The organism is Pseudomonas sp. GL-R-19 (assembly GCF_019956375.1).
In the GTDB taxonomy this organism is placed as follows: domain Bacteria; phylum Pseudomonadota; class Gammaproteobacteria; order Pseudomonadales; family Pseudomonadaceae; genus Aquipseudomonas.
In genome coordinates, this window is sequence record NZ_JAHBDJ010000010.1 from 57,538 (window position 1) to 115,208 (window position 57,671).

46 protein-coding genes and 1 pseudogene (2 of these 47 only partly in view) are annotated in these 57,671 nt (G+C 58.6%); 28 read left to right on the plus strand and 19 right to left on the minus strand.

Annotation, left to right across the window (positions count from 1 at the left end):
- Both KGA83_RS06050 and KGA83_RS06055 read right to left on the minus strand, forming a co-directional pair.
- A protein-coding gene (locus tag KGA83_RS06050) for a SpvB/TcaC N-terminal domain-containing protein (protein WP_223529082.1) crosses the window boundary here: on the minus strand, positions 1–1,739 show its 5' portion. Its footprint begins 2,896 nt before the window's first position; 1,739 of the gene's 4,635 nt are visible here — the first part of the coding sequence; its start codon is at positions 1,737–1,739; its stop codon lies beyond the left edge, outside the window.
- Between the two features lie 208 nt (positions 1,740–1,947).
- Positions 1,948–3,471 carry a fumarate hydratase gene (locus KGA83_RS06055; RefSeq protein ID WP_218427023.1) on the minus strand — a complete coding sequence of 508 codons (1,524 nt, stop codon included), beginning with the start codon at positions 3,469–3,471 and terminating at the stop codon, positions 1,948–1,950.
- 397 nt (positions 3,472–3,868) lie between these two features.
- Between KGA83_RS06055 and KGA83_RS06060 the strand changes: the two genes are divergently transcribed.
- Genes KGA83_RS06060 through KGA83_RS06070 form a run of 3 tightly spaced genes read left to right on the plus strand, consistent with a single transcriptional unit; the run spans position 3,869 to position 6,682 of the window.
- The gene (locus tag KGA83_RS06060; RefSeq protein WP_108215063.1) at positions 3,869–4,975 is read left to right on the plus strand and encodes a GGDEF domain-containing protein; all 1,107 of its coding nucleotides are present in this window, start codon (positions 3,869–3,871) and stop codon (positions 4,973–4,975) included.
- Positions 4,968–5,903, plus strand: coding sequence for an iron-sulfur-binding ferredoxin reductase (locus tag KGA83_RS06065; protein ID WP_108215064.1), 936 nt, complete (start codon positions 4,968–4,970; stop codon positions 5,901–5,903). The genes KGA83_RS06060 and KGA83_RS06065 overlap by 8 nt, the downstream gene beginning before the upstream one ends.
- Before the next feature lie 29 nt (positions 5,904–5,932).
- Positions 5,933–6,682: an enoyl-CoA hydratase-related protein gene (locus tag KGA83_RS06070; protein ID WP_223529084.1), complete on the plus strand. Its 750-nt coding sequence runs from the start codon at positions 5,933–5,935 to the stop codon at positions 6,680–6,682.
- Positions 6,683–6,802: 120 nt separating this feature from the next.
- On the opposite strand, the gene pyk is transcribed toward KGA83_RS06070, so the two are convergent.
- The gene (gene pyk / locus KGA83_RS06075; RefSeq protein ID WP_223529087.1) at positions 6,803–8,254 is read right to left on the minus strand and encodes a pyruvate kinase; all 1,452 of its coding nucleotides are present in this window, start codon (positions 8,252–8,254) and stop codon (positions 6,803–6,805) included.
- Between the two features lie 172 nt (positions 8,255–8,426).
- Here pyk and KGA83_RS06080 point away from each other — a divergent pair, with 172 nt between their 5' ends.
- From KGA83_RS06080 to KGA83_RS06100, 5 genes are all read left to right on the plus strand, one after another.
- Positions 8,427–8,801 (plus strand): tetratricopeptide repeat protein, encoded by a 375-nt coding sequence (locus KGA83_RS06080; RefSeq protein WP_108215067.1) that lies wholly within the window; start codon positions 8,427–8,429, stop codon positions 8,799–8,801.
- A 232-nt stretch (positions 8,802–9,033) separates the two neighbouring features.
- On the plus strand, positions 9,034–9,393 hold the full coding sequence (locus tag KGA83_RS06085; RefSeq protein WP_108215068.1) for a PilZ domain-containing protein: 360 nt from the start codon (positions 9,034–9,036) through the stop codon (positions 9,391–9,393).
- Between the two features lie 319 nt (positions 9,394–9,712).
- Entirely contained in the window at positions 9,713–14,551 is a 4,839-nt protein-coding gene (locus KGA83_RS06090) for a Tc toxin subunit A (protein ID WP_223529090.1), read from the plus strand.
- 76 nt (positions 14,552–14,627) lie between these two features.
- Positions 14,628–18,365, plus strand: coding sequence for a neuraminidase-like domain-containing protein (locus KGA83_RS06095; protein WP_223529093.1), 3,738 nt, complete (start codon positions 14,628–14,630; stop codon positions 18,363–18,365).
- 97 nt (positions 18,366–18,462) lie between these two features.
- The gene (locus tag KGA83_RS06100) at positions 18,463–19,020 is read left to right on the plus strand and encodes a hypothetical protein (RefSeq protein WP_223529095.1); all 558 of its coding nucleotides are present in this window, start codon (positions 18,463–18,465) and stop codon (positions 19,018–19,020) included.
- A 20-nt stretch (positions 19,021–19,040) separates the two neighbouring features.
- Here the strand turns inward: KGA83_RS06100 and KGA83_RS06105 are convergent.
- The 6 genes and pseudogenes from KGA83_RS06105 to KGA83_RS06130 form a co-directional block, all read right to left on the minus strand.
- Positions 19,041–20,372: pseudogene (locus KGA83_RS06105) on the minus strand (DUF58 domain-containing protein).
- Positions 20,373–20,448: 76 nt separating this feature from the next.
- Positions 20,449–21,450 carry an AAA family ATPase gene (locus tag KGA83_RS06110; protein ID WP_223529098.1) on the minus strand — a complete coding sequence of 334 codons (1,002 nt, stop codon included), beginning with the start codon at positions 21,448–21,450 and terminating at the stop codon, positions 20,449–20,451.
- A complete protein-coding gene (locus KGA83_RS06115; protein WP_108215074.1) occupies positions 21,447–22,610 on the minus strand; it encodes a DUF4350 domain-containing protein in 1,164 nt (387 codons plus the stop codon). Before KGA83_RS06115 ends, KGA83_RS06110 begins: the two co-directional genes overlap by 4 nt.
- A complete protein-coding gene (locus KGA83_RS06120) occupies positions 22,607–24,151 on the minus strand; it encodes a DUF4129 domain-containing protein (protein ID WP_108215075.1) in 1,545 nt (514 codons plus the stop codon). Before KGA83_RS06120 ends, KGA83_RS06115 begins: the two co-directional genes overlap by 4 nt.
- Positions 24,138–25,115: a stage II sporulation protein M gene (locus KGA83_RS06125; protein ID WP_223529101.1), complete on the minus strand. Its 978-nt coding sequence runs from the start codon at positions 25,113–25,115 to the stop codon at positions 24,138–24,140. The genes KGA83_RS06120 and KGA83_RS06125 overlap by 14 nt, the downstream gene beginning before the upstream one ends.
- A complete protein-coding gene (locus KGA83_RS06130; RefSeq protein ID WP_108215077.1) occupies positions 25,112–25,837 on the minus strand; it encodes an RDD family protein in 726 nt (241 codons plus the stop codon). The genes KGA83_RS06125 and KGA83_RS06130 overlap by 4 nt, the downstream gene beginning before the upstream one ends.
- 186 nt (positions 25,838–26,023) lie before the next feature.
- On the opposite strand from KGA83_RS06130, the gene sbcB reads away from it, so the two are divergent.
- Positions 26,024–27,454, plus strand: a complete 1,431-nt coding sequence (gene sbcB / locus KGA83_RS06135; RefSeq protein ID WP_115947367.1) for an exodeoxyribonuclease I — start codon at positions 26,024–26,026, stop codon at positions 27,452–27,454.
- A gap of 98 nt (positions 27,455–27,552) precedes the next feature.
- Here the strand turns inward: sbcB and mvaT are convergent, their stop codons facing one another.
- Positions 27,553–27,930 (minus strand): histone-like nucleoid-structuring protein MvaT, encoded by a 378-nt coding sequence (mvaT, locus tag KGA83_RS06140; RefSeq protein WP_007933316.1) that lies wholly within the window; start codon positions 27,928–27,930, stop codon positions 27,553–27,555.
- Between the two features lie 335 nt (positions 27,931–28,265).
- On the opposite strand from mvaT, the gene purU reads away from it, so the two are divergent.
- Both purU and KGA83_RS06150 read left to right on the plus strand, forming a co-directional pair.
- Positions 28,266–29,114: a formyltetrahydrofolate deformylase gene (gene purU, locus KGA83_RS06145; protein ID WP_223529104.1), complete on the plus strand. Its 849-nt coding sequence runs from the start codon at positions 28,266–28,268 to the stop codon at positions 29,112–29,114.
- Between the two features lie 86 nt (positions 29,115–29,200).
- Positions 29,201–29,377 (plus strand): hypothetical protein, encoded by a 177-nt coding sequence (locus KGA83_RS06150; protein WP_178086775.1) that lies wholly within the window; start codon positions 29,201–29,203, stop codon positions 29,375–29,377.
- A gap of 61 nt (positions 29,378–29,438) precedes the next feature.
- On the opposite strand, the gene KGA83_RS06155 is transcribed toward KGA83_RS06150, so the two are convergent.
- The 3 genes from KGA83_RS06155 to KGA83_RS06165 all read right to left on the minus strand — a co-directional run bounded on the left by KGA83_RS06155 (position 29,439) and on the right by KGA83_RS06165 (position 33,411).
- Positions 29,439–30,215 (minus strand): DUF2334 domain-containing protein, encoded by a 777-nt coding sequence (locus KGA83_RS06155; protein ID WP_108215080.1) that lies wholly within the window; start codon positions 30,213–30,215, stop codon positions 29,439–29,441.
- Positions 30,208–31,320, minus strand: coding sequence for a glycosyltransferase family 4 protein (locus KGA83_RS06160; RefSeq protein WP_108215081.1), 1,113 nt, complete (start codon positions 31,318–31,320; stop codon positions 30,208–30,210). The genes KGA83_RS06155 and KGA83_RS06160 overlap by 8 nt, the downstream gene beginning before the upstream one ends.
- Positions 31,321–31,521: 201 nt before the next feature.
- Positions 31,522–33,411 (minus strand): methyl-accepting chemotaxis protein, encoded by a 1,890-nt coding sequence (locus KGA83_RS06165; RefSeq protein ID WP_115947364.1) that lies wholly within the window; start codon positions 33,409–33,411, stop codon positions 31,522–31,524.
- A 188-nt stretch (positions 33,412–33,599) separates the two neighbouring features.
- Here KGA83_RS06165 and KGA83_RS06170 point away from each other — a divergent pair, with 188 nt between their 5' ends.
- On the plus strand, positions 33,600–35,078 hold the full coding sequence (locus KGA83_RS06170) for a helicase HerA-like domain-containing protein (RefSeq protein WP_223529113.1): 1,479 nt from the start codon (positions 33,600–33,602) through the stop codon (positions 35,076–35,078).
- Between the two features lie 118 nt (positions 35,079–35,196).
- Here KGA83_RS06170 and KGA83_RS06175 read toward each other — a convergent pair whose 3' ends face one another.
- On the minus strand, positions 35,197–35,655 hold the full coding sequence (locus tag KGA83_RS06175; RefSeq protein WP_223529116.1) for a DUF721 domain-containing protein: 459 nt from the start codon (positions 35,653–35,655) through the stop codon (positions 35,197–35,199).
- 307 nt (positions 35,656–35,962) lie between these two features.
- Here KGA83_RS06175 and secA point away from each other — a divergent pair, with 307 nt between their 5' ends.
- From secA to KGA83_RS06195, 4 genes are all read left to right on the plus strand, one after another.
- A complete protein-coding gene (gene secA, locus KGA83_RS06180) occupies positions 35,963–38,698 on the plus strand; it encodes a preprotein translocase subunit SecA (protein WP_223529120.1) in 2,736 nt (911 codons plus the stop codon).
- A 120-nt stretch (positions 38,699–38,818) separates the two neighbouring features.
- Positions 38,819–40,036, plus strand: coding sequence for a bifunctional glutamate N-acetyltransferase/amino-acid acetyltransferase ArgJ (gene argJ, locus KGA83_RS06185; protein WP_108215085.1), 1,218 nt, complete (start codon positions 38,819–38,821; stop codon positions 40,034–40,036).
- A 137-nt stretch (positions 40,037–40,173) separates the two neighbouring features.
- The gene (locus KGA83_RS06190; protein ID WP_223529123.1) at positions 40,174–40,806 is read left to right on the plus strand and encodes a glutathione S-transferase family protein; all 633 of its coding nucleotides are present in this window, start codon (positions 40,174–40,176) and stop codon (positions 40,804–40,806) included.
- Complete coding sequence (locus tag KGA83_RS06195; RefSeq protein WP_223529127.1) at positions 40,803–41,747, plus strand: Nudix family hydrolase; 945 nt, start codon at positions 40,803–40,805, stop codon at positions 41,745–41,747. Before KGA83_RS06190 ends, KGA83_RS06195 begins: the two co-directional genes overlap by 4 nt.
- 127 nt (positions 41,748–41,874) lie before the next feature.
- Here KGA83_RS06195 and KGA83_RS06200 read toward each other — a convergent pair whose 3' ends face one another.
- From KGA83_RS06200 to KGA83_RS06210, 3 genes are read right to left on the minus strand one after another with little or no spacing between them, the layout of a single operon-like run.
- Complete coding sequence (locus KGA83_RS06200) at positions 41,875–42,456, minus strand: cob(I)yrinic acid a,c-diamide adenosyltransferase (RefSeq protein WP_115947360.1); 582 nt, start codon at positions 42,454–42,456, stop codon at positions 41,875–41,877.
- Between the two features lie 2 nt (positions 42,457–42,458).
- Entirely contained in the window at positions 42,459–44,495 is a 2,037-nt protein-coding gene (locus tag KGA83_RS06205; RefSeq protein ID WP_115947359.1) for a sensor histidine kinase, read from the minus strand.
- Between the two features lie 44 nt (positions 44,496–44,539).
- Complete coding sequence (locus tag KGA83_RS06210; protein ID WP_108215090.1) at positions 44,540–45,457, minus strand: putative 2-dehydropantoate 2-reductase; 918 nt, start codon at positions 45,455–45,457, stop codon at positions 44,540–44,542.
- A 135-nt stretch (positions 45,458–45,592) separates the two neighbouring features.
- Here KGA83_RS06210 and KGA83_RS06215 point away from each other — a divergent pair, with 135 nt between their 5' ends.
- Together KGA83_RS06215 and KGA83_RS06220 are read left to right on the plus strand one after the other, a co-directional pair.
- Positions 45,593–46,078, plus strand: coding sequence for a YajQ family cyclic di-GMP-binding protein (locus KGA83_RS06215; RefSeq protein ID WP_007977344.1), 486 nt, complete (start codon positions 45,593–45,595; stop codon positions 46,076–46,078).
- Between the two features lie 136 nt (positions 46,079–46,214).
- On the plus strand, positions 46,215–47,057 hold the full coding sequence (locus KGA83_RS06220) for a mechanosensitive ion channel family protein (RefSeq protein ID WP_108215091.1): 843 nt from the start codon (positions 46,215–46,217) through the stop codon (positions 47,055–47,057).
- Positions 47,058–47,197: 140 nt separating this feature from the next.
- Here KGA83_RS06220 and KGA83_RS06225 read toward each other — a convergent pair whose 3' ends face one another.
- Positions 47,198–48,526 carry an OprD family porin gene (locus tag KGA83_RS06225; protein WP_108215092.1) on the minus strand — a complete coding sequence of 443 codons (1,329 nt, stop codon included), beginning with the start codon at positions 48,524–48,526 and terminating at the stop codon, positions 47,198–47,200.
- 912 nt (positions 48,527–49,438) lie between these two features.
- On the opposite strand from KGA83_RS06225, the gene KGA83_RS06230 reads away from it, so the two are divergent.
- On the plus strand, positions 49,439–49,864 hold the full coding sequence (locus KGA83_RS06230; RefSeq protein WP_108215093.1) for an HIT domain-containing protein: 426 nt from the start codon (positions 49,439–49,441) through the stop codon (positions 49,862–49,864).
- Between the two features lie 3 nt (positions 49,865–49,867).
- Positions 49,868–50,074 (plus strand): SlyX family protein, encoded by a 207-nt coding sequence (locus tag KGA83_RS06235; protein ID WP_108215094.1) that lies wholly within the window; start codon positions 49,868–49,870, stop codon positions 50,072–50,074.
- Positions 50,075–50,138: 64 nt separating this feature from the next.
- Here the strand turns inward: KGA83_RS06235 and KGA83_RS29900 are convergent, their stop codons facing one another.
- Positions 50,139–50,741, minus strand: a complete 603-nt coding sequence (locus KGA83_RS29900; protein ID WP_108215095.1) for a cold-shock protein — start codon at positions 50,739–50,741, stop codon at positions 50,139–50,141.
- 595 nt (positions 50,742–51,336) lie between these two features.
- On the opposite strand from KGA83_RS29900, the gene KGA83_RS06245 reads away from it, so the two are divergent.
- The 8 genes from KGA83_RS06245 to ybgC form a co-directional block, all read left to right on the plus strand.
- A complete protein-coding gene (locus KGA83_RS06245; protein WP_108215096.1) occupies positions 51,337–51,672 on the plus strand; it encodes a ribbon-helix-helix domain-containing protein in 336 nt (111 codons plus the stop codon).
- A 135-nt stretch (positions 51,673–51,807) separates the two neighbouring features.
- Complete coding sequence (locus KGA83_RS06250) at positions 51,808–52,029, plus strand: FmdB family zinc ribbon protein (RefSeq protein ID WP_032829812.1); 222 nt, start codon at positions 51,808–51,810, stop codon at positions 52,027–52,029.
- 119 nt (positions 52,030–52,148) lie between these two features.
- Positions 52,149–53,924 (plus strand): aspartate--tRNA ligase, encoded by a 1,776-nt coding sequence (gene aspS, locus KGA83_RS06255; protein WP_108215097.1) that lies wholly within the window; start codon positions 52,149–52,151, stop codon positions 53,922–53,924.
- 128 nt (positions 53,925–54,052) lie between these two features.
- Positions 54,053–54,799 carry a YebC/PmpR family DNA-binding transcriptional regulator gene (locus KGA83_RS06260; RefSeq protein ID WP_046042206.1) on the plus strand — a complete coding sequence of 249 codons (747 nt, stop codon included), beginning with the start codon at positions 54,053–54,055 and terminating at the stop codon, positions 54,797–54,799.
- A 126-nt stretch (positions 54,800–54,925) separates the two neighbouring features.
- On the plus strand, positions 54,926–55,450 hold the full coding sequence (ruvC, locus tag KGA83_RS06265) for a crossover junction endodeoxyribonuclease RuvC (RefSeq protein ID WP_008015799.1): 525 nt from the start codon (positions 54,926–54,928) through the stop codon (positions 55,448–55,450).
- Positions 55,451–55,565: 115 nt separating this feature from the next.
- The gene (gene ruvA, locus KGA83_RS06270; RefSeq protein ID WP_008052450.1) at positions 55,566–56,174 is read left to right on the plus strand and encodes a Holliday junction branch migration protein RuvA; all 609 of its coding nucleotides are present in this window, start codon (positions 55,566–55,568) and stop codon (positions 56,172–56,174) included.
- Positions 56,175–57,236: a Holliday junction branch migration DNA helicase RuvB gene (gene ruvB / locus KGA83_RS06275; protein ID WP_108215098.1), complete on the plus strand. Its 1,062-nt coding sequence runs from the start codon at positions 56,175–56,177 to the stop codon at positions 57,234–57,236.
- Positions 57,237–57,363: 127 nt separating this feature from the next.
- A protein-coding gene (gene ybgC, locus KGA83_RS06280) for a tol-pal system-associated acyl-CoA thioesterase (protein WP_007990726.1) crosses the window boundary here: on the plus strand, positions 57,364–57,671 show its 5' portion. Its footprint extends 160 nt past the window's final position; 308 of the gene's 468 nt are visible here — the first part of the coding sequence; its start codon is at positions 57,364–57,366; the stop codon falls past the right edge of the window.

The window sequence follows — 57,671 nt, forward strand, 5'->3', positions numbered from 1 at the left end:
TGTGTCGCGCTGCCCAGTGGATCGCTGAAAGCCACCAGTTCGGTCTGGGCACTGCTCAACAGGGGCAGCGAGTCGTCGTCATGAGGCACGTTGTCCCCATGGCTGAACCCGACTGCACGACGGCTTGAATACAGCCGCACGCTACGCGGGCCGATCAAGGCCAGATCAGTCAGACCGTCACCCACCAGGTCCGCCAACTGCGCCATGGGATGAAAAAACTCCGTGGGGAACGCTGCATAGGCCACGAAGTTCGACCAGGATCGGTCGGGATTGAGGGTGAAAAAGCCGGACAGGCCAGGCTGGGCGATCACCCAGTCGAGCTTGCCGTCGCCGGTCAGGTCGCTGAGGGACTGGCGAATCGGTTTGCTGCTGTCGGCCACGGGAATACCGGGCAATAGCGCCCAGTCGCCATAACTCACATCATTGCCGCCCGTGTCGGCGCGCAGCGGTTCGCGGTAGTACCAGGCCTTGTCACTGCTGAACAGCACCCCGGGCATGCCCTCGCCATACAAGTCCACCAGTTGATAACGCTGGCCGTCATTGAGACCGGGCATCTGCGGGAACTCGCGGTACCCTTCGCGCTGGGGGTCGAGTTCAAACGGGTTGTAGAAAAACTCCATGGGCGGGCGACTTTCCATCTGGCCCTGATTGTCATAGGCCTGGATGTGCGCCGCAATCAGATGGTTGTAACCCAACGGGCTCTGACGGTGTTCGAGCAGCAGGCGCTGGACCAGCACCGGGTCGCTGCCCAGTTCTTCGGTGAACTGATGGAACATCAGGACCTGACGGCACAGACGCCGGGAGCCCAATTCAAACCCGTAGGCGTAATTCCAGAAAGGATCCTTGCGCGGTGCCCCCCACTCGCCGCGTTCTATCCCGGGGAGGTCGTAAACCGGCACTTGTGTCAGGCCGGCACTGCGTTCGCCGTAGTCAAACAGCAAATGGAAATGCCAGATCGCGTCTTTCCAGCCATCGGCTTTCCATGCATAAAGATTGGCGTTGGCCTGGGCATTACCGTACAGAACCCGACGCAGGTAACGCTGGCTGCGGTAGTCGCGGAACTGCGGAGCGGCCGGCTCCTCGACTTCCGCCTGATACAGGTACACCACATGTTCACCGCGCAGGTTCAGGCTTTCATCGATCAGCCAGACACCAACATGGGTTTTGTCTTGTGGATCGGCCCGGCGTGATGCCTCGGTTTTTCCGTAGCAATGCAGGCTGCCATCGGCGCCGTGGATCAACCAGAAGCCCGCCGGATTGTCGGCATCGTCCTCTTTGGTCCAGTGTTCGATCAGATCGAAAGCGCCTTCGACCCGGGGCCAGTAGCGTACGACATGGTGCGTGCCGATCTGAACGCCGTTGTACTCGGATACCGCTTTGGAGATCAGTTTGCCGTCGTCACTCTTCTCGGGCATCCACACGTCACCGCCGGGGCCGACCACCTGATCATTGCCTTCGTATTTCGGCACACCTTTGGTGGTGCGCAGCGTGATCGCGTTGGTGGTCAGCCGCCAGCCGATGCCGAATGGACTGTTGCCGACATCGCTGCTGTAGCCCAGACCCAGGGCCGGGACCAGATCGCGGTTGGGCGCCTTGCTGATCGGCAGCGGCAACTCCAGCGACGCGGCACCGCTGGTGCCCACTGCGCCCCAGCCCTTGCCGATGCTCTGGATGGCGCCACCGCCTTTGGGGAGGGCGGGGGCGTTGATGTCGAGGGTGCCCTGCTGTTCAGTCGCCATGAAAATGTCCGCCGTGACAGAGAATGCATCGAGTGCCTTCAAGCTATCAGCGAGGCAGGCGGCTGTAACCTGTCAGATCTGACAGGTCATCCCGGTATTTTTAGAACAAACGGTTCGCTTTTTTCGGCCTTCGATTACTTTTTTTCATGCGTAAAAAAACCGGTCTGCCGTTGCCGACAGACCGGTTCTTATTGTGCGACGTCAGTGCTTACTGCACTTCCACCGCCAGGCTTTCACTGATCTTTTTCTGCCAGATGGCGGGACCTGTGATGTGCACCGACTCGCCCTTGCTGTCGACCGCAACGGTCACAGGCATGTCCTTGACGTCGAACTCGTAGATCGCTTCCATGCCCAGTTCGGCGAAAGCGACTACGCGGGACTTCTTGATCGCTTGCGCCACCAGGTAAGCCGCGCCGCCCACTGCCATCAGATAAACGGCCTTGTGGTCCTTGATCGCTTCGATCGCGGTAGGGCCGCGCTCGGATTTGCCGATCATGCCCAGCAAACCGGTCTGCTCGAGGATCTGACGGGTGAACTTGTCCATCCGCGTCGCGGTGGTAGGACCGGCCGGGCCTACCACTTCGTCACCGACCGGATCGACCGGGCCGACGTAGTAGATGAAGCGACCCTTGAGGTCCACCGGCAGGGTTTCACCCTTGTTCAGCATCTCGACCATGCGCTTGTGCGCAGCGTCGCGACCGGTGAGCATCTTGCCGTTGAGCAGGACGGTTTCGCCCGGTTTCCAGCTCTGCACTTCTTCCGGGGTCAGGGTGTCGAGGTTGACACGACGGGCCGACGGGCCGGCTTCCCAGACGATTTCCGGGTAGGCATCCAGCGGTGGCGCTTCCAGCGAGGCTGGACCTGTACCGTCGAGCACGAAGTGCGCGTGACGGGTGGCGGCGCAGTTCGGGATCATGCACACCGGCAGCGAGGCTGCGTGGGTCGGGTAGTCCATGATCTTCACGTCGAGCACGGTGGTCAGGCCACCGAGGCCCTGGGCACCGATGCCCAACTGGTTGACCTTCTCGAACAGCTCCAGGCGCATTTCTTCGATGCGGTTCTGTGGGCCACGTGCTTTCAGCTCGTGAATGTCGATGGATTCCATCAACACTTCCTTGGCCATGACCGCGGCTTTCTCGGCGGTACCGCCGATGCCGATGCCGAGCATGCCTGGTGGGCACCAGCCGGCGCCCATTTCCGGAACGGTTTTCAGTACCCAGTCGACGATCGAGTCGGACGGGTTGAGCATGGCCATCTTCGACTTGTTCTCGGAACCGCCGCCCTTGGCCGCCACGTCCACTTCCACGGTGTTACCCGGAACGATGGAGTAGTGGATCACGGCCGGGGTGTTGTCCTTGGTGTTCTTGCGAGCGCCCGCCGGGTCGGCGAGGATCGAGGCACGCAGGACGTTTTCCGGCAGGTTGTAGGCGCGACGTACGCCTTCGTTGATCATGTCGTCCAGGCCCATGGTGGCGCCATCCCAGCGCACGTCCATGCCGACACGGACAAACACGGTGACGATACCGGTGTCCTGGCAGATCGGGCGGTGGCCGGTGGCGCACATACGCGAGTTGATCAGGATCTGTGCCATCGAGTCGCGGGCCGCTGGCGATTCTTCGCGCAGGTAGGCCTCGTGCATCGCCTGGATGAAATCCACGGGGTGGTAGTAGGAAATGAACTGCAGGGCGTCGGCAACGCTCTGAATCAGGTCGTCTTGCTTGATCACGGTCATGGGTCGCGCTCCTCTAAAAGACGGGAACATTCAATAAGGTGCTTGCAGCTTGGGTGCATCGGTCGGTTGCAAGCACCTTTCAAGGCACGCCGGGCAATCTGGCGCGACGCTAAAAAGGCGCGGCAGTATACCGCGCCTCGGTTCGGTGCACACCCGCCGGTGGTCAAACCTTGGTCGCATTGTCGTGACCGATCCCAGTAGGAGCTGCCGCAGGCTGCGATCTTTTGATTTTGTTTTTAAGATCAAGATCAAAAGATCGCAGCCTGCGGCAGCTCCTACAGGGGAATCGGGTCAACCTGAAAATTGAATGGTCATTTATCGGCCACGCCACTAAAGTGACATGCGGTCTGTAGAGTAGGACGCTCTGTCAGTCTCCTTTCATTCGGTGAATCTACGATTGACCCATAACGCCATCCAGCGCCTGTTGCTCAAACGTTTCGCCCTCGCGGCCGGCACCTATGCCCTGGCATTGCTGTTGCTGTGGCTGGCGTTTTTTACCGGTCACTACGACGCGCCGCTTTCCAGTGTCTCCGTCGGCAGCGCACTGGTGGTGAGCAGCCAGGTCATCCTGTTCGCGGTGTTCTACAGCGGCTACAACCTGCGTTTCGCCGACCCCAGCCTGACCGAGGCGCAAGTGTTGCTGGGGCTGGGGTGGCAAACCTGGCTGATCGCCCATCTGGACGAAGCCCGGGGTGCGTTTCTGGTGTTTTACGTGCTGATCCTGTTGTTCGGCCTGTTCCATCTGTCACGCCGGTCCCTTGTACGGTGCGCGCTGCTGGTGTTCTTCAGTTTCAGTGCGATCACGCTGTGGGAGGGCTACCACTTCCAGCTGCCTGACCCGGCCATGGCGGTGCTCCAGGTCTGTGTACTGCTCATCGTACTGGTGTGGCTGGTGCTGTATGCCCGCTATGTGCAGGCTTCGCGACAACGCATGCGCCAGCGACGATTTGCGTTGCAGGCGCACCAGGACACCTTGCGCGGGATGATGCGCCAGCTCGAAGACCTGGTCGCCACCGACGAACTCACAGGCCTGTTCAATCGCCGGCATTTCCTGAGCCTGGCTTCCCGCGAGTTGAACGCTATGGACGCCGGTGTGGTGCACGGCCTGGCGCTGATCGACCTCGACCATTTCAAGCGCATCAACGACCTGCACGGCCATGCCGCCGGCGATCAGGTGTTGCAAGCCTTTGCCGGCGTTGCCACCGCTTGCCTGCGCGACGGTGACGTTCTGGCCCGTTACGGCGGTGAAGAGTTCGTGGTGCTGCTGCCCGATTGCGATGCCGACAGTTTGACTTCGTGCTGCGAGCGGCTGCGCATCGCGTTCACCGATGTCGAGTTGATCGGTCTGAATGTGCGCAACCTCAGCCTGTCCGCCGGCATGACCCTGCTGGAGTTGGGCGACGATCTCGATGACGCCTTGCAACAGGCCGATCAGGCGCTCTATCGCGCCAAGCGTGACGGCCGCAACCGATGTGCGGCGGCGTGGGAGAACGTCGATGCCTGAGTTGCGGGTCGGTGAACTTCGCTGGTCGGTAGCGACGGGCAGCAATCTGCTCGACGTGCTGAACCAGAACGGCGTGCCGGTGCCCTACAGTTGCCGCGCCGGCAGTTGTCATGCGTGCCTGGTGCAGTGTGTGCAGGGCTTGCCGAGCGACAGCCGTCCGGATGCCTTGAGTGCGCAGCAGCGTGAACAGGGCTGGCGCCTGGCGTGCCAGTGCCAGGTGATCGAGGACTTGCAGGTGCACGCCTTCGACCCGCAAACCGATGGCCGACCGGCCGAAGTGGCTGCCGTCGATTGGTTGAGCGCCACGGTCCTGCGTCTACGCGTAATCCCCCAGCGACCGTTGCGCTATGGCGCCGGCCAGCACCTGGTGTTGTGGGCGGGTAACGTGGCGCGGCCGTATTCCCTCGCCAGCCTGCCGCAAGAAGACCGTTTTCTGGAGTTTCATCTCGATTGCCGCAAGCCCGGGGAATTCAGCGATGCCGCCAGGCATTTGCGCATCGGCGATTCGATCCGTCTCGGTGAGCTGCGCGGCGGTGCCTTGCATTACGATCCGGACTGGCACGTCCGGCCATTGTGGTTGATGGCGGCCGGCACCGGGTTGGGACCATTGTTTGGCGTCTTGCGCGAAGCGCTGCGGCAAGATCACCAAGGCGCCATCCGCGTCATCCACCTGGCCCATGATGCCGATGAGCACTACCTGGCCAAACCCCTGCAAGCCATGGCCGCCAGTCGTCCGAACCTGAGTGTCGAACTGTGGACCCCGGCCGAGTTGCCGGCGGCTTTGGCGCAACTGCGGCTTGTTTCGCGGCAAACCCTGGCCTTACTCTGCGGAGCCCCCGACAGTGTCGACGCCTTTGCCCGGCGCCTGTATCTGGCGGGATTGCCGCGCAATCAACTGCTGGCCGATGTGTTCCTGCCCCGTGGTTGAGCGCTGACTTTTCAGACGCGAGACCTGCCATGACCGATGCCATCGAAGTTGAACGCGAACGCGGCCTGTTGACCCTGCGCCTGAATCGCCCGGACAAGAAAAACGCCCTGACCCGCGCCATGTACAGCCACTTGGCCGAGGCGTTGAAACTGGCTGACAGCGACCCCGGGATCAACGCCGTGCTGATCACTGGCTCTGCCGAATGTTTTACCGCCGGCAACGACATCGCCGATTTCATCCGGCAACCACCGAGTGGCCTCGACAGCCCGGTGTTTCACTTTATGCTCAATCTGCTCGAATGCCGCAAACCGGTGATTGCCGCCGTGGCCGGAGCGGCGGTGGGCATTGGCACGACGATGCTGCTGCACTGCGATCTGGTTTACGTCAGTCGCGATGCACGTTTGCGCATGCCGTTCGTCAACCTTGGCCTGTGCCCGGAGTTTGGTTCCAGCCTGATCCTGCCGCGTTTGCTCGGGCAGGCCAAGGCGGCGGAGTTGTTGTTGCTCGGTGATGGTTTCAATGGTGAACAGGCGGCCGCGTGGGGCATTGCGTCCGAGGCGCTGGGCAGTGGCGAGGAAGCCTTGGCCAAGGCGCGGGAGATGGCGTTGCGCTTTGAGTCGCTGCCACCGGAAGCGGTGCGGATCAGCAAGCAATTGATGAAAGCGCCGGATCGGGAGTTGATCCGCAAAGTGATAGAGGAAGAGGGTGCTTTGTTTACTCAGCGGCTGCGGTCGCCGGAGGCTTTGGCGGCGTTGACGGGGTTTATCAAGCGGCATTGATTTTTTGGGGGCAAGGCTGGCCTCTTCGCGGGCCGGATCAGGCAATACAAAAAAAGGGTCAGAAAACAAAAAGCCCCGCCATTCACATGGCGGGGCTTTTGTTTTTCAGCAACCGGTCACTCAGACCATCGGATCGCCAACGTGCAGGATCTTCATGCCGTTGGTGCCGCCGGTGGTGTGGTAGCTGTCGCCCTTGGTCAGGATGACCCAGTCGCCTTTCTGTACTACGCCGCGCTTGACCAGCTCGTCGATAGCCTTCTGGCTGACTTCGTTCGGCGCCAGCGAAGCCGGATCGAACGGGATGGTATACACGCCACGGAACATCGCCGCGCGAGCCTGGGCTTCGCGGTGTGGGGTGAACGCGTAGATCGGCACCGAGGAACGGATGCGCGACATGATCAACGGGGTGTAGCCACTTTCGGTCAGGGCGATGATCGCTTTCACGCCCGGGAAGTGGTTGGCGGTGTACATGCTCGCCAGCGCGATGCTTTCGTCGCAGCGCTCGAACTCTTTGCCGATGCGGTGGCTGGAGGTCTTGCTGGTCGGGTGCTTTTCGGCACCGACGCAGATACGCGCCATGGCCTGGACGGCTTCCAGCGGGTACAGGCCGGCGGCACTTTCGGCCGAGAGCATCACGGCGTCGGTGTAGTCGAGCACGGCGTTGGCTACGTCGGACACTTCAGCGCGGGTCGGCATCGGGTTCTGGATCATCGACTCCATCATCTGGGTCGCGACGATCACCGCCTTGTTGTGGCGGCGTGCGTGCAGAATGATCTTCTTCTGGATGCCCACCAGCTCGGCGTCACCGATTTCCACGCCCAGGTCACCACGGGCAACCATCACTGCGTCGGACGCCTTGATCAAGCCGTCGAGGGTTTCGTCGTCGGCCACGGCTTCGGCGCGTTCGATCTTCGCCACCAGCCAGGCGGTGCCGCCGGCTTCGTCGCGCAATTGACGGGCGTATTCCATGTCGGCGGCGTCACGCGGGAAGGACACCGCGAGGTAGTCGACTTCCATTTCCGCAGCGAGCTTGATGTCGGCCTTGTCTTTTTCAGTCAGGGCCGGAGCGGTCAGGCCGCCACCGCGACGGTTGATGCCTTTGTGGTCGGACAGCGGGCCGCCGATGGTCACGGTGCAGTGCAGTTCGGTGGCCGTGGCGGTATCGACGCGCATCACCACGCGACCGTCGTCGAGCAGCAGCTCGTCGCCCACGCCGCAGTCCTTGACCAGGTCCGGGTAGTCGATGCCGACCACTTGCTGGTTGCCTTCGGTCAGAGGATGGCTGGTGGAGAAGGTGAATTGATCACCGATCTTCAGCTCGATCTTCTTGTTGGCGAATTTGGCGATACGGATCTTCGGGCCTTGCAGGTCACCCAGCAGGGCGACGAAGCGGCCGTGCTTGGCGGCGAGGTCACGCACCAGCTTCGCGCGAGCCTTGTGCTCGTCGGGGGTGCCGTGGGAGAAGTTCAGGCGGGCGACGTCCAGGCCAGCCAGAATCAGCTGTTCGAGAACTTCCGGCGAGTTACTGGCCGGGCCAAGGGTAGCGACGATTTTGGTACGACGGACGGACATGCAATGACTCCTGAGTTCAAGCGCTGAGTGAGGCTACTACGCTCCGATGTTGTAGTCATTGTTCGTTTGCACTACTTATTCGCTTGTTTCTTTAACCGAATACTTTCGGTTGCAGGCAGCCTGAAGATTTTCGCTCACGGGTCGATACAGAGCTCAAGACAGGAGAACCCCCATGCGAATCGTGCTCATAGTCGTCCTTACCCTTAGTGTTGTGGGCTGCACCCGTTGGTCGATGAACCATCATTTGAATAACGCCTACAGCGCCTATGACCGGGGCAATTGCGAGCAGGTGATGCTCGAACTGTCCAAGGTCGAACGCGACAGCCGCGCGCGGCCTTACGTGTGGCCGGAAGTGTCGATGATGCGCGGGCTGTGCCTGGAGCGGCAGAAGATGTATATCGATGCGGTTCAGACCTATCAGTTCATCATCGCGTCGTACCCGCAAAGTGAATACGCCTTCCGCGCCCGTGCCCGCATTGAAACCCTGCAGAGCCTTAACCACTACCCGACGCACAGTGCAGCGGCTGTTAAACCGACGCAGTTCTGATGGCAGTAACCCTGTGAACGCTGGCTCACTGGCGGTGGTGAGCTATAGTCCAGGGAACCGGTTTTAGAGCTTTGCTTCTGAACCGGGGCAACACCTGTGACCGGCACAAGCAAGACTCTGCGCTGTCAGGACGGCGCACCGGGAGCGGGGAGAGCGGGCAAAGACTTGATGCACGCCCGTTCCGAAGCAGTAGTGCGGCTCTGCTTAAGAGCCTGGCATAGCGAAATTGCACATGTTCACCGACCGCCGAATCGAGCGGCATCAACTGCCGTACTTCTTGAAAGTGTTCAACGGCATCACCGGCAAACCCATCGGCAATCTGGGCAATGTTTCTGAAGACGGGCTGATGCTGATCAGCCAATTGCCGATGATGATCGGCGCCGACTTCAACCTGCGCCTGAAAATTCCCGCCAGCGAAGGTGGCCAGCAGATCATCGAATTGCAGGCCTGTTGCCTGTGGTGTCACGAAGACGTAGCCCCCCAACATTATGACGCCGGTTTCAGCCTGCAACGGGCACCGCCGGAGTATGGGCAATTGGTGGAGGCGTTGAAGCTGTATTTCAGTTTTCAGCCATTGCCTGCCTCTGCATGACACCGCAAAAGATCGCAGCCTGCGGCAGCTCCTACAGGACCGGTGTCCATACGCAAAATATGCGGCGACCACGGTCGGTGTAGGAGCTGCCGCAGGCTGCGATCTTTTGATCTTGCTGTTACATCGTCTTGATCGCTTGCTCGTTTTCCACCAACAACAACCCCAACTCACTCGACTGATAAATCGCGACCATTCGTCGGGACTGTCACAAATGACAGATGTAATACCCCCATGGTTCCGCGTAAAAAAACCGCAAGCAATCGCTCTTCCGCTTTCAGGTGTATTTAGAGCGCACACCTTGGCCTGCTGGAGATTCATGATGAGCAAGGACTACTTCAACTCACCCCTCAAACAACTTTTCGAGTTGGCGCCAGGCACCCTCGACCACTCTGTCCAGGTCAACTACGAGCGCTTTATCAACGAGGGCGGCTCGGTTTTCGAATTGTTGAAAATGGGGCGTGAGGGGGTGGTGCAGACGTTCACGTTGAGCAGTGATGAAGCGCAAGCGTTGCTGGACAAAGCCAAGAGCCTGGCGGTGCACAGTGCCCGTGAATATCGTGAACAACGACTGGTGAGGAAGGGGCCGCCTAATCCGCTGCATCGCACCGGGATCAGGGCATTGGTGGATACGCCCAGCTTCGACGATTTGTTCAACCCGGACTGGGAAGCTGCTGCCCCTGCACAAAGCCTGGATTCGAGCATTTCCCCAGCGGCCTATTTTCTGCGGCTGGTAGAACTCGCTCGAGCGCTGGAAGAACGAGCCGTAAAAAAGAAGTTCACCTTCGAAGCCCGGCGGCCCGATCTGACATCGCTCATCATCGATCCGACCAGCGCCTTTCAGATCAAACCAACCATCACTTTGGTCAATGAAGTGCTAGAAAGCATTATCAAGAATCACCTCGCTCCGCAATTGCTGGAAGGTCAGGTTGTCGATGACAAATTACTGGAAACACGGTTTCCGCATCGCTCCATGCCCTTCGAGTGGTACGCCGAGCAATACAAAGTGGTGCTGGCGAAGAACAAGCTCTCTCTGGGCGAGGTGGTGCGATCGATCGATCACACTGCTCCCTACTTCAGACGGCCTGGCGTGCGGGGTGATTTTTCGGATATTGCATTGCGTCAATCGTGCAATCTCGGACCGCAGCAGCAGCGTTTATTGATCGAGAATTTTGTTATTCCCGGCAACGCGGCGGTTTTTTACACAAAAAACTTTGGATCTACTGCTGACAAACTTAAGGACTCGGTACATTTCTGCGCGCAAACCTCGATTGATGCGAAAGCATTGACCTCGCTGTTGTCCATAGAAGAGTTTGTACCAAAACAATCCAGCAACGTCAGCCTGCCAACCACGACGGCGACGGTAACGCCCAAAGAGTTTGGTTCGCGCTACATTAATTATGGCTTGGCAGCGGCGATGGACCTGTCGGATCCGGCAGATGGCACACGCCAATTCGTCCGGCACGATCTCAATCGCTTTGACCGGATGAACCGCATGCTGCGTCTGAGCCGCTGGCTGGACCTGCCTCCAGACCAATGTGATCGACTGATCATGGCAGCGTTCAATGCCGAAGTACGGGGCGATTTCGTTGACCCTGCAACCCGATTGAAGGAGTTGGCAGACAGACCCTCCAGAATTACCAACAATACCCTTCGAGTCATCGGCTTGTTCCAGGAGTTCCGTCTGCAGTTCAAGTGCACTGCAGAGCAATTCGCTGCATTGATTGACGAGATTTCCCCTTGCGGTCGCGGAGAAGAATTGTCTCAGTTCGACCGCATTTTCAACGTCCAGGCCTTGTTCGACGCGCCGCTGAAACTGGATAACCGCTTTTTCGCGATCGAGCCTCAAACCCGCAACGACAAGCGCACCGTCGATCAGATTTGCAGCAGCCTGGGCCTCAACCAGGAAACCTGGCTATACCTCGCGCGCTTCGTCGCCAAGAGTTATAACCAGCGCGACGAACTGCAGTGCAGTCTGTCGGTCGTGTCTTCATTTTATCGCTTGGTACTGCTCGCTTCTTTTTTGCGCATCAACCCGATAGAACTGGCAGCCTTGCTGGAAACCTTGAGTGAGCGCGGTGCAAGCGAAGTGGTGCAACGACTGCTCGGCGAGCCTCGCCTATTGATCAGCGGCACCGGTGGCGTCGGTGATGTGCTGAGTGTTATCCATGCGGCACAAACCTGTGTCCAGTGGTTGCAGGAAAACGACCTGACTGTGACCTGGCTGGTACAGCATGTGGCTCAGGTGATTGCTCCCCCCATGGCCACTGAAGCAGACGTCATGTTGCTGCAAGAAATCCACGGGCGATTGCAGCCGGTGCGGCTCACTGAAGAAGTCTTCACGGCAGCGGGTGTTCCACAGAACAACGCCGTCCCTTCGCGAGGTTGGCTCTCTCTACTGGATCAACTGGTAGATGCCGATGGCCTGGTGTCGAACCTTCCCAGCGATGAGAACGATTACGAACGGGCCGTTGCCGAGATTCAAGCGGCAGTGGCGGACGCGAAATTACCCGAAGCCGATGTGGATAATGCCCGCGCGGTCATTTTGGCATTGGTGCTGCAGGCCCGGGATGCGCAATGCGCAGTGATTCAGGAAAGTCTGTCTGTGTATTTGAGTGTGTCACCAGATGTGGTGTTGCCGCTGCTCAAATGGGTCAACAAGGGTGGTGTTTACCTGTTGGTGATGGAAACCACACGGGCACTCGCAGCGGTTACTTCGGGGGCCGATAAAATCAATGTTGGTGATGATGTGCTTAACCTGCTGGAGCATCTGGTACAGCGGGCCGAGGTCGTTAATAAGTTGTCGTTGAGTTCCGCGATGCTCGTAGCCCTGACGACGCGACGGAACTGGCAATGGTTCGGCCTCAATGATGCGCAAGCACTTACCTTGAGTACGTTGTATCAACTGACACTGTTTCAGCGAGCTGTCATGCACACCGGGCAGCCCGCCCAAACGCTGTTGCAATACCTGGAACTGGTCAACGCTTTACCGGCCATGCTGACGCCGGAAGATCAGCGGCTGATCCGTGATTCCGCCGCGACTCGACTGGCGGTGGTGCTGAAGTGGGGCGTCAGGGAGGTGCTTGAATGCATCCTCTATTTGAGCCCTGCGATGCCGATCGTTCGTGACGTCACCACGCTGGATGCCCTGCTGCGCATTCGTGGGCTGGCGACCCGCAGTGGGCTGGATGCGAAAGCCATTATCCGATTGGGATCGCTCACTCCAGACAGCGACACCCCCGCCTATCGTGACGTGGCGGAACACGTCCTTGAGAGCCTGTCCGAGTCGACGGTAGAGGGGCAATCCAGGGAAATTGGCGAAATCGGCCAGAGCGTGACTCACGAAATCCGCTGCATCAATGACACCCTGATAGCCAATGCTGAGAATCAGGTTGCGCTGGTCGAGTTGTGCTTGCGTGATCTTGCCAACCGACCAATGCCGAATATCACGGTTCGGTGGACCTCCGACCGCCCCGGTTTGCTGGAGGATATTTCAATTACCGATCATGAGGGCCGTGCGGTCATTCGCTTCAGGCCAGAAAAAGGGACGTGGATGGGCGCGGTGCAGATCAAAGGCTCTTATGGTCTGGCTCAGGTGGTTTATGCACCGAAGATCATTGTCGACTGCGATGAGTTCTCGCTTGGCTTTGACCTTGGCGGCACAACTGATCCAGAACCAGACGAGACGTTTCTGGCGGGCGGCGAAGGGATCTTTCCGGTGTGGGTGCGTCTTGTCGACGAGCACTCCAACCCAGGGGTTGGTCGTACCGTGACGTTTTCAGGACAGGGCGTGGTGGCTGATCCTCTAGTGGCAATTACAGATGCGGAGGGCATCGCCCGCACCCGTGTCAGAAGTATTGAGCCTGTTGAAGAAGCGAGTCTGGTGGCCAGTTACAGCACCAAGGATTCGAAGGTCATCAACAACATCACCTTTGTCGACAAGCCGTCTATCACTCTCCTGGAAGTGGTGTCGATGGCCGTGGACGGGGAGCCACTGGTGCTTCGTTGCCATGTGTTCGGGTTGGGCAGGCTGCCGTCCCCTGGTGTGTCGGTTGGCTTGTACCTCGATGCTGCAGAGGAGCCGATTGAAACAAAACTCACCACTGAGGAGGGGATCGCGGAGTTCACCGTGCCTGACGTTAAAGCAGGGAAACAGACATTTACCGCCAAGGTCGAGATGGACGAGCAACAGCTTGAAATCGATGTGGCCAGATCGGCGGTTATTCACGGAGAGTCTGCGGACTATCGGTTCCCTGTGGCAGGTTCAGGTACGCCTACCTTACTGTGGGTCACGGTCAGAGAGGAGTCGCATAACCAGTCCCGGTTCATTGCCAACTGCCCGATTTTGTGGAGCGTTGCAGGTCCGGGTGGAGAACCGCTGGCATCTGTCAGCATCCCTACCGACGCAATTGGGCGCTCAACCTACCCCTTCGAGGTTGATGTGGCTGGAAAGTATGACGTGACCGCAGTTCGTGAGGCTGGCGCGGAGGACCAGCGCATATTCGATCTTCAAGTCGTTCCGGCCATTGACTGGACGTTCACGTTGACCGACACCACGACAAGTATTCCTGACAGCAGCGTGCCACTGGCCTTTATCAGAGGTCATCAATACAAGCTCGTAATCAACTTGCCTGATGGCGTCGACCTGGAAGGGGCTCGTGCGATGCTGGCGTGGGACAGTGATTTCTCGGCGAAGGGGATGGGAATGCTGTTTACCCCGGCAACCGGTGCCTATGTAGCGATCGGCGCCAATGGCACGTCCCTCAGTTGGGATATTAGTTGCCAGAATCTGCGCAACGGCGCCTTCGATTTGACCTTCTACTGCGATCGACTTGATCAGCGCCTGATATTGCCGGGTCGCCTGGATGCACCACCTCCGGTGGTGGCGATTCCTGCCCAAAACGCTGAAGTGGACGTTCAACCGGAGCTCAGCGGTACGGGTAGTTCCTCGGCGCAGATATATGTATTTGAAGGTAAGCAGGGCGCGCTGCTGGCAAGAACCAGCGTAGGCGCTGACGGCAACTGGAAAGTAACGATTGCCGAACCACTTTCAACAGGGCCGCATGTGTTCTCGGTCAAACAACGACACATCGACACAACCGAAGCATGGGCGCCGGATGTTCACGTGCACGTTGGAAAAAAGTCATTGATTAATCCCTGAACACTTATTGCTGAATATTGAACGGGTGTTTTTATTGAAACTGCCGGGTGCATGCTGCATTCAGGAGCATTAAAAAATGATTAACTCCATCATTGGTACATTGGAAGAAAGGCGCTGCTCGGCCTTGGCGGATTTTTATTTGGGGCAAGTGACGCCCAATGATCCTGATGCCAAGGAGCTTAACCTGACGTCGTTGGATGACTTATATCAATATTTTTTATTGGACAGTCAGGTTGGCCAGGAACCCGATACTTCGCGGCTGGCTGAAGCCATTGCTTGCCTTCAACAGTATATAGGTGCTGTCTACGGTGGTCTGGAGCCTGGTCATGCAACAGAGTTTACTCAAGAAGAGTTAATTGCCTGGCATCGGCGCTATTGCAATATCAGTGATTGGGCCGGTTATCAGATGTTGCTCGATTATCCGGAGAATTGGTTGAATCCGACGTTGCGTCTTGGAAAGTCCGATTCGTTCAAGGAGTTGGAGAATAACCTGAGTCAAAGTACGCTCAATGAAGCGGCTGTGCAAACGGCGCTGTTTGAGCATTTGAAGAACTTTGAAGAGGTGTGCAATCTCGATCTGGTTTCGGGCTATATCAATAGTATCGATGGTGTGGGAACTGGAAAGGGCCAGAGTTTCAAAAATGCCGATTATTATTTTATTGGTCGGCAAAGGGTACAGCCTTTTGGCTATTTCTGGCGCAAAGCCCATGTTGATTTAAACAGTAATAGCAAGTTTCTTGACCCTGCGGCTTGGACCGAGTGGGCCCCCATCACTTTGCCAACTGCGAAGGATACGGTGGAAATGCGCCCAGTATTTTTCGCCGGACGCTTGATGGTGGTTCAGGTTGAGCGTTTGGAAATGGTCGATTTTACGATCGAGTATGAAGGTGGTCATCTTAAATTAAATGGTTGGTGGGAGTTTGAGATAAAACTTTCCTATCTGGCTGCGAACGGAGTATGGTCGACCCCGACGAGTCTGGGGAAAAAGAAGCTGAAGCATTGGTTTGGTGACCCTTCAACGAAGTTGGCAGTTGTGAATTATGCTGGCGACAAAAGTAGCGATGACAGGTTGGTTATATGTTTTGCTGCTCAGGACCCTTATGAAAAATGGGATTATTTTTTCGCGGCGAGAAATTCGATATTCGATGACGTGCTGGGTTCCGGCGAAGACTTTAAGTCGCTGATTGCTGACCCATTCGCTGACACCCGTTTGCAACATAATTTGAAAAATGGTGCGGTCACCCTCGGTGATGCACCACAGATCAGCAAGCAGAAATCCGGGGCGCAGTTCCTGGATATTTCAAAGTTGAATATCACCGATCTCAAATGGATTCGCCTCAATTCTCTTTTTGCTCCGGAACTGGTAGCCAAAGCGGCTATCTCCATTGATGACATCTTGAGTCTGGTTACTCAGAACACAAAAGAACCATTGCCGGTTGAAGGCATAAATGACGAAATTAGATGGGCTCCCATCGATTTCAACAGTGCCCACGGCACTTTTTATTGGGAACTGTTCTTTCACCTGCCATTCCTGATTGCCCATCGGCTCTGCGAACAGCGCAACTACCATGAGTCGCAACGCTGGTATCAATACATATTCAACCCGCATATTCGCACCGAAAGCACCCGCGAAGCGGTTCCCGGTGAGCAGTTCTGGTTTTGTCGCCCATTGCTGGAAGAGGGCAGTATCAGCTTCGAGGCCAAAGGGTTGGTTGACCCTGATGCCATCGCCTTTTCCAATCGCATTCACTATCGCAAAGCTATTTTCATGGGCTACGTGCGTTGCATCATCGCGCATGCCGACTCGCTTTATCGTCGATTGACCCGCGACAGTCTGACGGCAGCAAAACTGCAATATGTGCGTGCGTTGTCACTGATGGGGGCGGCACCCACAGCAAAAGCCATGAGCCACTGGAAACCGCAGTCAGCCAAAGACATTCTTGACGACCTGGCAGAAACCGTTTCACCCCTGGAATCGTTCGCGGGAACACTTGATGTCGACGTCGCGAACCTGCCCGCCCGCGTCGAGGGCACACCCGATTTTGAAGTATTGAAGCTGGGTGTCTTTCGTCCATTCACCAACGAGCAGTTGCTGGACACCTGGAAGTACATTGACGAGTGCTTGTGGAACATGCGGCATAACCTGACCATCGATGGCAAACCGATGATGCTGGCGCTGTATGCTCCGCCGACGAATCCACTTGATTTGCTTCGCGCCCAGGCTGGCGGTTCATCGGGGGCAACGCGCAATGCGGGCGGGTGGAAGACGATTCCGCATTATCGGTTCCGTACCCTGCTGTCCACGGCACAAAACGCAGTGCAAACGCTGATCGGCTTTGGTCGGGAAGTGCGTCAGCTGATGGAGCAGAGTGACCGTGGGCAGTTGGAGGAGCTGCAGCAGAGTCATGTCATCGCACTGGGAGCACATGCCAGGACCATTCAGGAGGAAACGATCAAGCAGATGGAGGCATCGCTGCAGGGGCTTAAACAAAGTCAGAAAATGGTTGAAGAGCGGGCGCGGCACTATAGGGATATCAGTGCCAGCGCGCTTTTGGTGCCGGAAATAGCTGGGGACCTCGCTAACATTGGAGGCAGGCTAACGGCTGCCGTAGCCGCAGCGCCAAATACTGCTGCAGCTGCTGCGAGGGCCATACCAAATATTTTCGGTATGGCGGTCGGTGGCTCGGATTTTGGGGCACCGCTGGACGCCGTATCTCATAAATTGTACGCAGCTAGCAGTTTACAATTTGCAATCGGCGACATTCTACATCGATCAGCTTTTTATGCCCGTCGAGAACAAGAGTGGGACTTTGCAGAAAGACAGGCCAATAGCGAGCTGCTGGTCCTTCAGGAACAGCTGACGGCACAACAACACTCTCTCAACGCAGCGAGAAGCAGCCTGGCGCAAACACAAAAAGCCAATGACCAGGCCCAGGAAATTTTTTCCTTTTACAAAACCCGGTCCACCAATGTTGAACTCTATCGTTGGTTGCTGAGCCAGATGGCCACGTTGTACTTCCAGGCTTACGACGCCGTGGTGGGCATTTGCCTGAGTGCGCAAGCCAGCTTTCAATACGAGATGGGCGATTTCGACACGCAGGTCATTCGCCCTAATGTCTGGATGGACCATCACCATGGCCTGAGTGCGGGCGAATCCATGTTGCTTGACCTGTTGCGTCTGGAACGCATGTATCTTGAGCGAAACGAACGCCGGCTGGAGCTGACCAAAACCATCTCTTTGCGCGATCTGTTCGAGAAAGCAGAGTTCATCTCAGGGAAAGACTGGGCAGCGGTGATAGCCGAACTCAAGAATGGCAAACTTGAATTTAACTTTTCCCAAAGATTATTCGACAGTGATTATCCCGGCCATTACTGCCGGCAGATCACGAGTGTCTCGCTGTCTCTGCCCGCGGTGCTCGGTCCTTATCAGGATGTTCACGCCATTTTGACGCAAACCGGCAGTACCACAGTACACAAAGCCGATATCGACTCACTTGACTGGTTGTATGGCGACGGAGAGGAAATGCCACCGCCGGGGATTTTTCTGAATCCGCGCCCCAATCAACAACAGGGAATCAGCCACGGTCTGGATGACTACGGTTTGTTCCAGCTGAGTTTTGGTGATGAACGCTACCTGCCATTTGAGGGAACAGGAGCGGTATCGCATTGGCACTTCGAATTACCACGACCCAAATCGCCAGACCAGATCAAACTGATCGACAGCCTGACAGACATCATAGTGCACGTGCGATACCTGGCGAAGGTCGGAGGTTCAGCCTACACCAAAGCTGTTCTGGACAAACTGGGTGATTGAGGGTGGCGCTGCCCTGAGGGCTTTGGGGGGCGTTAGTTTGACAACCGGGTCGAATTCATCGACCTCGCAACTGTTGATTGATAGAGGTGAATGCAACATGAACGATGACGATATCAAAGGGCGCAATTTGATTTTACGCGGCAAATTTCCCTCAGACTGGAGGAGCTCCTGGACGCATGATAACGTGGGAAACGCAGTGATACAGAATGATGATATTGTAGGTAACTACTTGGCAATGAATAACCTTGCAAAGGTGGAACAGAAAATAGATACGGTCACTTTTTCTGAATCCCAGATGACGGGAGTGGCGTATCGGATTGCCTTTATGTATGAAAACTATCAAGACGGCGAGAATTCAAAAGTCGTAGTGATAACCAGCAAGGGAAAAGAATTCCCCATTGATTTGAGTGGCAAGACTGCTAGTCAGCCGCTTGCCGATTGGAACCGCTATGACCTGAATGAGCTGGATGTTTTTGAGGCGGAGGATACCGATTTTACTGTGCAGTTGCATGGTTCTAGCAAAACCGGTGGGGCCGCACTGCGTATGGTAAATGTTGAAGTGGATGTGAAACTAATCCCCCTTGCACTAAAAACTATCCAACTCGACGATAGGGTTTACGAACCGCAGAGCAGGCGTGTTTTATCGTCGAGTTGAATGACCGTCAACAACGCCCCCTAGATCGATCCTGCTTTTTTTCTACTCAGGTAGTGTGTGACCAGAGCAGGGCCCAACTGTTCAGGTCGGGCATCCACCACCTGCACTCCATGAGCACTCAACCGCTCATGGAGTTCTGCCCGTGCATTCAGGTAATCAACCGTGCCGCAATAGGCCAGTGCCTCCTGCAAGGTTTGCACCGGTGTATGGCGCAGACTGTCGAGCACGTCTTCCCTCAGGCTGGCGACTATCACCCGGTGCGCCTTGCCCATGCGATTGACGGCGGTCAGCAAATCTTCATCGTCCTCAACGCGCAAGTTGGTCACCAAGACCACCAGCGCCCGGCGCTGCTGCCGAGCCAGTAACAGGCTGGCAGCGGCCTGATAATCAACACTGTGGTGAGTGCTTTCCAGGTCATAGACCGTGTTGAGCAGTGTGTTGAGATGGCTGGTGCCTTTTACCGGTGCAAGGTAGCGCGGCTGTTCGCTGGCAATTGTACTCAGCCCCACCGCATCGCCCTGCCGTAACGCCACGTAGCTCAGCAACAGACAGGCATTGAGCGCGTGATCGAAGTGCGACAGCTCATCATCCTGGCTGCGCATATGCCGGCCGCAGTCGAGCATGAAGATAATCTGCTGGTCGCGCTCATCCTGATACTCCCGTGCGATCGGTGTACGTTGGCGGGCGGTGGCTTTCCAGTCGATCTGGCGCAGGCTGTCGCCTTCGCGAAACTCCCTGAGCTGGTGAAACTCCAAGCCCAGGCCGCGTCGTTGTCGCTGGCGCACGCCGAGCTGGCTGAGCCAGTTGTCCACCGCCAGCAGTTGGCCGCCGTAGAGGCGCGCGAAGTCGGGGTAGACGCGGGTGTGGTCGGTCACGCTGAGTAGACGTTTGCCGGACCAAAGGCCCAATGGACTCGGCAGGTTGACTTCGCAATGTTCGAAGGTGAAGTGGCCGCGCTTGAGTGGGCGCAGGCGATAGCCAGCCTCGCTGTGCTGGCCGGGCTGAAGTTCGACCGAAAGGGGAAGGTTTTCGAAGCTCAGGCCGTTGGGCACATGGTCGAAGATCTGTATGTTCAGTGGTTGGGGGAAGTCATGCACGACTTCCAGTCGCACTTCACTCTAGCGACCCAGCGCCAGGCTGCCACGCATTTGTCGTCGTATGCGGGGGGAGGGCAGGCGTTGGAGGCCGATGGCGTCGAGTATTGCCAGGGCCAGCAGCGCCAGCAGCAATCCCCAGTTGATCGACAACAGGCTCGAAGGAACGGTGACGTCCAGCGCCCGCAATGCACCGAGCACGATGCCGATAACCAGCAGCAGTGCCAGCCAGATCAACAGCAGGCGCGAGGGTTTCATGGGGTAACACCGTGCAGCCAGATCAAAAGATCGCAGCCTTCGGCAGCTCCTACAGGTGCACAGCGGGCCACGACGTTCAAACCCGTGGCGCCGGCACTTGGTCGAGCAGTTGCCGCAGCACCTGATCGACTTCCAGCCCTTCTATATCCAGCTCCGGCGCGATGCGTACGCGATGGCGCAGCACCGCCAGGGCGCAGCCCTTTATGTCATCCGGAATCACGAACTCGCCGCCGCGCAACAAGGCGCGTGCCCTGGCACATCGCACCAGGGCAATGGAGGCCCGAGGCCCGGCACCGAGGGTCAGGCCGGGCCAGTTGCGGGTGGAGCGTGCCAGGCGCACGGCGTAATCGAGCACCTGATCGTCCAGCGGCAGGTCGCTGGCGATGCGTTGCAGGGCCAGTACATCCTTGGCCTGCAACAACGTGCGGATCGGTTGGACATCGAGCATGTCGGCCCGGGTCGAGCGGCTGACCTGACGGACCATGTTCAACTCCTGGTCGGCGTCGGGGTAATCCATACGTACCTTGAGCATGAAGCGGTCGAGTTCGGCTTCCGGTAGCGGATAGGTACCTTCCTGTTCGATCGGGTTTTGCGTGGCGAGCACCATGAACGGCTGCGCAATCGGCAATGGCCGGCCTTCGAGGGTGACTTGCCGCTCCTGCATGGCTTCGAGCAGCGCCGCCTGGGTTTTCGCCGGGGCACGGTTGATCTCGTCGGCGAGCAACAGGTTGGTAAACAACGGCCCTTTGCGCAGCTTGAATTGCTCGGTCTGCAAGTCATACACCGCATGCCCGGTGACGTCGCTCGGCATCAGGTCCGGGGTGAACTGGATGCGCGCGAACTCACCGCCGAAGCAGCGGGCGAGGGCGCGCACCAACAGGGTCTTGCCCAAACCCGGTACGCCTTCGAGCAGCACATGGCCGCCGGCGATCAGCGCCGTCAGGACGTCGTCGATCACACTGTCCTGGCCGATCAAGGCTTTTTGCAATTCATGGCGTACGGCCTGGGCCAGGTGGCTGGCACGCTGACGTTGTTGAGTGGCATGACTCGCTGCGTCGGGCTCGATCGGATGACTCATAGGGCGTTCCTCAAGGTTTGCAGGTGGGCGACCTGACGGCTGAATTCAACGCTGGAAAGCCGTTGCTTCGGTCGCGGGCTCATGGCCTGGCTGATGGCGCGTGTGGGTTGGCCGGTCAGGCGCGCGAGCACCAGCCATTGTTCGGCGACGGCGAGCTGTTCAAAACCGGGATGGCGACGCCGCACGCGCCGCAGGATGTCTTGCTGCAAGGCTTGCAGCAGGCCGGCCTGACCGTTGCGGCGCAACAGGAAGTCGGCACTGGCGCGCAGGTGCTCCTGCAGCTGACGGCGCGCTTTCGGCGCCGGTTCCAGCAATGGCCCCTGACGCACACCGAAGTGCCAGAAACCCAGGCCGATCAAAGCGAACAACGCGACCAGCGCCTGGGGAAAGTAACGCAGCAGCAAGGTCGGCAGGCTGTCGTGATCGGTGTTGAAGATCAGCGTCACGCGGGTGTCGGCGGTCAGGTACCAAAGCAGCCAGGCGTTGTCGTACCGGTCGATGGCCGGGGTTTTCCACAAGTCGGCATCGGTGACCACGATGATCGAGCCGAGGCCGTATTTGAGTTGCATCATGTGCGTGGCCCTGGCGCTGTTGGCCCAGGCCTGGGCGAGGTTTTTCGGGTCTTCGAGATGGAACGCGGTATCGAAACCGGCATAGGCCGGGGCGTCTTCGTTTTCCAGATAGAGCTTGGTCAGTTGCGGGTACGGATCGTCACCGACATCCGGCGGCGGGTCCTTGAGGTCTTTGCTCAGAGATTGGTGCAGTTGCACCCGATCGAGCAGCAGGTCATTGCTATGGCCGATTTTTTCATCCCACAGCGATTCGGCGACGAACAGAAGCCGCCCGCCGGCCCGGGTCCAGTTCAGCACCTGGTCGATCTGCCGTGGGGTCATGTTGTAGCGATCCCCGAGCAACAGCAGGCTGTGTTGATGCGGGTCGAGGCTGGGCAGGATGTCGAGGCCGTTGGCGTGGTCGACGCTCAGGCCTTGCTTGCGCAGGAACAGCTCCGCCGCCAGATATGGGTTGGCCCTGGCTTCGGGGGAGGGACCGTGGTCGATGTCGGTCTGGTAGGGGGTTGCCTTGAGGTACAGATAAAAGCCCAGCGTCGCCAGCAACACGGCGACCAACGCAGCGGCTATCGACCCCCAGCGCCGATTCAACGGACAACCTGCGAGCCGAACAGAATGCGCCAGCCGTTACACAGTTCCTGCTGCACCTGAGCGGGCGGCAGGCGATGACCGTAGGCCATGTTTTGCCAGTGCCCGGTCAGGTTTTTGCTGTAGGCCAGCAAGGCCGGTTGCTGTAATAGCTCGATACGCTGGAGCACCTGGCCTTCAGTGTCGGCGGACTTGAGCGCGATGTTGAAGTCGTGCAACAGGTGGCTGAGCAGGGCGCGATAAAGCAGACCAAGCGCTTCGCGTGGATGAGTCTGCCAAAGACTTTCGGCGTGGGCGGCGATGTCGGCGGGCAGGGATTCGGGCTTGAGGTCCATGCCGAATGCCTGCTGCGGTAACGGTCCCGTGGCTCTGTTGACGGGGATTGGTCGAAGGCTGACGAACGCCTGCAACCCGTCGCGATAGCGCCAGATCAACAGGCCGACGGCACCTATGACGATGCCCCACAGCACGATTTCAATCAGGGTCGCCAATGCCCCGAAGCGTTGCCCCTCGAACAGCTTCAACAGGGCCTTCAACCATTGCGGTGTCTTGCCATTATCCGCGGCTTCAGCACTCGATTGCTCTTCGCCAAAGCGGTAGCGCGTCACCGTTTCCCGGTTCTTGAAGGGCGGCTGTTCGAGGATCGACTTGATGCTGTCCCTGGAGGCCTGGCTGGTCAGGGGCTGGTCCAGCAGGCGCGGGCTGTCGGGTGAGATGGCCGGTTCGGCGGCCCACAGGTTGTGGGTGGTCGGCACCTGCAAAATCACGGCCATCAACAGGACAGCGCCTGCACTGGTGAGGCGCTGGCGCATTCGGCGGAACACCAGTTCGATATCCCAGGCCTCCAGCACGGTGCGCCGGTTCAGGTAAAGGCTGAAGCCGCAGGCGACATAGATCGGCTCCCAGACCACCAGCACCAGTGCATAAAAGCCGTTGGTCAGGTGTTCCAGCCAACGCCAGTCCTGGTTGGCCGCCGAGATCAGCGACTGCCAGCTCCAGTCGAGCGCGACCTGCTGTGGCAGGAGTAGATAGAACAGCACCATCAAGCCGATCCACAACGCGCCCTCCAGGTGCGCACCGATGATCGTCAGCCAGCGTGCGGCGCCGGCGTCTCGCTGCAACAGCACCTGTAGGCGCTGTTGCCGTTGCTGCCCGTGGAGTCCTTCGAGCTGCACCACCGGCATGACGAAGCTGCGGTGCAAACTCAGGCGTCTCCAGGTCAGGCTGGCCAGCAATTGCGGTTTGAGCAGGCGCGGCCATTGGTGCAGGGCCTGCTTGAGCGTGGGCGTTTCACCGAACATGGCTTTGGACAGGATGTACAAGGGCAAGCGTTCGAACGCCGGCTTCAGCCACCAGAAAATGAACACGGCGAGCGAGGGCGAATCCCGGAATCCCCAACTGAGCAGCACGAAAATGGGCAAGGTGACCATGGCCCAACTGGTCATTAACAGGCGTCGGTGGCGCTGGCTCAGGAGCACCCCGAGGTCCATGGCTTCCCAGGTCGAGCGCGGGCGAATCACCACCGTGGCGTCACTCAGGCGCATGGCGGCGACGTCCGGCGAACACGAGATAAACCACCACCAGCAGCCAGAGCGCGGCGCCGACCAGGTACTTGGTCTGGTGCGAAGGGCCGGTCATTGACGACCAATAGGCTTCGATAAAGGCCGCGATCAACAGAAACAGCATGACCCCGCAGATCAGCAGCACGCTCTTGCGCGCCGCCAATCGCAAGGCCTCGCCCCGTGGCAGGCGCCCCGGGGCGATCAACGCCCAGCCCAGCTTCAGGCCAGCGGCACCGGCCAGGGCGATGGCGCTGAGTTCGAAAGCGCCATGGCCGATCACGAATGACCAAAAGGTTTGCCCGTAGCCGACGTAGGTCAGGTGCCCGGCCACCGCCCCGATCATCAGGCCGTTGAAAATCAGGAAAAACACGCTGCCCAGGCCGAACAGCAAACCACTGGCGAAGGTCTGAAAGGCGATGCCGATGTTGTGCATGATGTAGTAGCCGAACATCGCCCAGTCCTCACTGGCGGCCCGCTCCGCCGTGCGCCCGAGGTGACCGGCAACGGGGTCGTACATGCTTTGCATCTCACTGACCTGTTCGGCGGGGATCAGGTTGTAGACCAGATCCGGGTACAGGTACACCAGCAGCGCGAAGCCGGCCAGGCTGGCAAAGAACATCAGGCTGGCGGCGAGGACGAAACGCCACTGTTCGCGCACCAGTCGCGGAAAGTCGGCCAGGATGAATGCCAGCATGTTGGGCCCCAGACCGCTGCGGTGTCGGTAAAGCTGTTGATGCCCGCGCAGCACTTGTTGCTGTAAGACTTCGATCAGAAAACTGCTGTAGCCACGCTCCCGTGCGAGTGCCAAGTGTTGGCAGAGGCGTCGGTAATCCTTTGGGAAACCGCTGGTGTCGGTGACTTTGCCGTCGCGTTCCAACTGCTCGAGCAGGTGGGAGAAGCGGTCCCATTCGGCCTTGTGCCGGCTTTCAAACAGGCTTTGCTTCATGTCGGCCCCAGCAAGCCGCGGGCGATGCCATTGAGCTCGGTCACCGCCTGTGCAGGCTGGACTTTTAATGGTTGGGCGAGGATCGCGGCCAGTTCATTGACCCGCGCCTGGGAGAGTTCGCCCTGGCGCTCGGTAAACCCGAGAATCGCCTGTTGCTCGGTGAGTGTCAGGGCAAAGGCCGGGCGGCGGGGCTGGGCTTCAGGGGGTTCGGGCCGGGTGTGCGATTGTTCGCGGTAGATCACCAGGGTCCCGGCGGCGATATCGCCGAGGCGCTTGAAGTGGGGATGTTGCAGGCAACTGATGGCCCCGAGGAAGTAACCGAAGGGCAACAGGTCAACAACGCGCAGCAGGTTGCGCAGCAGCGAAGCGGACCAGCCAACCGGGGTGCCATCGTCGTGCACCACCTGCAGTCCCATCCATTGCTTGCCTGGCGAGCGGCCGTGGTTCAGTACCTCGAACAGCACCATGTACCACCAATTCACTACGAACAGCAGGATCGAACCGAGCCCGGCGCCCAGTTTGCCGAGCATCGCCAGTGCTATGAACAGCACGCCCAGGACCAGGCCGCGCAAACCAAGATCGATGGAGAATGCCAGCGCGCGGACCATCAGCCCGGCTGGCCGCAGTGGCAGGTCGACGCCCTCCGGTGTTTCGACCTGGTACCGCGTATCCAGTGGCGGTGACAGCGGCGCGTTCCCTGGCAGTGCTGTGGTCTCGAGCATGGGCAACCTGACGATGTGGCCTGGATCGGGATTCTTTGTCCATCCGATGCTAGCAGCCTATACGGGGGAGACGACATAACTATGTAGTGCATGGCGAGTCGCGCAAGGTGCTTGAATGACAAGACTACTGGCCGGGGCGGGAGGTGAACGCCTAGACTTTGCCGATCTTCAGTTCAGGAATCGCCCGTGACCTCCATCTTCTGGTACGACTACGAAACCACTGGCATCAATCCCCGTTGCGACCGTCCGTTGCAAATGGCCGGCCTGCGCACCGACTTCGATCTCAATGAAATCGACGCGCCGGTCAATCTTTACTGCCAGCCCAGTGACGACATCCTGCCGCATCCTGCCGCCTGCACCATCACCGGAATCACCCCCGGGCAACTGCAGGCGCAAGGCTTGAGCGAAGCCGACTTCATGACCCGGGTGCATGCGCAACTGGCCGCGCCCGGTACCTGTGGCGCGGGGTATAACACCTTGCGTTTCGACGACGAGATGACCCGCTACAGCCTGTACCGAAACTTTTTCGACCCTTATGCGCGGGAATGGCAGGGCGGCAACAGCCGCTGGGACCTGATCGATGTGGTGCGCGCCGCCTATGCCTTGCGCCCCGATGGCCTGGTCTGGCCGACCGATGACGAGGGACGGGTCACGCTCAAGCTCGAACGCCTGACCGCTGCCAACGGCATCGACCATGGCAATGCCCACGAAGCGCTGTCGGACGTTCGCGCGACGATCGCCCTGGCGCGCCTGATACGGGAAAAACAGCCAAAACTGTACGACTGGCTGTTTCAACTGCGCAGCAAGCAAAAAGTCATGGACCAGATACGCCTGCTGCAACCGCTGGTGCATGTTTCCGGGCGTTTTTCGGCCGCGCGCAGCTATGTGGGTGTGGTGTTGCCGCTGGCCTGGCACCCGCGCAACAAGAACGCCCTGATTGTCTGTGACCTGCACCTCGATCCCCAGGGCTTGCTCGATCTGGATGCCGAAAGCTTGCGTCAGCGCTTGTATACCCGCCGTGACGAGCTGGCCGAAGGCGAGTTGCCGGTGCCGTTGAAGCTGATTCACATCAACAAGTGCCCGGTGGTGGCACCGTTGTCGGTACTTCGCCAGGAAGATCAGCAGCGTCTGGGGCTGGATATGGCGCTGTATCAGCAGCGAGTGTTGCAGCTCAATGACGCCAGGAAAGTTTGGCTGGATAAAATCCTGGCGATCTATGCTCGCGAAGATTTTTCCCAGAGCCAGGATCCGGAGCAACAGTTATATGATGGATTTATCGGTGATCGGGATCGGCGATTGTGCGAGCAAGTCAGAACCGTTGACCCGGTACAATTGGCACAACAGCAGTGGCCTTTCGATGACGAACGTTTGCCTGAATTGCTGTTTCGATATCGCGCACGTAACTTTTCCGACACGTTGAATTCCGAGGAGCAAGAACGCTGGCGAATATTCTGTCAGAAACGTTTGTCAGAACCCGAGTGGGGGGCGCCAAATACCCTTGAAAGTTTTGTAGAGGCCGCGGCCCAATTGAGCGTTAGTGCTACTCCGTTTCAGCAGGGGGTGCTCAGCGAGTGGCAGGATTATGTCCAGGGATTGCGTCAGCGTTTGCGTCTTTGAAATCGAACATGCCAGGGCTTAAAACACCGGGCATAAAAAACGCCAGCATTTGCTGGCGTTTTTTTTGTCACGGATCCGTCTGCGACAAGCTCTGAAGCTTAGCCCAGCAGGGTAGCCCAGCCTTCCACCACGTCACCGCCCCACTTGGCTTTCCACTCTTTCAGAGTCTTGTGGTTGCCACCTTTGGTTTCGATGACTTCACCGTTGTGCGGGTTTTTGTATTGTTTAACTTTGCGAGCACGCTTGGTGCCGGTAGTTTTCACTGCGCCGCCGCGTGGTGCCTTGGTTTTGGATTCTGGATCCAACAGCGCGATGATGTCGCGCAGGGATTTCGAGTATTCACCCATCAGGGTGCGCAGTTTGCCTTCGAATTCCAGCTCGGTTTGCAGTTTGTCGTCTTGGGACAGGTTCTTCAAACGGGCTTGCAGCTCTTTGATAGCTTCTTCGGTGGCGCGATATTCGTTGATCAAGGACATGTGGACTACCTTATGTTGTGCGCTGGATGGCAGGTGACAGTGCGGCAATAATAGTCACGGTGTTTCATCAAGTAAACATTTAAGCCAACTTTATTTAATTTAATTGCTGTGTCTTTGGCGCACGTCGGTAATGCATGTATTAGTGTGGTCCAGGTCTGCCGGATATACATAAATTAACATTTGACCGGTACCGCTAGAGCATTCGGGCGAACCGCCACGGGCGCTGTCCGTCCTGCCGCTCTGACCTTCGGGGAGGGCAAACGTCAACAATACTGCAGTTTTGCTGCGCAATCGCTAGAATGGCGGCCTTTGCGAAGTTCTGGAGTTCCCCCCTCATGCGCACCTTTCGTCTGGTGATTTCTTGCCCGGACCGTGTTGGCATCGTTGCCAAAGTCAGTAACTTTCTGGCATCACACAACGGCTGGATCACTGAAGCGAGCCATCACTCGGACAACCTCAGTGGCTGGTTCTTCATGCGTCACGAGATCCGTGCCGACTCCCTGCCATTTGGTATCGAAGCGTTTCGCGAAGCCTTTGCCCCGATCGCCGAAGAGTTCTCGATGGACTGGCGCATCACCGATACCGAACAAAAGAAACGCGTGGTCCTGATGGCCAGCCGCGAGTCGCACTGCCTGGCCGACTTGCTGCACCGCTGGCACAGCGATGAACTGGACTGCGAAATTTCCTGTGTGATTTCCAACCATGATGACTTGCGCAGCATGGTGGAGTGGCACGGCATTCCGTACTACCACGTCCCGGTCAATCCGCAGGACAAGCAGCCGGCCTTCTCCGAGGTTTCGCGCCTGGTCAAACAGCATGACGCCGAAGTGGTGGTGCTTGCCCGTTACATGCAAATCCTGCCGCCGCAGTTGTGCCGTGAATACGCGCACAAGGTCATCAACATTCACCACAGCTTCCTGCCGTCGTTCGTCGGTGCCAAACCGTATCACCAGGCCTCCCTGCGTGGCGTGAAGCTGATCGGCGCGACCTGCCACTATGTGACCGAAGAGCTGGATGCCGGCCCGATCATCGAGCAGGACGTGGTGCGCGTCAGCCACAGTGACAGCATCGAAGACATGGTGCGTTTCGGCCGCGATGTCGAGAAGATGGTGCTGGCCCGTGGCCTGCGTTATCACCTGGAAGACCGGGTGCTGGTACACGGCAACAAAACCGTCGTCTTCTGACAGACCTGCGGCACAGTTGAAATTCGAAGGGCCTGGGCGTTCAATCGCTTCAGGCCCTTCGCCGTTTCTGCACCGAGGACATGACCATGACCGATCCACTGGACAAAGCCACCTCCAAGGCTCCCGCCACGCTGGGCGAGGGTTGCCTGAGCCGCTACGACCCGGATGACATGGGGCCTGAAACGGGTACGGAGTTTCCTGATGCCGCGCAGTTGTGGGAGCAGTTGCAGCAAGAGCCCGAGGACAAACCCAGGCCTGTCTGAGTTTCATCAACGTTATCAGCACCGCCCGCGAGCAGGTTAACGAGCAACTGCAGTCCGCGACTCATGCCGCACGACCCACACGGTCGTTTTGCAGCGCCAGCCACTGGGCCTTGGTCATCGGAACACGTCCGTTGTCGAGCAGGCGCTCGAGGGTTTGTAGCCAGTATCGGCGCGAAAACTCATGGCGCATGTCCACCGGGTGCAGGCCCAGGCGAATCACCGGCGCCTGCTGCCAGCGTTGTTCACGGCGGTCGCTGACGAGCTTCGATACGCCTCGGCGCCAGACACTGCGCGCACTCCACACCAGCCCCGGCGCCTCGAACGCGGTGAAATCCGGCAGCCGGTACAAGTGCTGCGAGTCGCTGGTGTAACTCAACGGCAATTGGCGCAATGCCTGGCGGGTGCCTTGGCTCATCAGCCAGGCAGGGGCGACGAACCCCTCCAGCGGCCAGTCATGGCGGTGGAACATCTCGATGCCCGAACGCAAGCGGGCAAGGGCGGCTTCCTGCGACAAAGGGTAAAACTCGCCTTCGTGGGTGTAGACCCGACGCATGAACCAGTCTCGGGGATTGCTGGCCATCGGCCCGTCGTCGCAGTGGAAGTAGCCATGCAGCGCCAGTTCGTCGCCCCGGGCGAGCCTGGTACTGAGCTGGTGGCGAAATTGCGGATGGGCGTCAAGGTTGTTGTGTTTGTGGAAGTCCGGCACCACCAGCCAGGTGATCGGCACGCCATCCAAAGCGTCGACGGCTTTGACGAACGGCTGGTAATCGGCCCAGGTTAGCGGTGCCACGTCGTGCAGTACCAGCAGTAAGGCGGGACTGTTCATGGACTCAACCATTGGCTGTCAGCGGCCATTGGCTGCCGAGCACGGCGTGGTAGTGGCGCAACAAGCTGCTGACCACGGTGTCCCAGGCGTAATGCCGTTCGACATGCAACCGCGCGTGTTTGCCCAGCGTTGTGTTGCCCGACCCGAACAATTCTCGAACGGCGGTGGCCATCGCGGCGGGATTGTTCGGCGCGCAGAGCCGGCCGCAGTCCTCGCTGACGATTTCCTCGAAGGCCCCGGCCGCCACGGCCACCACCGGAATACCGCTGGCCATGGCCTCCAGAATGACCAGGCCGAAGGTTTCCTGATCGCCGGCGTGCAACAGTGCATCGGCGCTGGCCATCAGGCGGGCCACCTGCGCCGCCGGGCAGAACTCGTCGATCACCGTCACGTTGGACGGCACGGCCGTGGGCATTGACGAACCAACCAGCAGCAGGTGATAGCGCCGGCCCAGGCGTTTCATGCAGTCGAGCAGCACCGGCAGGTTTTTTTCCTTGGATCCGCGCCCGGCGAAGATCAGCAGGCGGGTGTTTTCGTCCAGGCCCAACTCGGCTCGCAGCCCGGGGTCTCTGGCATCGGGATTGAAGGTCTGCAGGTCGACGCCGAGCGGTTGCACAAACACATTCTTGACTCCAAGCCCGGTGAGCTTGTCGGCCATGACCTGACTGGGCGCCAGTACGCGGTCAAAGTTGCCGTAGAGCTTGCTGACATAGGCCTCGACGTTGTTGGTCACCCAATGGCCCATGCGATTGCTGACCAGCAGGGGCAGGTCCGAGTGATAAAAGCCGATGACCGGCACATCGAGTTGGCGCCGCGCATCCAGCGCCGCCCAGGCCGTGAGATAAGGATCGCCGACTTCGATCAGGTCAGGCTGCAAATCCTGCAAGACATTGCGCCACGGCGCGAGGCGCAGAGGGAAGCGATAGCCCTTGCCGAAGGGCAGGGCAGGGGCCGGAACGGTGTAAATACCATCCTGTTCGCTAAAAGAAGATCCGGGAATCAGCAAACTGTGGCGAATGCCCGGTTTGATGCCCAAACGACGGTGCTTCGCATCCAGATAAGTGCGTACGCCACCGCTGGCAGGGGCGTAGAACATGGTGATGTCAGCGATATGCACGATGAACGGTCCTCCAGTCCCGGTACTCCCTTGGTTGACCTATATGAAGGATAGATGTTCGGTTGGGGTTGTGCGGGTGGAGGTAGAGAGGGTTGAGACGAGGCGTTCGCTGCGGTGCGGCGATCCGACAAGCCAGCTCCTACAGACTTCACGCTAAACCCTGTAGGAGCTGGTTTGCCAGCGAAGAGGCCGGTCCAGGCACTAGATACGGAAACTGCCTACCAGCTGCTTCAACCGCGCCGCCTGCTGCTCAAGGTCCGAGCACGCGCGCAATGTCGATTGCAGGTTTTCCACGCCTTCCTGATTCAGCGTGTTGATCTCGGTGATGTCGACGTTGATCGACTCCACCACGGCGGTCTGTTCTTCGGTTGCGGTGGCCACCGACTGGTTCATGCCGTCGATTTCACCGATACGCAGCGTCACGCTGTTCAGGCGTTCGCCCGCGAGGTTGGCGATCTCCACGCTGTCCTGGCTATGGCGTTGACTGTCGCTCATGGTGCTGACCGATTCCCGGGCGCCGACCTGCAGCTCCTCGATCATGGTTTGCACCTGTTGCGCCGATTCCTGGGTGCGATGTGCCAGGTTGCGCACCTCGTCCGCCACCACGGCAAAACCACGACCGGCTTCACCGGCACGGGCGGCTTCAATCGCGGCGTTGAGCGCCAGCAAGTTGGTCTGTTGGGAAATGCTGGTGATCACTTCGAGAATCTGCCCGATGTTCACCGTTTTGCTGTTCAGCGACTCGATGTTGGAACTCGATGCGCTGAGCATGCTCGACAGTTGATTCATCGCCACGATGCTGCGGTCCACCACGTGTTGACCATCCTCGGCCAGGCTGCGGGCATCGCTGGCCTGGCTCGACGCCTGGGCGGCGTTGCGGGCAATTTCCTGGGCGGCGGCGCCTAGCTGGTTGATGGCGGCTGCGACGCTGCTGGTGCGCGAGGCTTGCTGGTCGGAGTTGAACATCGACGAGTTGGAAGCCGCGACCACGCGCAACGCCACTTCGTTGACTTGCCCGGTGGCCGAGGACACTTCGCGGATCGAGCCGTGAATGCGCTCGACGAAGCGGTTGAACGCAGTGCCGAGGGTGCCGAATTCGTCATTGTTCTGGATGGTCAGGCGTTTGGTCAGGTCGCCTTCGCCGTCGGCGATATCAGCCATGGCACGGGTCATGACGTGCAATGGCTGGATCAGGATGCGAATCAGCATGCCGAGCAGGGCGATGATGATGGCCACGGCAATCACGGTCGCAACGACCGCCGAGGTGCGGAACTCGCTGAGCATCGAGAAGGCCTTTTCCTTGTCGACCGACAGACCGATGTACCAATTGACCGACGACAAGCCTTTGATCGGGGTGAAGGTCACGATGCGGGTTTTGCCGTCGACCTGGATCTCGCTCATTGCGCTGCTGATGGCCGGCGTGTCTTGCGGGTAGACATCCTTGAGCGTCTTCATCGCCAGCGCTTTGTCGGGATGTACCAGGATCTTGCCGTCGGAACTGACCAGGAAGGCATAACCCATGCCGTCGAAGTCCAGCGTGCCAAGGCTGTCGGCGATCACCTGCAAGCTCAGGTCGCCACCGACCACGCCGATGTTCTGGCCGTCCTTGATAACGCTGTCGACAATGGAAATCACCAGTTGTCCGGAGGCCAGATCAATATAAGGCTCGGTCAATGCCGAACCGCTGCTGGCTTGCGCGCTCTTGTACCAAGGGCGTGCACGCGGGTCATAGCCATCGGGCATCTTGCTGTCCGGGCGAATGATGAAAGAGCCATCCTTGTTGCCGAGGTAGGCGCCCATGAAGGTCGAGGTCACGGCTTTTTGTACAAGCAGCCTGGAAACGTTGTCGGCATCGGGATTGAGCGCGACAGTTTGTGACAGGTTTTCAATCAGCAGGCTGCGCCCGTTCAACCAGGTCTGGATATTGTTGGCGGTCACTGCGCCCATTTCCTGCAGATAGTTATCAAGGTCTTCGCGGATGGCGTTGCGCTGCAAATAGTCGTTGTACAGCGTGAATGAGGCGAAGGCGGCAATAACAATAAGGGCGGCGGCAAGCAGGATTTTATGGCTGAAACGCAGATTTTTGTTCATGGCTTGGGGTTCCGCTAAGGTCTTAATGCCCAGTGCGTGCTTTTATAAAGGGGCGCACGACGGGCAAGGTTGAAAGCAAGTGAATTTTCCGACTCTCCTTAGGGAAATTTCCGACCAGATCGTGTCTGACTGCTTTGTCGTTATCTCTATCGGCCGTGTAGGACCAAAGATTAATCATGGGTGACCAAATGCCTGACTCTCTGCAACTCGTTATCGGTGCCGATCTCAACGGGCAGCCGATTGCCCAGGCTATGCGTCTGGCGAACCGCCACGGTTTGATCGCAGGCGCGACCGGCACCGGCAAGACCGTCACTTTGCAACGATTGGCCGAAGCCTTCAGCGATGCTGGTGTGGCGGTGTTCGCCGCCGACATCAAGGGTGACCTGTGTGGCCTAGGTGCCGCTGGCAACCCCCAGGGCAAGATCGCCGAGCGGATTGCCGGGATGCCCTGGCTCACCTACAAGCCTCAGGCTTATCCGGTGACGTTGTGGGACGTACACGGTCAGTCCGGTCATCCTTTGCGCACAACCTTGAGTGAAATGGGGCCGCTGCTGCTGGGCAGCCTGCTGGAACTGACCGACAGTCAGCAGTCGGCGCTGTACGCCGCGTTCAAGGTGGCGGATCGCGAAGGCCTGTTGTTGCTCGATCTAAAGGACCTGAAAGCATTGCTCAATCACCTGCGGGACAACCCCCAGTTGCTGGGCGACGATGCGGCATTGATGACCACCGGTTCCAGCCAGGCATTGCTGCGGCGTCTGGCGACCCTGGAGCAACAGGGTGCCGAAGCCCTGTTCGGCGAGCCTGCGCTGCAACTCGAAGACATCCTCCAGCCCACTGCGGACGGTCGTGGGCGCATTCATTTGCTGGATGCCAGCCGTCTGGTGCATGAAGCACCGAAGGTCTACGCGACGTTCCTGCTGTGGCTGCTGGCCGAACTGTTCGAGCAGTTGCCGGAGCGTGGCGATGCCGACAAACCGTTGCTGGCGCTGTTCTTCGACGAGGCCCACTTGTTGTTCAACGGTACGCCCCAGGCGTTGCGCGATCGTCTGGAGCAGGTGGTGCGGCTGATTCGTTCGAAAGGCGTTGGCGTGTATTTCGTCACCCAGTCGCCGGGTGACCTGCCGGATGATGTGCTCGCGCAGTTGGGCTTGCGCATCCAGCATGGTCTGCGTGCGTTTACGGCCAAGGAGCAGAAGTCCCTGCGCGCGGTGGCCGAAGGTTTCCGGCCGAATCCGGTGTTCGATGCGTTGTCGGTGTTGACCGAGCTCGGGATCGGCGAGGCGCTGGTCGGCACCTTGCAGGAAAAAGGCACGCCGGAAGTGGTCCAGCGGGTGCTGGTGGCGCCGCCGCAATCGCGGATCGGGCCTTTGACCGACGCCGAGCGCACGATATTGATCGCAGGCTCACCGTTCAAAGGGCGTTATGACCAACCGATCGATCGCGAATCAGCCTATGAGGTGCTGATGGGGCGCAAAGGCCTGGCGCCCGAAGCCGAAGCGGAGCAGGGCAAACAGGAACCGAGTTTCACCGAACAGGCGGGAGAGTTCCTTGGTACAGCGGCAGGGAAGGCGCTGAAATCGGCGATGCAACAGGCGGCGAACCAGATTGGCCGACAGTTGGTGCGCGGCTTGATGGGGTCGTTGCTAGGTAGCAAAAAACGCCGGTAGCTTGAGTGAACACGATCTAACTGTGGGAGCGAGCCTGCTCGCGAATCGGTGTGTCAGGCAACATCATTGTTGAATGTTATGCCGCCTTCGCGAGCAGGCTCGCTCCCACAGGGGGTGCCTATGAGGATTTGGTTTTGGCGTGCGCCGCCAGTCGCTCCAGCGCGGCCCGCAAATTCGGGTCGCTGATGCCAACGGCCGTGGCCTGGATGGTCGCTGCCGCGTCGTTGGACAAATCCATGGTATGCCCGGCCGCACCTTGCTGAACGGTCGGCGGTTGAACTTTGAACAGGATCCGGGTCAGATTGGCAAACTCGTCGAACAGTTGCAGTTGTCGTTGCAGGCGCTTTTGCTGGTAGCGCAGGCGGGTTGCCCAATGACCGTCGGTGACAATCAGCAACAAACTGCCTTCGCGCCAGGAGGCCACGTGGCAATGCTCGCGAGCGGCGGGTTGCAATTGGCTTTCGAGTAAACGCTGCAGATGACCCAAGCGTTGAGCGTGGCCGAGAATGGCTTTCAGCGGCTTGGCTTCGCGTAGTAGAACGGCAGGTACTTTGGCCGTAAGTGGGCGAAATGCCATGATCAGACACCTGAAGTAACAGAGGCGCCATGGTAGCAGAAAGCACCGGATGCACCCGCCCATTGCTTTTGTGGGTGCTTTGCCCATTAAATCAACAACTAACTTCTGCCTTGAACGGCTTGAAGTTGAGCAAAACGCCCTTATTTTAAGTGAGCCCCGTCAACGCGCTGTGCCAGCATCGTGGAATATCGCCACTTTCCTCTCCATCGTTTCCGGGTAGAATGCTCGTTCGCATGCGGCCATGAGGGCTGCACGGGCGACTCACGGGGCCGCCCTCCATCCCTTTAGTGTGGAAGATCCTGCCGATATGTTTGCGCCTTTGTTAAAGAAACTTTTTGGAAGCAAGAACGAGCGTGAAGTCAAACGCATGCTCAAGACGGTGCAACTCGTCAATGCCTTCGAAGAGCGAATGGTGGCCCTTTCGGACGATCAATTGCGTGCCAAGACCAGCGAGTTCAAGGCCCGCCTCGCCAAAGGGGAAACCCTCGACCAACTGCTGCCAGAAGCCTTTGCGGTCGCCCGCGAAGCCGGCAAGCGTGTCATGGGCATGCGCCACTTCGATGTCCAGCTGATCGGCGGCATGACCTTGCATGAAGGCATGATCGCGGAAATGCGTACCGGTGAAGGCAAGACCCTGGTGGCAACACTGGCGGTCTACCTCAATGCGCTGTCCGGCAATGGTGTGCACGTTGTGACGGTGAACGACTACCTGGCCCGCCGTGACGCCAACTGGATGCGTCCGTTGTATGAATTCCTCGGCCTGACGGTCGGCGTGGTCACGCCGTTCCAGCCGCCGGAAGAGAAGCGTGCTGCCTACGCCGCCGACATCACCTACGGCACCAACAACGAATTCGGTTTCGATTACCTGCGCGACAACATGGCGTTCAGCATGGAAGAAAAATTCCAGCGTGAACTCAATTTTGCCGTGATCGACGAAGTCGACTCCATCCTCATCGACGAAGCCCGTACGCCGCTGATCATCTCCGGTCAGGCCGAGGACAGCTCCAAGCTGTACATCGAGGTCAACAAGCTGATCCCGCAGCTCAAACTGCACGTTGAAGAAGTCGAAGGCGAAGTGACCCAGGCCGGTCACTACACCATCGACGAGAAGTCCCGTCAGGTCGAACTCAACGAAGCCGGTCACCAGTACGTCGAAGAAATGCTGACCCGCATCGGCCTGCTGGCTGAAGGCGAGAGCCTGTACTCGGCGCATAACCTGAGCCTGCTGACTCACGTTTACGCCGGCCTGCGCGCGCACAAGCTGTTCCATCGCAACGTCGAATACATCGTGCAGGACGGTCAGGTCGTACTGGTCGACGAGCACACCGGCCGTACCATGCCGGGTCGCCGCTTGTCCGAAGGCCTGCACCAGGCCATCGAAGCCAAGGAAAACCTGAACATCCAGGCCGAAAGCCAGACGCTGGCGTCGACCACCTTCCAGAACTACTTCCGTCTGTACAACAAGCTGTCCGGCATGACCGGTACGGCCGACACCGAAGCGTTCGAGTTCCACCAGATCTATGGCCTGCAGGTCATGGTGATTCCACCGAACAAGCCGCTGGCCCGTAAAGACTACAACGACCTGGTGTTTCTGACCGCCGACGAGAAATACGCGGCAATCGTGGCCGATATCAAGGAAAGCATGGCTGCGGGCCGTCCGGTTCTGGTGGGTACAGCCACCATCGAAACCTCCGAGCACATGTCCAGCCTGCTCGTGAAGGAAGGCATCGAACACAAGGTCCTGAACGCCAAGTTCCACGAAAAGGAAGCCGAGATCATTGCCCAGGCCGGTCGCCCGGGCGCACTGACCATCGCCACCAACATGGCCGGTCGTGGTACCGACATCCTCTTGGGCGGTAACTGGGAAGTGGAAGTGGCTTCCCTGGAAAACCCGACCCCTGAGCAGATTGCCCAGATCAAGGCCGACTGGCAGAAGCGTCACCAGCAAGTGCTCGAATCGGGCGGTTTGCAGGTGATTGCGTCCGAGCGTCACGAATCGCGCCGTATCGACAACCAGCTGCGTGGTCGTGCCGGTCGTCAGGGCGACGCCGGTTCCAGCCGTTTCTACCTGTCGCTGGAAGACAGCCTGATGCGCATCTTCGCCTCTGACCGGGTGAAGAACTTCATGAAGGCCCTGGGCATGCAGCCTGGCGAAGCGATCGAGCACCGCATGGTGACCAACGCCATCGAAAAGGCTCAGCGCAAGGTTGAAGGCCGTAACTTCGACATTCGTAAACAACTGCTCGAGTTCGACGACGTCAACAACGAACAGCGTAAAGTGATTTATCACATGCGTAACACGTTGCTGGCTGCCGACAACATCGGTGAGACCATCGCTGACTTCCGTCAGGACGTACTGGACGCCACCGTCAGCGCACACATTCCTCCACAATCGCTGCCTGAGCAGTGGGACGTGGCAGGCCTGGAAGCGGCGCTGCAGAGCGATTTCGGTGTGACGCTGCCGATCCAGCAATGGCTCGACGAAGACGATCACCTGTACGAAGAAACCCTGCGCGAGAAACTGATGCAGGAACTGATCGCTGCGTACAACGAGAAAGAAGACCAGGCGGGCGCCGAAGCGTTGCGCTCCTTCGAGAAACAAATCGTTCTGCGCGTTCTGGACGACCTGTGGAAAGACCACCTGTCGACCATGGACCACCTGCGTCACGGTATTCACTTGCGTGGTTACGCCCAGAAGAACCCGAAGCAGGAATACAAGCGCGAGTCGTTCACCCTGTTCTCCGAGCTGCTCGATTCGATCAAGCGCGATTCGATCCGTGTGTTGTCCCACGTTCAGGTTCGCCGCGAAGACCCGATCGAAGAAGAGCAACGCCTGCGTCAGGAAGCCGAGGCACTGGCCGCTCGCATGCAGTTCCTGCATGAAGAAGCTCCAGGCCTTGAGCACCCGGAAGTGTTGGGCGAAGAAGTCGATGTCGCTCTCGCTACTGCCCCGGTTCGCAACGAGCAGAAGCTGGGTCGCAACGAGCTGTGCTATTGCGGTTCGGGCAAGAAGTTCAAGCATTGCCACGGGCAGATTCAGTAAAACCCGTTTCAAACGCTGAAATACCTGCGCCGCGACCGGCTTTTGCCGTCGCGGCGTTTTACCATTCGAACCACCGTTCTGCTGAAACGGTGCTGACATCATTTATAAAGGAGCGCATTCATGGCTGTTGGTCTTGGTCCTTTGCCAACGTTGCACCCGGTTGCCGGTTTTGAACTCGGTATCGCCTCGGCCGGCATCAAGCGCCCGGGGCGCAAGGATGTTGTGGTCATGCGCTGTGTTGAAGGCTCCACGGTTGCCGGCGTGTTCACCTTGAACGCCTTTTGCGCCGCACCGGTGATCCTGGCCAAGCAACGCGTACAAGGCCCTGTGCGCTACCTGCTGACCAATACCGGCAATGCCAACGCCGGCACCGGCGAACCTGGCTTGGCCGCCGCCGAGCGCACTTGCGCCAAGCTGGCGGAACTGACCGGTGTCGATGCCAGCCAGGTGCTGCCGTATTCCACCGGTGTGATCGGCGAGCCGTTGCCAGTGGAGAAAATCGAAGGTGCGCTGCAAGCTGCCCTCGATGATCTGTCGATCCACAACTGGGAAGCTGCCGCCACCGGCATCATGACCACCGACACCCTGCCAAAAGGTGCCAGCCGTCAGTTCCAGCATGACGGTGTGACCATCACCGTTACCGGCATCAGTAAAGGCGCCGGCATGATTCGTCCGAACATGGCGACCATGCTCGGCTACATCGCCACTGACGCCAAGGTTTCCCGCGATGTGTTGCAAAACCTGATGCTCGATGGCGCCAACAAGTCGTTCAACCGCATCACCATCGATGGTGATACGTCGACCAACGACTGCTGCATGCTGATTGCCACTGGTCAGGCCGCGCTGCCGGAAATCACCCGCGCCGAAGGCGAGTTGTTCGCCAAGTTGAAGCAGGCGGTGTTCGAAGTGTGCATGGATGTGGCCCAGGCCATCGTTCGCGATGGAGAAGGCGCAACCAAGTTCGTGACCGTTGAAGTCAATGGCGGCGGCAATCACCAGGAGTGCCTGGACGTTGGCTACACCGTGGCCCACTCGCCGCTGATCAAGACGGCATTGTTTGCGTCCGACCCGAACTGGGGACGTATCCTGGCCGCTGTCGGCCGTGCCGGCGTTCCGAACCTGGATGTGAGCAAGATCGACGTATTCCTTGGCGAAGTGTGCATTGCCAGCCGTGGCGCGCGCGCGGCGACCTACACCGAAGCCCAGGGTGCGGCGGTGATGCAGCAGGAAGAAATCACCATCCGCATCGAGCTGGGTCGTGGCGATTGCAGCGAAACCATCTGGACCACCGACCTGTCCCACGAGTACGTGAAGATCAACGCCGAGTACCGCACGTAATAGCGCATGTCCTGTAGGAGCCAGCTTGCTGGCGAAGGCGTCATCCGCCGCGATGGATTTATCGAGGCTGATATCGCCTTCGCTGGCAAGCCAGCTCCTACAGAGTTGTGATCTTTCCTGCTTGAGGATGCTTGAACATGAGCCTGCACCTGATCATCGGCGACAAACTGCTTTCTTCCTGGTCCCTGCGTGGCGCCTTGGCCCTCGACCTGACCGGCGCTACCTACACCGAAGAACTGATCAAGCTGAACCAGCCGGACACCCGCGAGCGTCTGCTCAAGCATTCGCCGACTGGCAAGGTCCCGCTGCTGAAAACCGAACACGGTACCATCGCCGACTCCCTGGCGATTGCCGAATACCTGGCAGAACAGTTCCCGTCCGCAGGCCTCTGGCCGAAAGACATTGCCGCCCGCGCTCAGGCGCGCTCGGCGTGTGCGCAGATGCACAGCGGGTTCTTCGCCATGCGTGGCAATATGCCGTTTGACCTGAGCCATGACGCCCCTTTGTCTCCGGTTCCGGCTGACGTTCAGGTCGACATCGAACGCATGTCGGCGCTGTGGGCCGAATGCCGTGCCGCCGCGACCGAAACCGGGCCATACCTGTTTGGTCATATCAGTCTGGCTGACGCGTTCTTTGCACCGATTGCCGTGCGCCTGCGCACCTATCAGGTGAAGTTGTCTGCCATTGACGAGGCCTACGTCGAAACCCTCTACCTATGGCCGGCGTTCAAGGCGTGGCAGAAGGCCGGACTGGAGGAATTGCAAAAGTGAAACGAGTCCATGTCGCCGCCGCCGTCATCCGCGATGGCAGTGGCCAAATCCTCATCGCCCGTCGTGCCGACTCACAGCATCAGGGCGGTCTGTGGGAGTTTCCAGGCGGCAAGGTCGAGGCCGACGAGTCGGTCGAAACCGCACTGGCCCGTGAACTCCATGAAGAGCTGGGCATCGTGGTCGGCGCGGCGCGCCCGCTGATCAAGATTCGGCACGATTACCCGGACAAACAGGTGTTGCTGGATGTCTGGGAAGTTTCGGCGTTTACCGGCGAGCCTCACGGTGCCGAAGGCCAACCGCTGGCCTGGGTGTCACCCCGCGACCTGTCGGGTTACGAGTTTCCCGAAGCCAACCGGCCGATCGTCGCGGCCGCGAAATTGCCCGCTCAGTACCTGATCACGCCGGAAGACCTGGAGACCCCCGCGTTGCTGCGTGGTATTCAGAAGGCTATTGCCGGCGGTATCAAACTGATCCAGTTGCGTGCACCAAACGGTTACGACCCGAAATACCGCGACCTGGCCGTGGATGCGGCAGGGCTGTGTGCCGGCAAGGCGCAATTGATGATCAAGGGGCCGTTCGAATGGCTGGGCGACTTCCCGTCTGCGGGTTGGCACATTACCTCGGCGCAGCTGCGCAAATACGCAGCGGCTGGCCGACCGCTACCGGCGTCGCGCTGGCTGGCGGCCTCGTGCCATAACGCTGAAGAGCTGTCGCTGGCCGAACAGATGGGCGTGGATTTCGTGACCCTGTCACCGGTTCAACCTACCCTGACTCATCCTGGCGCCGAGCCGTTAGGTTGGGAGCAGGCGTCGAGCCTGATCGACGGGTTCAGCAAGCCGGTGTTCCTGCTGGGTGGCGTTGGTCCGGCTGAGGTCGAGAAAGCCTGGGCTGCGGGGGCACAGGGTGTGGCGGGGATTCGGGCGTTTTGGCCTGAGGCCTGATTCTGTGCTGTAGCTTATGACGCCATCGCGAGCAGGCTCGCTCCCACAGGTGACCGCATTGTTGCTGAAGAAATGCGATCAAATGTGGGAGCGAGCCTGCTCGCGATGAGGGCCTGACAGCCGCCGACTAAACCTCAGGTTTCGCAGCCGGCTGCCAAAGAATCTCGGCAATTCCCTGACGCTTGGCAATCAGCCGCGCCATCACAAACAACAGATCCGACAACCGATTGATATACGCCAGGCCAACCCCGGCCAACGGCTCAATCGCATTGAGTTGCTGACACCGCCGCTCTGCGCTGCGCGCCAGGCTGCGGCAGACATGGGCCTGGGCAATCAGCGCCGAACCGCCGGGCAAGATGAAATTTTCCAGCGGTCCCAACTCTTCATTCCACACATCGATCGCGGCTTCCAGGCGTTCGATTTCCGCTGCATTCAACGCCTGATACACCGGCATCGCCAGTTCGCCACCGAGGTCGAACAATCGGTGCTGGCAAGGCGCCAAAACATCGATCACTTCCTGAAAGCCCGCAACGGTGTGCGTTTGCGCCGCCAATCCGGCCAGCAGCACGCCCACCTGACTGTTCAGCGTATCGACTTCGCCAATGGCCTCGATCCGCGGGTGATCCTTGGGTACGCGACGGCCATCGCCCAGTCCGGTCTCGCCTTTGTCGCCAGTGCGGGTGTAAATCTTCGACAAACGAAAGCCCATGGTTACCTCGATAGCAGATTGAGTTGTTGCGAGACAGGTGGCGTGCTCGCCAGGGGCAGGCGCAAGGTGAAGCACGTGCCTTGGCCTGGGGTCGATTGCACTTCCATCTGCCCCTTGTGGTTGTTGGTGATGATGAAGTACGACACCGACAGCCCAAGTCCGGTGCCCTGGCCGATCTCCTTGGTGGTGAAGAACGGTTCGAAGGTCCGTTTGCGCACGCTTTCGCTCATGCCGATGCCATTGTCCTCGACCTGAATTTCCGCCCACGGCGGATTCAGTCTGGTGCGCAGAATGATCCGTCCCGGCTCGCTGCTGTCTTCACGCTGGTGAATGGCTTGCGCGGCGTTTTTCAACAGGTTGAGCAGTACCTGCTCCAGCTCGTTGGCGGTGCCGGGGACCGGGCCCAGCGCCGGATCGAATTGGCGAATGATGGCCTGGCCCTTGAAATCGAAGCCGATCGCCAGGTCGAAGTCGTTACTGGCGATCTCCACCGCTTGGTCGATCAGGGCGGGTAGATCGCACGGAGCCATCTGGCGGGTGCTGCGACGGCTGAAGCTGAGCATGTGGGTGACGATTTTGGCGGCCCGGGCACCGGCCTGCTGGATGCCGTCGAGTAACTTCGGCACTTCGCGCAGTTGCAGATAATGATTGACCGCCGTCAGTTCGATGCCGGCCTGTTCGGCCACTTCAAGGTTCTTCGGCAGATCGGGGGACAGGCGTCGGCGAATGTTTTGCACGTTGTGCAGGATCGCACCCAGCGGGTTGTTGATTTCGTGGGCCATGCCGGCGGCAAGACCACCCACAGAAAGCATTTTCTCCGACTGCACCATCATCTCTTCCAGGGACAGCCGCTGGGTGATGTCGTCGATCCGGATCACCACGCCACGCCCGGCGCCGCCCATCAATGGATAAAAGGTCAGGGCATAGTGGCGGGGCTCGTCATCCTTGAGCCAGGTAACACGTTCGATTTTGGCCACCGTATGCTGCTCGACCGTTTGCTTGAGTTGTGGCAAGAACGGCTTGAGCGGTTCGAAGGCGAGGAAGATGGGCTGGTTCAGGGCTTCGTCGAGGCGCGTGCCGGAAAGTGCGCTGGCTTCCTGGTTCCACTGCGTCACGTAGAGCTGTTCGTCGAGGGCGATCAGCGCCGATGGCATGGAGTCGATGATGCTGTTGAGGTAGTTCTGGAAGCCGGTGAGCTTTTTCTCGATCTTGCTGCGCACCTGGACTTCAAGCTCCAGTTTGCGGTTGGTGTGCCGGGTTTCTTCCGCCAGACCCTGGGCCTGGTCGTAGGCTGCCTGGGAGTCGTCCCGGGCCCGCTTGAGTTGCTGCTCCCGGGCCTCGATTCGCGAAAGCATGGTGTTGAACGCCTCCGCGAGGCTGCCGATTTCATCGTGGTTTCCTCGTGAAGCTCGCAGTGCGTAATTTTCTTCACGGGTTACCTGCCGGGACAGCTCTTCGAGTTGGTGGATCGGCCGGGTAATCAGGCGCTTGATTTGACGGGCGATGACCAGCCAGAGCAGCACACTGAAAATCAGAATCCCCAGACTGGCCGTCAGGGTCCCGGTATAGAACGCCACTGGCAGTTCACTGCTGGCGACCAGTAGCAAATGCCCCGGTGCAGCTCCGGGGCGGGGCAGGGTAATGACCTGGTTGCTGCGAAACTCGGTAACCTGCCAGTCTTCGATATGCCGGAACCGTTTCGGCAACTCCAGTTTGTCGCCATGCTGCAATTGCGCCAATTGCTCGCCTTTTCCGTCATACAGGACTGCCGCGCGCAACGGCGAATAGCTATTGAGTTCGTTTAGCAGGCGCTCGGCGCTTTGCGGCGAATCGAGGGCTTCGGAGGTCAGGCTCGGGTTGGATACCAGCCGGCCGATGGTCTGCAGGGCCTGGGGCGCCATGCTTTCCTGGGAGATGTAGTACGCGGCACTGATAAAGGTCAGGTTGGCGACCAACAGGACAGTGGTCAACAGGACTAGCAGGGCTGCCAGAAGTTTCTGGCCGACAGGCAGGTTTTCAAGACGCTGGCGCAATTGCATTGGGTTCATCGCTGAAAAGTACAAGTGGCCAGCGTAGCCGCTGCTCAGTCGCTGGGCAATCCAAGGCTTTGCAGGCGAGCGATCAACCTTGCCTCAAGCTGATTGAGGTGAGGCAGGTTCAATTGATGACGCCCGGCCACTTTGCAGGCGTAGCCCAGCAGGTAGCTGATTTCTGTGCGGCGCTGGCTTGTGACGTCCTGATGCATCGAGGAGTAGTTGGCTGCGGTGGCGTGAATCACCCGTTCGACTTCCTGCTGCAGGTTTTCGGCCGCTGCCGGCTGACCACAACGCTCAAGCAACTCCGCCAGTTCGCCGCACAGAGTAGCGACTTCGCAGTGATGTTGCTGCAAACCGCCGTTGCGGCAATCGTGCAGTACCGTCAGCGGATTGATCGCACAGTTGAGGGCGAGTTTGCGCCACAACCTGGTCAGGATTTCGGTGCTCCACTCGTGGGGGATGCCGGCAGTGCTCAGGTCATCGAGCCAGATCGGCGCCATCGGATGGCTCGCATCCCCCAGCCAGGTGAAGCCATGCCCGGCAAACACTACGCGCCAATCGCCCTCGCGGTAGGCGCCTTCGGTGCTCGACGCATAGATGCAGCGTGCCTGGGGCACCTGTGCCGCCACGGCGTCCTGACTGCCCAGGCCATTTTGCAGCAGGATCAGTTCGGCACCTGGGGCCAGGCGTGGCGCCAGTCGGGCCACCGCGCTTTCGGTATCGTAGGCCTTGCATGCCACCAGCAGGCGGTTGATCGGTTGGGTGCTGTCGGCTGTCTCGGCGGGCACGGCATAGTGTTGCGCCTCGCCGTGTTCCACCAGTGTCAATCCACCGGCCGCCTCATAGGCCTGCAGCCTCACGGTGTCCCGCAGGACCAGCCTGACCGGCACTCCAGCCCGTGCCAGACGTGTCGCCCATAAAGTGCCGAGGCTGCCGGCGCCCAGAACATGCCAGGTGGTAGACATCAGCTTTTTGCTCTGTTTAAGGCGTGCATCGGCAGCTCACAGTGAATGATGGGAAAGACCCGTTATAATCAGCGCGGATTTTAACCGCAAGCCAGGCGTGCTCCATCAGTGCGCCTTTAAATTTGGAGAGATTACATGCCGTCGTTCGACGTGGTATCCGAACTGGACAAACACGAAGTCACCAACGCGGTCGAGAACGCCGTCAAGGAACTCGATCGTCGTTATGACCTGAAAGGCAAAGGCAGCTTCGAGTTCAAGGAAAAAGACCTGACCGTCAACCTGACCGCGGAAGCGGATTTCCAGCTTGAAGCGATGATTGAGATCCTCAAGCTGGCTCTGGTCAAGCGCAAAATCGACGTTCAGTGCCTTGAAGTCAAGGACGCGTTCGCGTCAGGCAAGCTGATGAAGCAGGAAGCCGTCCTCAAGGAAGGCATCGACAAGGAACTGGCGAAGAAAATCGTCGCTCACGTCAAAGATGCCAAGCTCAAGGTCCAGGCGGCCATTCAGGGCGAGCAGGTTCGTATAACCGGCAAGAAGCGTGATGACCTGCAAGAAGCCATTGCGGTGCTGCGGGCCAAGGAATTCGGTATGCCGCTGCAGTTCAACAACTTCCGCGACTGACCCTGAGAGCGGGAACCTCTTGGCGTTTGCGACGTCGCAGATCCAAGCTACGGCAGAAACGATTTAGCCCGTCGTGGTTCGATCTTTCTGCCGCTTTTTTACGCAGGCCGGGTAGCCGGAAAACAGGAGAGAGTAGATGGACTTAAATGCCGAGGTAGACAATCTGGTCAAGGTATCCCAAACCTGGATCCCGATGATCATGGAATACGGCAGCCGTGTACTGCTGGCGGTCATTACCCTGGCCATTGGCTGGTGGCTGATCAACAAGGTCACGAAAAAGCTCGGCGGCCTGATTGCATTGCGTAATGCCGACCTGGCGCTTCAGGGCTTTATCAGCAGCCTGGCGAACATCATCCTCAAGATCTTGCTGATCGTCAGCGTGGCCTCGATGATCGGGGTGGAAACCACGTCGTTCGTTGCGGCAATTGGTGCGGCAGGTCTGGCCATTGGTCTAGCGTTGCAGGGCAGCCTGGCGAACTTTGCGGGCGGCGTGCTGATTCTGTTGTTCCGTCCATTTCGTATCGGTGACTGGATCGAGGCTCAGGGTGTCGCCGGTACTGTCGATAGCATCCAGATTTTCCATACCGTACTGCGTACCGGTGATAACAAAACCATCATCGTACCCAACGGTAATCTGTCGAACGGCATTATCACCAATACCAATCGTCAGCCGACCCGCAAAGTCGTGTTTGATGTAGGCGTGGATTACGAAGCGGACCTGCAGAAAGCCCGAGAAGTGTTGCTGGAACTGGCCAAGGATCCGCGTGTATTGATTGACCCGGCGCCTCAGGCAGTCATATCGACATTGGGCGACAGTTCTATCACTGTTTCCCTGCGTGTTTGGGTGAAGACCGCGGATTATTGGGATGTGATGTTCATGTTCAACGAACTGTCCCGTGATCGTCTGAGAGAGGCGGGCATTGATATTCCATTTCCACAGCGGGTTATTCGTGTGGTTCAGGAGTCGGCGGTGCAGTAAGGGGGGGGCGGTTAGTGCCTGGCTTCTTGATCAGGCATGTACCGCAGAGTCTGTTTGGTTAAATGTTGTACAGCAGACAACGAAAAAGGCCCATCCGAAGATGGGCCTTTTTTTGATTACCGCGAACTAACTTTCTGCGATTACAGAATGTTGAGTGGGTAGTCGGTGATCAGGCGGAACTCAGAGATATCGCCTTCGCCTTCGTCAGTGTTGGCAGAGTGCCATGCTTGACGGATGCGGAACGACAGATCTTTGGCTGGGCCGGTTTGAATGACGTACTTGGCTTCCACGTTGGTTTCGTGGTGTTTGCCGTCTGCACCGTACAGACCGGCGTAGGGGCTGTTCGCTGGAGTGTTGGTACCGTCGATGTTCCAACCATTCGCGTAACGGACCATGAAGCTCAGGCCAGGTACGCCGTACTCGGCCATTTTCAGGTCGTAACGGGCTTGTACCGACTTCTCGCCCGGAGCGTTGAAGTCAGAGTACTGAATGGAGTTGGCGAGGAAGATCGAGTCGCCACCGCGGTTGTTTTTACCCACACCGATGTAGTCGAACGGGGTATCGCCGTTGACCTTCTGGAAGCCCAGGGTCACGGTGTGTGCTTTCAGGAACGAGTAAGCAGCAGCCAGGGAGTAGGCGGTGTTGCTGATTTCGCCTGCTTTAGCGTTACCGGTATCCTGGGTGTTGTAGATGTTACCGTCGAAGTTGATCGAGTTGTCGCCGCCCAGTGCGAGGGTGTAGTTCGCGTTGGCGTAGTACTGGTTCCAGACGTCTTCGAGCTTGGCACCGTAGAGCGATACGCTCAGGTCAGGGGTAATGCCGTACTTGCCACCGAAGTAGTCGATGGAGTTGGCTTGCACGCCAGCGTAAGTAGCCCACAGGTCGCCGTCACGGGCGTTGCTGTCCTGGCTGGTTGCCGAGTAGAAGTGACCGGCTTCGAGGTCGAGGTCTGTAACTTCGCTGCTCTGCAGTTGGATACCGCTGGCAGTTTGGTGAAGGATACGGGAACCGCCTACAGCGAACACTGGAGAGGTGCTTGGCTGCATGTCGCCGACTTTCAGCTCGGTCTTGGAGATACGGAACTTGGCGGCAGCGCCGGCTTTGCCCTGGCTGTTGTTGACTTCGCCATCACCGTCCACGGACATGTTGCCGGAGCCTGCATATTTGTCGGAACCGTCCAGCTTGATGGCCAGTTGGCCCCAAGCTTCAACGCCAACACCGATCAGGCCTTGGGTGTAGCCAGAGCTGTACATGCCCTGAATGCCCTGGGTCCAGTCTTTGTCATCGACTGCGCCGTCTTTCTTGTTACGGTTGTAGTAGTAGTTGCGAACCAGCAGGTCGAGCTTGCTGTCTTCAACGAAACCTTTGGCTTCGGCCTGGTCGCTTACGAAAGGTGCGGCTACTGCCAACTGAGTACTGGCTGCTGCTGCAACTGCCAGTGCGATCATGCTCCACTTCATCACGCGCATCGTGATTTGCTCCTTTGGTTTTAGAAGAGTACTGCCGTCCCACCTGGTTTATTATCTGGGCGGCTCTTTCTTTTTGTGTCGGCGCAAACTTATATCACGCCGACAATGTTGGCGATACTTGCGTATCTAACCTTTCGCCTTCTTTACGACCCTGTCGCAAATAGCGTGCTAGATGTCGCAAATTTCCAGCTCCAGCGCAACCGGGCTGACAACTTTAATGCTGTTTTCCGAGCCTTGGCGCCGGTAAAAAGAGTCCTGGTGAAACGTTTGAATCTCCATCGGGCTACCTTGCCACTGTTTATTTTGCCTGAAGGCCTCCGCTTCCCGCGGGTGTCACATCAGGCGATGTTGGGTGTGAATGCAACAAACGTGCACAAATTCGAATTTTGTTGCAGCTTTTTCAAAATGACTGTCTGACGCTGTAAAAACCTCATAAAACCGGGGGGACAAGCGCGTTTAGTTTGGGCTTGACGCCTTGCCTGGCATCATGTTGCACCCTTCTGGTCGACTGCCTTGCAAACAAAAATGTTACCGGTTCACCCCGCCAGTGAGTAAATGGCGGATGTCGAAGCGCTCAGCGTAGACCCACTGTGCGGTTTTGGTGCAAAAAATTTTTTAGCCTGGTACTGAATTCACTCCTGTTGACCGCTTGTCTGGCGCGAACTCTTCGTTGCTAATCAGTCATTTCGGCGTTTTTTGCCGGCTGATCGGTTCTGTAGTGGTGCGCAGCAGCGAAAAATGTCTCATTTGGGGGCAGGGTGTCAGCTTTTTGCAGGCGCTCGTGACCTCTGTGCAAGGTTCGTCGTGAAGCATGTGCCGTTCGCAGGTATGCTGCCGTCCGGTCGTTTGGCGCGCCGTCCCGTCAGGATGAGCGCTAAGCTGAAAAATGATGATCCGGCGGGAGTGTGCGCAGTGTTCGCTTTAGATCCACGACTTCAACAAGATACGTTACCGATCGGGGACTTTCCGCTCTGCCGGTTGCTGCTGTCCAACGATTCGAACTATCCCTGGTTCATCCTGGTACCTCGTCGCGAGGCTATCAGCGAGATATTTCAGTTGGATGTCGCAGATCAGCAACGGCTTTGGCAGGAAACAACTGTGCTTTCGCAAGTGCTCAAGGACTCGTTCGATGCGGACAAGTTGAATGTGGCGGCGCTGGGCAATGTCGTGAGTCAGTTGCACATGCATGTGATTGTGCGCAAGCGCGAAGATGCCGCCTGGCCAGCGCCGGTTTGGGGTAAGCACCCGGCAAAACCCTACGGTTCGGAGCAGATCGCCGCGATTCGCGAACGTTTGCGCTTGATTTTGACCGATGATTTTACGTTTCTGGAGGGCTGAATAATGAGCCTGGAAGAACGCGTTACCGAGCTTGAAAGTCGTCTGGCGTTTCAGGATGACACCATCCAGGCATTGAACGATGTGCTGGTGGCGCAGCAGCGGGCGGTCGAGCATCTGCAGTTGCAAATGGCTGCGCTGCTCAAGCGGCAGGAGGAAATGGTCGGCCAGTTCGAGTCATTCGAAGAAGAAGCGCCGCCGCCCCACTATTGAATAAATCGCAGGCATAAAAAAACCGCGGACAGCTCGGCTGTGCGCGGTTTTTTTTAGCCTTGAATCAGCGGCGCGGCAGCGCCGCGATCACATCTTCGGCTTGCAGGCCCTTGTCACGATTCATGACAGAGAACTCCACGCGCTGGCCTTCTACCAGGACGCGGTGACCTTCACCGCGAATGGCCCGGAAGTGGACGAAGATATCGTCGCCGGAGTCGCGGGAGATGAAGCCGAAGCCTTTGGATGTGTTGAACCATTTGACGGTGCCGGTATCGCGGTTGCTCATGTCGTAGCTTGGCGAGGTGGCTACCGGTGACGATTTGTAGAAGCTGACGCCCAGGTGCAGGACAACAGCGATGAAGGTTGCAATCAGACTGAACAGAACGGCGGGTTGACCGGCGATGACAGGCATCGGTGCGATTAGCGTCAGGGTTTGCAGGACTACCGCCAGAAAGAGCAGGGCGCTGACCAGGTTTTGCAGTTGGTGGCGCGGACCTTTGTTCCAGTAAGGGATGACAGGTGCAAGTGTGAGGTTGAGCAGGCCGAAAAAGGCCAGGTACAGCGCATCAGGTTGTTGCAGGTAAGGTAAGGCTTCGGATTGCAGGCTAGGGACGAAGGACAGCAGCAAGGCCGCTGCGCCTATCAGTAGATGGACGATTTTCAACATTTTGATTAACTCACGTTAAGACAGTTCACAAGGAAGAGCTGATGGCGCACGGTTCGCTTCAAGATAATAAAGAGGCGTTGGACACGTACCCGGTATCAGCCTATGCGCCGTGCCCGGAAAAAATAGGCACTGGCGACACGCTGCCTATTTAACAGCAAAGCCGCAGGCTACTCAAATCAGGGCGTCCGGCGGCTCGTTTGAGGCAATTTGCCGCGGGTTGGTCGAAGTTCAGAGGCTGTGATGCGACGGCAGGCTTGCTAGAGAGGTTGGGCGCCTGTTGGATGAAGCCCACCACCTTTAGGGGGGGATTCAACCGGTCGATGCAGTCGATTGGCTAAATCTTTCAGTGGGTGTTTCTTAGTGTTCGCGCTCTTCTTTCCTACGCCATTCGATCCTGTGTTTCTGAAGTGGGAGTCACTTCACTGCGTGGGAAATTGTCCGGAGTAGGACGTTCTTCAGGATCTGCCAAGAGTTGTTGGCTTGTCCTACGTCGAAGGTCAGGAAGTCGTCTGGCTATACCTCTGCACCTGCGTTTTTATATGTCGACAGACAGTTGCTCTTAACGAAACCAGGATGGCAAAGGAGTGTCAGCGTTATGGTTTATGAACGGCAAGAAGAGGGGCGATACGGTTCGCACAGGGATGTAAGGGTTGATCCGTTTGTTCGCGAGTTCGATATGGGGCTGGCCCAGCCCTTGTCCCGCTCCGTACGATTGAATGGCTTCGCCACCTGTTTGCGGCTTGAACAGGTTTATTGGGATATTTTGGGGGAGATGGCCCGGGCCAATGGTTGCTCGGTCAGTAGTCTGTTATCTCACGTGGATCGCGAAGTTCACTTGCGTCACGGCGGGGTAAGGAACTTCAGTGGGTTGGTACGGGTTGTCTGTGTCGTGCACAGCCTCAAGGAAGGGGGTTGCACCGTCATGGCCTAGACTGGGCGGCGAAAGCAGCAGAGTGTCGGTCTGTGCAGTCTTACGGCTGCACAGGCCGCATTTAATGGATATAATCCCGCTCTTTGCCGCAAAACCCTGCGTGTGCGGTAGCAATCTGATCGCCGAGACAACTCCATGCCGATGTACGATTATCAATGTGCTTCCTGTGGTCATCAGTTGGAAGCCATTCAAAAGATCAGCGATGCACCGCTGGTCGACTGCCCTGCCTGTCAGGCGCCAGAGCTTAAAAAGTTGCTGTCCATGCCGGGCTTCCGCCTCAGCGGCACGGGTTGGTACGAAACCGATTTCAAGACCGGTTCCAAGAAGAACCTGGCCGGCGGCGACAAAGCTGACTAAGGTCTGGAACCTGAGTTGAACGACACGCGTGCTCTTGCATCACCCGGCGACTTTTTTAAAGGCGGGGCTGCTGTAGGATCTCCACCGAATTTCGAATTACGAGAAGTGAAACCACGACCATGATGCGCAGCCATTATTGCGGCCAACTGAACGAAAGCCTGGACGGCCAGGAAATTACCCTTTGCGGATGGGTCCATCGTCGCCGTGACCACGGTGGGGTGATTTTCCTCGATATCCGTGATCGTGATGGTCTGGCCCAGGTCGTGTTCGATCCGGACCGCGCTGAAACCTTCGCCGCAGCCGATCGCGTGCGCAGCGAGTACGTCGTGAAGATCACCGGCAAGGTTCGCCTGCGTCCGGCCGGTGCAACCAACGCGAACATGGCGTCGGGCATGATCGAAGTCCTCGGCTATGAGCTGGAAGTGCTGAACGAATCGGAAACCCCGCCGTTCCCGTTGAACGAGTTCTCCGACGTCGGCGAAGAAACCCGCCTGCGCTATCGCTTCCTCGACCTGCGTCGCCCGGAAATGGCCGAGAAGCTGCGCCTGCGTTCGCGTATGACCACCAGCATCCGCCGCTTCCTGGACGAGAACGGCTTCCTCGACGTCGAGACGCCGATCCTGACCCGTGCCACCCCTGAAGGCGCGCGCGACTACCTGGTGCCGAGCCGTACTCACGCCGGTTCGTTCTTCGCCCTGCCGCAATCGCCGCAGCTGTTCAAGCAACTGCTGATGGTGGCCGGCTTCGACCGTTACTACCAGATCGCCAAGTGCTTCCGTGACGAAGACCTGCGCGCCGACCGTCAGCCGGAATTCACCCAGATCGACATCGAGACCAGCTTCCTCGATGAAAAAGAGATCATGGGCCTGACCGAGCAAATGATCCGCAATCTGTTCAAGGAAGTGCTGGATCTGGAGTTCGGCGATTTCCCGCACATGACCTTCGAAGAAGCCATGCGCCGTTACGGTTCCGACAAGCCAGACCTGCGTAACCCGCTGGAACTGGTGGACGTGGCCGATCAGCTCAAGGAAGTCGATTTCAAGGTGTTCAGCGGTCCGGCCAACGACCCGAAATGCCGCATCGCCGCCTTGCGCGTACCTGGCGGGGCAAGCATGCCGCGCAAGCAGATCGACGATTACACCAAGTTCGTCGGCATCTACGGTGCCAAGGGCCTGGCGTACATCAAGGTCAACGAGCGCGCTGCCGGTGTTGAAGGTCTGCAATCGCCGATCGTGAAAAACATCCCTGAAGCCAACCTCAACGTGATCCTCGATCGCGTCGGTGCGGTCGACGGCGATATCGTGTTCTTCGGCGCCGACAAGGCGAAGATCGTCAGCGAAGCCCTGGGCGCGCTGCGGATCAAGCTGGGCCACGACCTGGACCTGCTGACCTGCAAGTGGGCGCCAATGTGGGTCGTCGACTTCCCGATGTTCGAAGAAAACGACGACGGCAGCTTCACTGCCTTGCACCACCCGTTCACCGCACCGAAGTGCACCCCGCAAGAGCTGGAAGCCAACCCGGCTGGCGCTCTGTCCCGTGCCTACGACATGGTGTTGAACGGTACCGAGCTGGGTGGTGGTTCGATCCGTATCCACCGCAAAGAGATGCAGCAGTCGGTTTTCCGCCTGTTGGGCATCAACGAAGCGGAACAGGAAGAGAAATTCGGCTTCCTGCTCGACGCCCTGAAATACGGCGCACCGCCGCACGGTGGCCTGGCCTTCGGTCTGGACCGTCTGGTAATGCTGATGACCGGTGCCCAGTCGATCCGTGAAGTGATCGCCTTCCCGAAAACCCAGAGCGCGGCGGACGTCATGACTCAGGCACCGGGTCAGGTGGATGCCAAGGCATTGCGCGAGCTGCACATTCGCCTGCGCGAAACGCCTAAGGCCGAGTAAGGCTGACCTGAAGGGCGCATCTGTGGATGCGCCTTTTCTTTATAGGCAGAGCAGTTCAAGATTTTTGTTTGTCGGCCGGCGCAATGCAGCGCAGCGGGCAATGTTTCAAAGAGAATTCGGAGCGAGTTATGGCAGGTCATTCCAAGTGGGCGAACATCAAGCACCGCAAAGAACGTCAGGATGCCAAAAAAGGCAAGATTTTCACCAAGTGGATTCGTGAACTGACCGTCGCGGCTCGTCAGGGCGGCGGTGATCCAGGTTCCAACCCGCGTCTGCGCCTGGCATTGGACAAGGCCCTTGGCGCGAACATGAGCCGCGACATCATTGATCGGGCGGTCGCTCGTGGTGCCGGTGCCGCCGATACCGACGACATGGTCGAACTGACCTACGAAGGCTACGGCCCCGGTGGCGTCGCGGTGATGGTCGAGTGCATGACCGATAACCGTAACCGCACTGCGGCCGCTGTTCGTCACGCGTTCAGCAAATGCGGCGGCAACCTCGGCACTGACGGTTCGGTGGCCTATCTGTTCGAACGCAAGGGACAGATCTCCTTTGCGGCCGGCGTTGACGAAGACGCACTGATGGAAGCGGCCATGGAAGCCGACGCTGATGACGTGGTGACCAACGAAGACGGTTCTATCGACGTTTTCACCTCGTTTGCCGGGTTCTATTCCGTGCGTAACGCACTGGAAGCGGCTGGTTTCAAAGGTGACGACGCGGAAATCGTCATGTTGCCGACCACCAGTGCCGAACTCGATCTGGAAGGCGCCGAGAAAGTCCTCAAGCTGATCGACATGCTCGAAGACCTGGACGACGTGCAAAACGTCTATTCCAACGCGGACATCCCGGAGTCGGTGGCTGCACAGCTCGGCTGATTTGCCTTTTGTAGGAGCGAGCTCGCTCGCGAAAAACCTGAGAGCGGCGTTCATTCAAGTCAGCCGCGTTATCGTTGACGTCCATCGCGAGCAAGCTCGCTCCTACATTTAAAGCCTGCAGGCGTTATGACTTTGATTCTTGGTATCGACCCCGGTTCGCGCATCACCGGTTACGGTGTGGTTCGTGATACCGGCCGTGGCTGTGAGTACGTCGCCTCCGGTTGTATCCGCACCGGTGCCGGCGAGCTGCATGAGCGACTGCAGATTGTCTATCGCGGGGTGCGAGAGATCATTCAGACTTACCATCCGGTGACCATGGGGATCGAAAAGGTGTTCATGGCCCGTAACGCCGACTCCGCCCTGAAACTGGGGCAGGCCCGTGGCGCAGCGATAGTGGCAGGTGCCGAGGAAAGCCTGGAAATTGCCGAATACACCGCAACCCAGGTCAAGCAGGCGGTCGTAGGCACCGGCGCGGCCAATAAGGAGCAGGTGCAAATGATGGTGATGCACATGCTCAAGCTCACCAGCAAACCGCAGATCGATGCTTCGGACGCCCTGGCCATTGCCATCTGCCATGCTCATACCCGCTCCAGCCTGCTGCCCCATGGTCTGGGTGCTGCACGCAGTCGTGGCGGGCGCCTGCGTCTCTGATAGCATCAGCAATCATTTTCATGGAGTGGGGGGCGTTTCGCCTGGGTTGTCGGCGGCATTCCCTCGCTCTATCAGTCGCTGGCCCAGAGCTGGCCAACGCTCAAGGATTTGTAACGTGATTGGACGTTTGCGCGGCACCCTGGCTGAGAAGCAGCCTCCGCATCTGATTCTGGATGTAAATGGCTTGGGCTATGAACTTGAAGTGCCCATGACGACCCTTTACCGCTTGCCGTCGGTCGGTGAACCGCTGACTTTGCACACCCATTTGGTCGTGCGCGAAGACGCACAGTTGCTCTATGGTTTTGTCGGCAAGCGTGAGCGCGACTTTTTCCGCGAATTGATCCGCCTCAACGGCGTCGGGCCGAAACTGGCGCTGGCCTTGATGTCGAGCCTGGAGGTCGACGAACTGGTTCGTTGCGTACAGTCCCAGGACACGTCGGCGCTGACCAAGGTCCCGGGCGTCGGCAAGAAAACCGCCGAACGCTTGCTGGTGGAACTCAAGGATCGCTTCAAGGCCTGGGAAACCGTACCGGCCATGTTCGCCCTGGTGCCGAACCAGCCGGATGGACCGGCTCCGGTGAACACTGCCGAGACTGACGCCGTAAGCGCCTTGATTTCCCTGGGCTACAAGCCCCAGGAAGCGAGCAAGGCGGTGTCTGCGATCAAGGAGAAAGATTTGAGCAGTGAAGACATGATCCGCCGCGCCTTGAAGGGAATGATCTAAGTGATTGAAGCTGATCGTCTGATCGCTGCCACGCACAGTCCGCGTGAGCGCGAAGAAGTCCAGGACCGGGCGATTCGCCCGGTCAGCCTGGCTGAATACATTGGCCAGCCGACCGTTCGCGAGCAGATGGAGTTGTTCATTCAAGCCGCTCGCGGTCGGAACGAGTCCCTGGATCACACGCTGATCTTCGGGCCTCCCGGCCTGGGAAAGACCACCCTCGCCAACATCATCGCCCAGGAAATGGGCGTGTCGATCAAGAGCACTTCAGGGCCCGTGCTGGAGCGTCCAGGCGACCTGGCGGCGCTCCTGACCAACCTGGAGCCTCACGACGTACTGTTTATCGACGAAATCCATCGGTTGTCGCCGATTGTCGAAGAGGTACTGTACCCGGCCATGGAGGATTTCCAGCTCGACATCATGATCGGTGAGGGCCCGGCCGCGCGTTCGATCAAGCTGGATCTGCCGCCGTTCACCCTGGTCGGCGCAACGACGCGGGCGGGGATGCTGACCAATCCGTTGCGAGACCGTTTCGGGATTGTCCAGCGCCTGGAGTTCTACAGCACCGCCGATCTGTCGACAATTGTCAGTCGCTCGGCAAGCATCCTTGGTTTGCCGCTGGATCCGGAAGGTGCTTTCGAAATCGCCCGCCGTGCCCGTGGCACTCCACGAATCGCTAACCGTTTGCTGCGCCGGGTGCGCGACTTCGCCGAAGTTCGCGCCAAGGGCCACATCACCAAGCCGATTGCCGACCTGGCGCTGAACCTGCTGGATGTCGACGAACGTGGCTTCGATCACCAGGACCGGCGTCTGTTGCTGACCATGATCGAGAAATTCGACGGTGGGCCAGTCGGGGTCGACAGCCTGGCCGCCGCCATCAGCGAAGAGCGTCACACAATTGAAGACGTGCTGGAGCCTTACCTGATCCAGCAGGGCTACATCATGCGCACGCCACGGGGGCGGGTGGTGACGCGGCATGCCTACCTGCATTTCGGTTTAAACATTCCGTCACGATTGGGCGAAATGCCCGTGGTAGATGAGTTTCTCGATGCCGCTGACGATTAATTAACATTGCGTACTGATTTTTTCGGGCAATGTAGGGTCCCAGGACCGTACTTTCACGTGAAAGCCGCAGAACAATGAAAAACAGTTGCCATGCCGGATTGGCAACCTGAGGAGTAAGCACTAGAGTATGCGCGCGCAAAACGGGCTTGAGCCTTTCGCACATCGCTGTCGCGTTTATTACGAGGACACCGATGCGGGGGGCATCGTGTATTACGTCAATTACCTCAAGTTTATGGAACGGGCTCGAACCGAGCGGCTACGAGATCTGGGCTTTGCCCAATCGCAGCTGGCAGGGGAGGACCTGTTGTTCGTCGTGCATTCCAGCGAAGCTCGCTATCACGCGCCGGCGCGACTGGACGACGAACTGCTGGTAAGCGCTGAAGTAATCGAATTGAACCGTGCCAGCCTGCGCTTCAAGCAGCAGGTCAGGCGGGC

What these genes read in the sequence shown, in the direction of transcription:
- KGA83_RS06055 (WP_218427023.1), bottom strand. Translation starts at nt 3,471, where the DNA reads ATGACCGTGATCAAGCAAGACGACCTGATTCAGAGCGTTGCCGACGCC.
- KGA83_RS06065 (WP_108215064.1), top strand. Translation starts at nt 4,968, where the DNA reads ATGCCTGAGTTGCGGGTCGGTGAACTTCGCTGGTCGGTAGCGACGGGC.
- KGA83_RS06070 (WP_223529084.1), top strand. Translation starts at nt 5,933, where the DNA reads ATGACCGATGCCATCGAAGTTGAACGCGAACGCGGCCTGTTGACCCTG.
- pyk (WP_223529087.1), bottom strand. Translation starts at nt 8,254, where the DNA reads ATGTCCGTCCGTCGTACCAAAATCGTCGCTACCCTTGGCCCGGCCAGT.
- KGA83_RS06080 (WP_108215067.1), top strand. Translation starts at nt 8,427, where the DNA reads ATGCGAATCGTGCTCATAGTCGTCCTTACCCTTAGTGTTGTGGGCTGC.
- KGA83_RS06085 (WP_108215068.1), top strand. Translation starts at nt 9,034, where the DNA reads ATGTTCACCGACCGCCGAATCGAGCGGCATCAACTGCCGTACTTCTTG.
- KGA83_RS06090 (WP_223529090.1), top strand. Translation starts at nt 9,713, where the DNA reads ATGAGCAAGGACTACTTCAACTCACCCCTCAAACAACTTTTCGAGTTG.
- KGA83_RS06095 (WP_223529093.1), top strand. Translation starts at nt 14,628, where the DNA reads ATGATTAACTCCATCATTGGTACATTGGAAGAAAGGCGCTGCTCGGCC.
- KGA83_RS06100 (WP_223529095.1), top strand. Translation starts at nt 18,463, where the DNA reads ATGAACGATGACGATATCAAAGGGCGCAATTTGATTTTACGCGGCAAA.
- KGA83_RS06110 (WP_223529098.1), bottom strand. Translation starts at nt 21,450, where the DNA reads ATGAGTCATCCGATCGAGCCCGACGCAGCGAGTCATGCCACTCAACAA.
- KGA83_RS06120 (WP_108215075.1), bottom strand. Translation starts at nt 24,151, where the DNA reads ATGCGCCTGAGTGACGCCACGGTGGTGATTCGCCCGCGCTCGACCTGG.
- KGA83_RS06125 (WP_223529101.1), bottom strand. Translation starts at nt 25,115, where the DNA reads ATGAAGCAAAGCCTGTTTGAAAGCCGGCACAAGGCCGAATGGGACCGC.
- KGA83_RS06130 (WP_108215077.1), bottom strand. Translation starts at nt 25,837, where the DNA reads ATGCTCGAGACCACAGCACTGCCAGGGAACGCGCCGCTGTCACCGCCA.
- mvaT (WP_007933316.1), bottom strand. Translation starts at nt 27,930, where the DNA reads ATGTCCTTGATCAACGAATATCGCGCCACCGAAGAAGCTATCAAAGAG.
- purU (WP_223529104.1), top strand. Translation starts at nt 28,266, where the DNA reads ATGCGCACCTTTCGTCTGGTGATTTCTTGCCCGGACCGTGTTGGCATC.
- KGA83_RS06150 (WP_178086775.1), top strand. Translation starts at nt 29,201, where the DNA reads ATGACCGATCCACTGGACAAAGCCACCTCCAAGGCTCCCGCCACGCTG.
- KGA83_RS06155 (WP_108215080.1), bottom strand. Translation starts at nt 30,215, where the DNA reads ATGGTTGAGTCCATGAACAGTCCCGCCTTACTGCTGGTACTGCACGAC.
- KGA83_RS06165 (WP_115947364.1), bottom strand. Translation starts at nt 33,411, where the DNA reads ATGAACAAAAATCTGCGTTTCAGCCATAAAATCCTGCTTGCCGCCGCC.
- KGA83_RS06170 (WP_223529113.1), top strand. Translation starts at nt 33,600, where the DNA reads ATGCCTGACTCTCTGCAACTCGTTATCGGTGCCGATCTCAACGGGCAG.
- KGA83_RS06175 (WP_223529116.1), bottom strand. Translation starts at nt 35,655, where the DNA reads ATGGCATTTCGCCCACTTACGGCCAAAGTACCTGCCGTTCTACTACGC.
- secA (WP_223529120.1), top strand. Translation starts at nt 35,963, where the DNA reads ATGTTTGCGCCTTTGTTAAAGAAACTTTTTGGAAGCAAGAACGAGCGT.
- argJ (WP_108215085.1), top strand. Translation starts at nt 38,819, where the DNA reads ATGGCTGTTGGTCTTGGTCCTTTGCCAACGTTGCACCCGGTTGCCGGT.
- KGA83_RS06190 (WP_223529123.1), top strand. Translation starts at nt 40,174, where the DNA reads ATGAGCCTGCACCTGATCATCGGCGACAAACTGCTTTCTTCCTGGTCC.
- KGA83_RS06200 (WP_115947360.1), bottom strand. Translation starts at nt 42,456, where the DNA reads ATGGGCTTTCGTTTGTCGAAGATTTACACCCGCACTGGCGACAAAGGC.
- KGA83_RS06205 (WP_115947359.1), bottom strand. Translation starts at nt 44,495, where the DNA reads ATGCAATTGCGCCAGCGTCTTGAAAACCTGCCTGTCGGCCAGAAACTT.
- KGA83_RS06210 (WP_108215090.1), bottom strand. Translation starts at nt 45,457, where the DNA reads ATGTCTACCACCTGGCATGTTCTGGGCGCCGGCAGCCTCGGCACTTTA.
- KGA83_RS06215 (WP_007977344.1), top strand. Translation starts at nt 45,593, where the DNA reads ATGCCGTCGTTCGACGTGGTATCCGAACTGGACAAACACGAAGTCACC.
- KGA83_RS06220 (WP_108215091.1), top strand. Translation starts at nt 46,215, where the DNA reads ATGGACTTAAATGCCGAGGTAGACAATCTGGTCAAGGTATCCCAAACC.
- KGA83_RS06225 (WP_108215092.1), bottom strand. Translation starts at nt 48,526, where the DNA reads ATGCGCGTGATGAAGTGGAGCATGATCGCACTGGCAGTTGCAGCAGCA.
- KGA83_RS06235 (WP_108215094.1), top strand. Translation starts at nt 49,868, where the DNA reads ATGAGCCTGGAAGAACGCGTTACCGAGCTTGAAAGTCGTCTGGCGTTT.
- KGA83_RS29900 (WP_108215095.1), bottom strand. Translation starts at nt 50,741, where the DNA reads ATGTTGAAAATCGTCCATCTACTGATAGGCGCAGCGGCCTTGCTGCTG.
- KGA83_RS06245 (WP_108215096.1), top strand. Translation starts at nt 51,337, where the DNA reads ATGGTTTATGAACGGCAAGAAGAGGGGCGATACGGTTCGCACAGGGAT.
- KGA83_RS06250 (WP_032829812.1), top strand. Translation starts at nt 51,808, where the DNA reads ATGCCGATGTACGATTATCAATGTGCTTCCTGTGGTCATCAGTTGGAA.
- aspS (WP_108215097.1), top strand. Translation starts at nt 52,149, where the DNA reads ATGATGCGCAGCCATTATTGCGGCCAACTGAACGAAAGCCTGGACGGC.
- KGA83_RS06260 (WP_046042206.1), top strand. Translation starts at nt 54,053, where the DNA reads ATGGCAGGTCATTCCAAGTGGGCGAACATCAAGCACCGCAAAGAACGT.
- ruvC (WP_008015799.1), top strand. Translation starts at nt 54,926, where the DNA reads ATGACTTTGATTCTTGGTATCGACCCCGGTTCGCGCATCACCGGTTAC.